Raw genomic sequence first — 57,671 nt, forward strand, 5'->3', positions numbered from 1 at the left:
TCAGATGCCATGACGTCGGACGTCACGCCACCGATTCGTTCTGCTTCCAGGCGTTCTTGAAGCTGACCCGACCGTTGGTCTGCAGGATCGAGCGTCGATAGATCCTCTCGCCGGCCAATACCGCAAACACGGTGAAACCGAGGGTCACGAAGATCGACACGATTGGTTCCCACCACTCCGCGCGATGACCAAGCATGCGCAGCGGCATGAAGACCACCGACGCGATCGGGACGTAGCTGCCGATCTTGGCGCTCATGCCATCAGGGTTCGATATCGAGAACACCACCCAGAAGTAGATGATCATGATGAGATACATCAGCGGAGAGGTGGTGTTCTGAACGTCCTCACTGCGCGAGGCCATTGACCCCGCAGCCGCGTACAAGCTTGCCAGCGCCACGAACCCGACGAGGAAGAACAGCAGGAACCACATCACCGACCACGACATCGCGAACGTGATGATGTTCGATCATTGCGAGAAGGACACGGCGAGCATGCTCAACCCGCAAATGATGATGAGCTGTCCGACCGCCAATACCGTGTTGCCTACGATCTTGCCGATGAGCAACTGACGGGCACGCACCCCCGTCAACAGGATCTCCACGATCCTGGACTGCTTTTCCTCGACTACTGAGTTGGCGATCATCACGCCGTAATAGATCGCCGACATCATGAACAGGACACTGAAGACGATGGCCAGTATGTATCCGACGGCCTCCGATGTGCCGTCTGAGGGCCTCACCTGTCCTGTCTGAAGAGACATCCCCTTGGTCATAGTCGACGCATCGACCCCAGCAACCTTGGCATTGTCAGCCACCGCTGCAACAGCCACGGCTCTCTCCATGGCCCCGGTGGACGACCCGTCAGCCGAGGGCGTCTTGTCGTACCCGTCGAGATGCCATTGGCCATCCTTCTGGTGAAGATAAACCATGTTGTCGTCATTCTGGAGCTCGCGATGGGCCTCGGCCTCATCAGCAGCCCGGACCACCTCGGTCTTGTCCGTCGATCCCCTGGCAGCCAAGTCCTGCTGAGCGACCTTGACGATAGCAGCGGCCTTATCGTCGGTCACGACCACGCTGTCATGGTCGTGCTTGGAGGAGATGATGGACAACACCACGGAGATAGCCACGATGAGAAGCACCGTGATGATCATCGAGATAATGAATCCTTTGTCGCGCAGCTTGACGTCGACCTCGCGGGAAGCGACGAGACGCCAGGCCGATGATGTGTTCGTCATGACTGGGCCGCCTCTCGGTAGATCTCGCCCAGGCTCGGGCGAATGTGGGTCAACTCGACCAGTCCGCCACGGTTCATCAACTCGGTGACGATGACGTCGAGGAGACGGTCAACCTGGTTGAGATCGGGGAATTCGATGACGGCAGTGGTGCCGTCGACGTCGACAACCGTCAGACCGGGCAGCGAGCGCAACCAGCCAAGATCGCCACGGGCCTCCACCCGGTAACGCCGGGGGCCGACTTCGCGCAATTCCTCTGTCGTGCCATTGGCAACCATGCGGCCCTTGTGCAGGATGACCATGCGGTCACACAGCCGGTCGATGAGATCGAGCTGATGGGAGCTGAAGAGGACCGGGACTCCTTGGGCGGTCTTCTCTCGCAATACATCGGCCATCGCGTCCACGGCCACCGGATCGAGTCCAGAGAAGGGCTCATCGAGGATGAGGACTGCCGGATCAGCAAGCAGCGATGCCGTTACCTGGATCCACTGCTGGTTGCCCAAGGACAACTTCTGCACCTGCTCGCGGGCATGATCAGCAAGCCCGAACCTGTCTAGGTATTCCATGGCCTCGGTGCGAGCCGTCTGTGTGGATGCCCCCTTGATTCGGGCGAGGTAGACGAGCTGATCGATGACCGGCTGCTTGGGATAGAGACCTCTTTCCTCAGGCATGTAACCGATGGTGCGACGGTCCTCAGCCGTGATCGGCCTTCCCGACCACAGCACCTGGCCGGAGGTGGGCTTAAGCACTCCGACGATCATCCGCATCGTCGTCGTCTTGCCAGCGCCATCGGCTCCGACAAAGCCCGTCATCCGACCCGCCGGGATGTCGAAGTTCAGATGGTCGTCCTCGAAGGCCCGGATGAGTTCCTCGACCCGTACCGACACCGGTTCTCGGTGGCACATGTCCGTGTCGATCATGGCTACCTCCTGCGTCCTCGATTTGCGATCACATGACCATCACACCCAATTTCTGGTCATTGCGCATCGGCGGCAAGACGGATTTCAGTCTCGGGAAGGCTCCCCCACACGGATGAGTCCCGACTCGTAAGCCAGGGCGACGAGTTGAACCCGATCACGCAGGTCACACTTCATGAGGCAGTTGGAAACATGGGTCTTGACGGTGGCTGCGGAGACGACAAGTTCCTCGGCGATCTCAGCATTGGACAGGCCCCGAGCCACCAATTTGGCCACCTCGATCTCGCGGGCGGTGAGCTGCTCGGCCTTGCTGCCGGTCACCGTGCTCCCCTGATGCACCGACCGGGCGATAACTCGCCGGGTCACCTCGGGAGCCAGCAGGGCATGCCCGTCAGCGACCTGACGCAGACCGGCGACGAGCGACTCTGCCTCAGCATTCTTGAGCATGAATCCGCTGGCCCCGGCGTCGAGAGCATCGAAGAGGTAGTCGTCCCGGTCGAAGGTGGTGAGGATGACGACCTTGACGTCGCTGAACTCGCGGATCTTCGCGGTGGCCGCGACACCATCCATGACGGGCATCTGGACGTCCATGAGGACGACGTCGGGAGCGGTTTCCTTCACTACGTCCACGCCCTCAGCCCCGTTGGTGGCCTCCCCAACAACCGTGATGTCGGGCTCCACCGCGAGGATGAGGCGAAACCCTTGACGAACTAGTTTCTGGTCGTCGACCAGCACGACGCGCATCAGTCCTCCCCCTCCTTCATGTCCTCGTCCCTCACATCCTGGCTCTGACGCATCGGCATGACGGCACGAACTCGCCATCCACCGACCTTGCGTGGACCCACCTCAATGGTGCCGCCTAGGGCCTCGACCCGCTCTGACATCCCGACGATTCCCACCCCGGTCGAGGGTGCCGATCGAATCGGGCGGCCGTTGTCGGTGACCTCCACCTCGACCTCGTCATCGCTGCAGCGTACCGACACCGTCACCTCGGTGGCGCTGGAGTGGGCCTCCACATTGTTGAGGGATTCCTGGACGATTCGGTAACAGGTGTGACCCAGCTGTGGACCAACCAGGGAATCATCTCCCACTCGCAGCAACCGCACCGACGCGCGCCGAGGTTCATCGCACAGTCGGTCAAGGTCAGCCAGGCCGAGGCGGGCACGTGGCTCGTCACCGGCCCGCAAGGATCCCAGCAGGGATCGCATCTCGGTGACAGCTTCCCGGGACTCCGATTCCACGGTTGCCAAGGCCTCCCGAGCCAGATCAGGATCGACGTCAAGGGCTCGACGAGCACCTGCGGCATGGATCCCCACGACCGACACGTGATGGGCCATCGAATCGTGCATCTCCCGGGCGATCCGCAACCTCTCGTCGAGAACTGCTTGCTCAGCGAGCTGGGTACGCTGTCGTTCGATTGTAGCGGCCTGACGGCGAACCTCGGCTAGGTCTCGTGCCCACAGCCAGGACACCTGCCCCACCAATGCGGCTCCGACGACGAAGGTGACATTGACGATCACATAGGTGAGGACGAGGTAGATGACCCCCTCCCCATTGCTGTCGGGATTGATGATCTCGAACTGCTCGGTGAGCGACCTCCCGAAGGCCATCATCATGACGACCCAGCCCATGATGACGACGAAGACCGCCAACATCGATCCCCACGCGATTCGACGTGTCCGTACCCACACCATGAGGGAGTAGTAGGAGAAGAAAAAGGCCAAGGTCGACACCCAGTTCGTCGCCATGTACGGCGTCGCATAGGTTCCGTTAATCCAGACGAGAGTCATGACGGCAGCCGAGGTGATTGGCATCACCCGTCGAAAGGAAAGAGCCACGGCAAGGACGATGACAACGATGACATCACCTGGTCCGAGGGTATCAAGGTGGTCCTGAAGAGCCGCCAGCAACAGCCCGCCGGCACCCACGGCCAGGGCCACGAGCGCTCCGACGAGCACGTCAACAGCGGGCAGGAACCACACGACCGAGATCTGCCAGCCCTTATGCTCCGGCACTCGGCGACGCCATAGGTCGTCCATCGCCATGAAGGACACGATCGATTCTCGCACGCCCCCGAGCGTAACGAGTGGCACTGTCAGTCTCCTCCGTCGTAAGGATGAGTTTCCGGAGAACAGCCCTGTCAGTTAACCTTGGCCAGCCTCCCGCCGTTGGCATTCCACCGCCCCATGAACTCGGTCTCGAAAGCATCGAGGTCCCCGCTACACATGGCGCCCCGAATCTGGTCGACCAGTCTTACCGTCCAACGCTCGTTGTGGATCGTCGCCAAAGTGTTCGCGAGAAGCTCCTTAGCCTTGAACAGGTGGTGGATATAGGCGCGGGAATAGTGGGTGCATGTGTAGCAGTCGCAGTCGTCCTCCAACGGGCCGAAGTCTCGCCGGAACCGCGCGGTATCAACGTTGTAACGCCCGTCGACGGTGTAGATGGCAGCGTTACGGGCCACCCGGGAGGGGCTAACACAATCGAAGGTATCGGCCCCCGCCCGACAGGCCGCGAAGAGGTCGTCGGGCTCGGAGATGCCCAACAAGTGACGGGGACGGTCCTCGGGAAGCTCCTCAGCACACCACGTCACGATTCGTCCCAGATTGGCTTTCTCGATGGCGCCGCCAATGCCGAACCCGTCGAAGCAGTGACCGTCGATCTCCATGCCTGCCAAATCCCGGCAAGCCCTACGACGCAAATCTTCGTACTGGGCTCCCTGGATGACACCAAAAAGGGCTTGGTACGGCTTGCCGCTGCGCACCTCGGTGAGACGACGATGTTCGGCCAGGCAGCGCTCAGCCCACCGCCGGGTGCGCTCCAAGGCTTCTTCCTGATAAGCGCGGGTGTTCATAAGGGTGGTCAGCTCGTCGAAGGAGAACATGATGTCGGCGCCGAGGTGGTGCTGGATGCCCATCGACACCTCGGGAGTGAAACGATGTAGATCTCCATTGAGGGGACTGCGAAAAGTCACACCGTCGTCGTCGACCATCGCCTTACGATCGGCATCAGCGGCAATGACGTCGGCCTCGGTGAGCTGGGAAACGTCCATGGCTAGGGTCTTCTTGAAACCCGCACCAAGGCTGAGCACCTGGAAGCCACCGGAATCAGTGAAGGTGGGACCCGTCCAGTTCATGAATCGGCCCAGGCCGCCCGCCTCGTCGATCAACTCCGGACCGGGCTGCAGGAAAAGGTGGTAGGCGTTGGCGAGCACCGCCTGAGCTCCCAGTTGAACCACTGACTCGGGCAACAGGGCCTTGACCGTCGCCTTGGTGCCGACGACGACGAAGGCCGGCGTCTGGATGACACCGTGCGGGGTGTGTATGAGGCCGGTACGTCCACAAGTATTGTCCAGACGAGAGGTGACCTCGAAGCCAAATGTCATGGAGTTATTCTTGCAGGACGTCCGGAACCCACCGACCACGCAGGTTCGCAGGCCTGCCCGGGTGAGGGCTTAGCAACCACGGCGTTATGGTGGCGTTCATGCGCGGAGCGATCTTGGTGTTCATGGCCATCCTCTCAGTGCAGTTCGGAGGTGCCTTCGCCGCAACCCTCATCCCCCATGTCGGAGCCTTAGGCACCGTGGCGCTGCGGATGTCTTTGGCGGCCCTCGTCCTGGCGCCTATCGTTCGGCCCCATGTGAAAGGCCATAGCCGCGCTGACTGGATGAGGGTGCTGGCGCTGACCATCGCCTTAGCTGGCATGAATACCGTGTTCTACTTCTCGTTGGAACGCCTGCCCCTCGGTGTCGCGGTCACCGCCGAATTTCTGGGGCCATTGGGCATGGCAGCCCTCGGAAGCCGATCCCTACGTGACTGGCTCGCCATCTTGCTAGCTCTGTGCGGAGTGGTGGCAGTCTCAGGTGCGCTTACCGCCGACTGGGCCCACCTCGATCTCCTCGGTCTGGTACTCGCCCTTGTCGCAGGTGTTTTCTGGGCCCTCTATGCCAAGTCGGCACAGTTAGTTGGGATGAGTTGGTCGAAACTGGAGGGACTGTGGTGGGCCATCCTGCTCAGTTCGGTCGTGCTGGTACCGTCTGGCTTCGCCACTGCGGGGACGCGCCTCGTCGAGCCATACCATCTCCTCACCGGAGCGGTTGTAGCCGTGACGTCATCGGCCCTTCCCTACAGCCTGGAAATGTACGCGCTACGCCATATCGACACCACGGTCTACGGCATCTTGACTGGTGTCGAGCCGGCCGTCGCGGCAGCCGCAGGATTCTTCATCCTCGGCCAGAATCTCACTGGGTCGCAAATGCTCGGGATGGCATTCGTCGTCACTGCGGCCTGGCTCGTCATGGCCGGCGGCCGACAACGGGAGTGACTAGGCTGGCAGCAACGGACCACGACCTCGAAAGGACCATCGATGGACGTCAACTCCCGTGTGCTTGAACCGCGCGGCCTGGAGAAGGTGGCCAAGCTCATCGAAAGAGGGGTGCGCATCCCGAATCCGTTGACCATCGACATTGATGAGGCAGTCGACATCGACAACATCAGTAGTGATGGAGTGGTCATCGGGCCTGGATGCCGAATCCGTGGCCGTCGGACTGTCATCTCAGCCGGGTGCATACTCGGGGATGAGGCCCCCATGACGATCCAGGACTGCCAACTTGGCACCGAGGTCAAGCTTAAGGGCGGGTTCGCCCAGGATGCTGTTTTCCTTGACGGGGCAAGCATGGGCTCAGGTGCCCACGTCCGCGGGGGCACTATCCTCGAGGAGGAGGCCAATGGGGCCCATACCGTCGGCCTCAAGCAAACCATCCTCATGCCCTTTGTCACCTTGGGGAGCCTCATCAACTTCTGTGATGTCCTCTTGGCCGGCGGCACCTCGAGGACAAACCATTCTGAGGTCGGTTCTTCCTACATTCATTTCAACTTCACTCCCGACGGAGATAAGACGACAGCCTCCCTTTTCGGCGATGTGCCGCGCGGGGTGCTGCTCGACCGTCATCCGATCTTCCTTGGTGGTCAGGGCGGTGCTGTCGGGCCAGTAACCACCGGATTCGGCACCGTGGTCGGGGCAGGCTCAATCCTGCGTGACGACGTTCCCGAGGATGATCAGCTCGTGCTGCCCGCTCCCCCTGCGACACGTCAGCGTCCTGTCACCCCAAACAGCTACTCCAAGCTCAACCGCATCATCGCCCATAACGTCTCGTATCTGGGCAATTTGTCTGCTCTTGAGGCCTGGTACCGACAGATTCGTCGTCTCTTCATGTCCCGTGATCGCCTCTCCGGATTAGTCTGGCAAGGTGCTCTCGACAACCTCGTCTCAGCGCGGAAAGAGCGAGTCAAGAGGCTTGAATCTCTCATCGGCAAAGTCCAGCCGACCGACGCCGGGCGCGCTCAATTGATCGACGACCGTGACGCCTTCCTCTCCTCCCTCGAGACGGCTGATTCCCCCGCACCTGCCGAGATAGTGCGTCTATGCGGTGCGGCCGCCAATTCTGGGGCCAACTACCTCGACGTTATCCAGTCCTTCGACGAAGCAGCCCGGAATCAGGTCGTCGAATGGCTGGGGAAAATCGTCACTGCCCAGCAGGACCGGGCGCAAGAGGTCGTTGACCAGTTGCCATTGCCGTTCTGACTACGGTGTTCTTCCTCCGTGCCGGAATCTCGCCACGAAACCGTCACTAGCTCCGGAAAAAATGACGGCACAAGGAGGAGCCATGACGACAACTACCGACGCAATACCGAAAGTAGATGACCTACGCACCCAAGGGGTGGCAATCCTTCGTCGTCTCGTCGGTCGCAACAATGCCGATTTCCACCCTGGACAGTGGGAGGCCATAGAGGCTCTGGTTGCCCACCACCGTCGAGCGCTCGTAGTCCAGCGCACCGGTTGGGGAAAGTCAGCGGTTTACTTTGTCGCTACCTTGTTACAGCGTGCCATCGGCTCAGGCCCGACCCTCATCGTCTCGCCACTTATCGCCCTCATGCGCGACCAGGTCGCTGCCGCAAAGCGAGCTGGCGTGCGCGCAGCGGCCATCTCATCGGCCAATGCCACCGAGTGGTCCGAAATCGCCCAACGCCTCGACGCCGACGAACTCGACGTTCTATTAGTCTCCCCCGAGCGCCTGGTCAATCCCACATTCGCCAGTAAGCAGCTGCCCGAGCTCATAAAGCGAATGGGCATGTTGGTCATCGACGAAGCCCACTGCATCTCTGACTGGGGGCACGACTTTCGCCCCGATTACCGACGCATCCGTAACCTCGTCTCCGCTCTACCGGTTACGATCCCAGTACTTGCGACAACGGCGACCGCAAACTCACGTGTGGTCCAAGATGTGGCCGAGCAGATTGCCCCCAGCGCCGATGATGTGTTCATCCTTCGTGGGCCGTTAGCCCGGAAGTCACTGCGACTCGGCGTACTCAATCTGCCCAACCCTTCCGAACGGCTCGGTTGGCTCGTCCAGCACCTCAGCGAACTTCCCCAGTCGGGAATTATCTACTGCCTGACTGTTTCGACGGCCGAGGACACCGCGCGTGCTCTAACCACGGCCGGTCACAATGTGCGGGCTTACACCGGACGCACCGATGCCGAAGCAAGGACCGAACTCGAGGAAGCCTTGCGCAATAACCAGGTCAAGGCCTTAGTGGCGACCAGTGCCCTGGGCATGGGTTTCGACAAACCGGACCTCGGTTTCGTCGTGCACTTGGGTGCGCCGAGCTCTCCAATCGCGTACTACCAGCAGGTAGGCCGTGCCGGTCGCGCCACCGACCATGCCGATATCCTGTTGCTTCCGGGCCCGGAGGATCCTGACATTTGGACTTACTTCGCTACCTCCTCTATGCCCACCCAAGAACGAGCCAATGCCGTGCTCAGAGCACTCGCAGGTGGCCAGGCGCTCTCTATCTCAGCTCTGGAGACGCGGGTCGACATCAGGCGTAGCCAGTTAGGGCTATTGCTTAAAGTGATGGCCGTTGATGGCTCGGTCGTGAAGGTCCGAGATGGGTGGCAAGCCACCGGCAAGCCGTGGGTGCACGACACCGAACGGTACGAACGTATCTCCCAGGCACGTCGCGAGGAACAGCAGGCCATGCTCGGCTACGAGCGCTCAAGAACCTGTCGCATGACCTTGCTCACCGGGCAGCTGGACGACCCCTCCACGACTCCTTGCGGACGCTGCGACGTCTGTGCTGGCCCGTGGTACTCAGTCGAGGTCGATCAGTCAGCCGCTGTGAGAGCCGTCCAATCCCTCAACCGGGTGGGAGTTCCGGTGGAACCACGCGCCGCCTGGCCCGCAGGGATGGACGCCCTCCAGGTTGCGCTCAAGGGTCGCATCAGTGCCGAGGAGATCGCTGCAGAGGGCCGCGTCATCGCCAGACTCTCCGATCTGGGTTGGGGAGGGGCGCTGCGCGACCTACTTCGCTCCGACGCCAATGGTGTCCCTATCGACGCTGAGATCACCCCGGCGTTGGCCAAGGCGTGCTTGCGGGTGTTGGCCGAGTGGGACTGGGAGCAGCGTCCAGCCGCGATAGTGCGGATCCCGTCGATCACTCGCCCACACCTCATTGATTCCCTGGCCTCGGGAATTGCACGGGTTGGCCACCTGCAAGACCTTGGGTGGTTGGACCTGGCGGATGGGTCCGCACGACTACAGTCATCCACGAACTCGGCTTACCGGCTCCGTGATGTCCATGATCGGTTCAGCGTCGGACCGGGGCTGAAGTCTCGGTTATCCCATCTTGGCGGGGCATCGGTGCTGCTTATCGATGACGTCATCTCTAGCCGCTGGACGATGACGGTCGCTGCACGGTCGTTGAGACGAGCCGGATCCGGGCCCGTTCTTCCACTAGCCCTCGCCGTCACAGCCTGACCCACGCCGGGTCGAGGCCGCAGGTAGGCGCCAGGCTCGATAAACAGACGTAGATTCATCGCCTAAACGCGAACGTTGCCACGTCGACGAGCCAATGACGGAGCAGGACGAGCCATCATGAGGCACGATAGAAGTAGCATCAAACCAGCCAGGAGGATTTTATGTCCCTTGCCAAGTTCACCGCACGTTCCCTGCTGTCGGCCATCTTCATCACCGGAGGTCTGGCCGAGATTAAGAAAGCCGATCAGCTTTCCGAAGCTGTCGACGGGCTCCTCTCGAAACTTCCGAAATCGTCCTGTTCCCAGATCCCCGATGTCGATTCAACCTTGCTGGTCAAGGTCAACGGAGCCACCATGCTGGCCGCCGGCTCCCTGCTGGCCCTTGGCATCAAGCCGCGCCTGGCCGCCACCGTCTTGGCCGCCCAGCTCGTGCCAGTAACCGCTGCTGGACATGCCTTCTGGGAGAAGGAAGGCGCAGAGAAGCAGGACGACCAGATCCAGTTCTGCAAAAACCTCGGCCTGATCGGCAGCCTGCTCACCGTAGCCCTCGATGGCGCCAAGTAACGTCTCGCCCTCAGCGGCGACGCATAACAACAGGGTCGGACGGATGCCATCTGTCCGACCCCGTTGTTTATGTCAGCTATAAAACCAACACAACACAACTCCTTGACAACATAAACAGACAGATCCAGACTTGTTCACAGATCGATGGGGATCCTGCCAATGATCGGCAGCTGAACACACTGGAGTTCCGATGTCACTACCTGACACGACGATCCACAAGAACCTGCAGGGACACGGCGCACGTGCCTCCGTCCAACGGCTCGGAAGATTCCTGGCCGGCATGATCATGCCGAATATCGGAGCCTTCACCGCTTGGGGCCTGTTAACGGCTCTTTTCATCGAAACGGGATGGGCACCCAATGCAACCCTCGCCAAGCTCGTTAACCCGATCCTGACCTATCTGCTTCCCGTCCTCATCGGCTACACCGGTGGAAAGATCGTCAACGGGACACGTGGTGGCGTCATCGGCGCGATCGCCACGATGGGCGTCATCGTCGGTGCCGACATCACAATGTTCCTTGGCGCGATGGTAATAGGCCCCTTCGCAGCGTGGCTCCTCAAACAGGTCGACAAGCTCCTCGACGGCCAGATCCATTCCGGGTTCGAGATGCTCGTAGACAATTTCGAGATCGGCATTCTCGGCATGGCCCTGGCCATCATCGGGCACCTGGGCGTCGAACCAATCGTCTCGACTCTCATGGGCTGGCTGGCGGCCGGGGTGGGATTTCTCATGCATCACGGTCTGCTGCCACTCGCGTCTCTCCTCGTCGAACCGGCGAAGGTCTTATTCCTTAACAACGCCGTTAACCATGGCATCTTCACTACGCTGGGCATCCAAGAGGCCCATATCACCGGACGATCAATTCTCTTCATGGTTGAGTCGAATCCCGGCCCCGGCCTTGGCCTACTACTTGCCTACCAGTTCTTCGGTTCCCGTCAGATACGTCAGTCGACTCCGGGCGCCATCATCATCCACCTCTTTGGCGGCATCCACGAAATCTTCTTCCCATACGTACTTATGAAGCCCAAGGCCATTCTCGCCACCATTGCCGGGGGCATGAGCGGTCTGGCGATCGGGGTCGCATTTCATGCCGGCCTCGTTGCCCCTGCCTCCCCAGGCTCGATCATCGCATGGTTCCTCATGTGCCAGCCCGAGCACTACCTGGCCATGATTGCCGACTTCCTCGTCGCAACTGCCGTTTCCTTTGTGGTGGCAATGCTGCTCATCCGCAAGGATAGTACCCAGGATGACATAGCGGGTGAGGGCCAGAACCCCACTGTCCCCACCACAATCGGGGCTCAAGCCCCACTTACCAACATCTCCAAAGTCGTCATCGCTTGCGACGCAGGTATGGGTTCCTCAGTGATGGTCGCCTCCACCATGAAGAACAGACTGTCCCGGTATGGGGTCGAGGTTGCCCACACGGCCGTCGACCAGATTCCCTCGGATACGTCCCTCATCCTCATTCAAGAAGGCCTCGTCGACCGTGTCCGCAAGCGTGCCCCGAGCGTCCGTATCGTTCCCTTTACGAATTATATGAACGATCCTGCTTTCGACCGCGTCGAGACCGAGGTTCGCGCAGCACGTGGTGACGCCGCCACCGCGCCTACTGATAACGGAGGACTCTCCCGGGCGTCCGATGCGAACAGCCATACCCACGTCGCCACCAGCGTGCTGCCCCACGACGCCATTCGTCTGGGACAGCGCGCCACGAGCAAGGAGGAGGCCATCACCATGGCTGGCCAGGTGCTCATTGATGAGGGCGCCGCAGACGATGTCTACGTCAAAGGCATGCTCGCCCGGGAAAAGCAGATCTCAACCTATATGGGCGAGGGGGTCGCGATCCCCCACGGTGTCGATGAGGTCCGCGACCACATCGACAAGGTTACCCTAGGCTTCCTCCAGTTCCCCGAGGGCGTTGAATGGGACGGGAACATCTGCACTGTCGTCATTCCTATCGCGTCGTCCAGCGACGAGCACCTCGAGATTATGGCAGCCCTCGCAAGAATCTTGTCTAATCCCGAAACCGCCCGGCAACTTCGTGAGGCGACATGCACCGACGAGGTCCTCAACCTCCTCGGTTCCCAGCAGGCATAATCAGCGGATCTATAGAAAGGCACACATCATGAAGGCATTGAGGTTCCACGCACCCGAGGACGTTCGTCTCGAAGACGTCCCCGAACCGGAATGCAAGTCCGACGAGATCAAGATCAAGGTTCGCAACTGCTCCACCTGTGGTACCGACGTCAAAATCCTTCACAACGGCCACCAGAACATCACCGGAGTCACGACAATGGGCCACGAAGTTGCTGGCGAGATCGTCGAAATCGGCTCCGAGGTGGCTGGCGACTGGAAGATCGGCGATCGGGTCCAGTCGATCGCCGCTGTCCCGTGCGGGCAGTGCCACGAATGCCGCAAAGGGTGGATGCAGGTCTGCCAAAACCAGACCAGCGTCGGTTATCAGTACGACGGTGGTTTTGCGGAATATATGATCGTCCCGCCGCAAGTACTCAAGGTAGACGGCCTCAATCGCATCCCCGACGACGTCGATTTCGACGAGGCCAGCGCCGCCGAACCTTTCGCCTGCGCCATCAACGCCCAGGAACAACTCGGCATCGAAAAAGGTGACTTCCTCGCCATCTTTGGCGCCGGCCCGATCGGGTGCATGCACACCCGTATCGCGCGTGGCGTGCACAAGGTCGGCACTATCGTCATGATTGACATCAACGCCGAACGCCTCGCATTGTCAGCCGCTGCCGTCAAGCCCGACATCACCATCGACGGTTCACAGGAGGATGTCGTCGCCAAAGTCATGGAACTTACCAACGGTCGCGGTGCTGACGTCATCATCACCGCGACCCCGGCCAACATCACCCAGGAACAGGCCTTGTCCATGGCTGCCCGCAATGGCCGTATTTCTTTCTTCGGCGGCCTGCCCAAGACGAACCCAACGATCACCTGCGACTCGAACCTGATCCATTACCGTCAACTCCACATCCACGGCGCCAATGGCTCGGCCCCCGAGCACAACAAACGTGCCTTGCAGTACATCGCCTCGGGACAGGTTCCGGTTAAGGATCTCATCACCCGTCACGTCAAACTCGACGACGTCATGACGGTCTTCGATATCGTCGCCAAGGGCGAAGCCATCAAAGTGACCGTCGAGCCCTGAACCCAACGAACCAAGTTCTCAATCGCAAGCGGTGAGGTTAGCCATAGCCCGCAACTGGGCTAAGCCGACCACACCGGCGGTCGAGGTTCTCAATACCCCGTCCGACACCGTCACAGGGCGTGCACCGGCCGCGACGAAGGCCTCCACTTCCTGGCTGGTGATGCCACCCTCTGGCCCGACGATGAAGATAACCTCACCGGATGCCGGCAGCTCCTGATGCACCAGCGGTTCACTGGCCGACTCGTGCAAAACGTAGGCGGCCTGGGCATTGCAAATCCGCTTAACAACTTCACGGGTTTGCGCTAGTTCTACCTGTGGCACAAGAAAACGTCGAGACTGTTTGGTGGCCTCACGGGCAGCCGCTTGCCACCTCGCGACGCCCTTGGCTTGCTTGTCGCCCTTCCATCGCACGATGCTCCGATCAGCCTGCCAGGCGAGGATTTCGTGAACTCCCATCTCGGTGAGGGTCGCCACCGCCAGCTCAGCTCTATCGGACTTCGGCAATGCCTGGACGGCGACCCATCGATGCGTGGTCGCGGGAGTATGGAGGATCTCAACGGTCTCGACGCTAACTGACCCTTTCGTCACCTCAATGGCAGGGCCACGAACGGCATGACCCTGCCCGTCGGTGACGAGAACAGACTCACCCACCCGAATGCGTCGAACCGAGCCAGCATGGTGGCCCTCTGCACCGGTGATTTCTACCACCGATCCGGGCACAGCTGCGACGACCTCGCCAAGAAAGCAGGGGTCACTCATCCGCCAAAAGCTTCCTTGATGCGGGAAAACATGCCGCGACCGCCTGATTTCTCTACCGACGCCGAAGCATTGGTTTCTTCCCGAGCCTCAGCTAGCTGACGCAGCAAATCCTTCTGGTGGGAGTCAAGTTTCGTCGGTGTCTGGACGATGAACGTGACACCAAGATCACCACGCCCGTTGCGACGAAGCCTCGGCACGCCTCGTTCGGAAACGACGATCCGGGTTCCGGACTGGGTTCCGGCCGGCACCTCGACAGTGACGGTCTTAGTATCCTCGGCGAAGTCCTCGCGATCGGCTTCCAACGTGTGCATGGGGACCTTCGTCCCCAGCGCTGCGGCCGTCATCGGGATGGTGACAACCATCTCGAGGTCGTCACCGTGACGGGTAAAGACATCATGGGGACTGACCGTCATCTCGATATACAGGTCACCGGCCGGACCACCTCCGGGACCGACTTCTCCCCGGGAATCAAGATGGATGCGGTTGCCGTCAGCCACTCCGGCGGGAATCTTGACGTTGATCGTGCGAGTGGTGCGTACCCTCCCCTCACCGGAACACTCCTGGCAGGGATCAGGAATGACCGTACCGTAACCATGGCAGGTCGGGCAGGGTTGGCTGGTGCGGATATCACCAAGGAAGGAGCGCTGCACGGTAATGACCTCACCGCGCCCCTGACAGGTATCGCAGGTCACAGGCTCGGAACCGGACTGTGCGCCCTTACCCTGGCATTTCGGGCACACCACTGCGGTGTCGACTTCTAACGACTTGGTAACGCCAAAAACTGCCTCGGCGAGGCTAAGACGCATTCGGACCAGAGCGTCCTGGCCACGGCGGGTACGCGAGCGCGGGCCGCGGCCACCACCAGAACCAAAGGGAGAGCTGCCACCAAACATCGCGTCAACAAGATTGGTGAAATCGAATCCAGCACTGCTAAATCCGCCTTCGCCGAACCCGCCCATCCGGGCGTTGGGATCACCGCCACGATCAAAAACGGCGCGCTTTTGCGGATCCTGGAGGATTTCATAAGCCTCTTGGACCTTTTTGAACTCCTCCTCTGATCCGGGCCCGGCAACATCGGGGTGGAGTTTCATAGCCTTACGGCGATACGCCTTCTTGATCTCGTCGGCACTCGCATCATGGGAAACGCCAAGAATCTCGTAGTAGTCGTTACTCAAGAATCATCCTTCTGCCAGGAACCGGCCCACATAACGGGCCACGGCTCGCACAGCTGCCATGGTTGAGGGGTAGTCCATTCGGATCGGCCCGACGACGCCAAGACTCGACAAGGCATCCTCGGGACCGTAGGTGCTCGCCACTAACGAGGTCGATTGGAAAGGTACATCGGTGTTCTCGGCGCCGATGCGGACCGTAACCTCGCCAGCCTCCCCCGCGGTTGCCTCGCCGAGCAGTCGCATAAGGACGACCTGCTCTTCAAGGGCCTCAAGGACGGGACGTACCGCTGTCTCCCACTGTGCACCGAATGCGGTGAGATTGGGAACCCCGGCGACCACAACCCGAGCAGATGGGTCGACGGCAAGGATCTCGAGAACGGTAGCAATCACCGACGCTGCCCGAGGCCCTTCGGCCGGTCCCAGGTCGTCAAGAAAGCGGTTGAGCGAGTCGGCCGCTTCAGCGACTGTCAATCCGACGAGAGTCTCATTTAGCCGGGTGCGAAGTGCAGCAAGACTCTGCTCGTCGTGGCCCGGAAGCTCAACGATCTGCTGCTCTACCGATCCCGACGACATGATGAGCACGATAAGGATACGGTCGGTCGACAAACTCACCAATTCGAGGTGACGAATCGTCCCCGTCGTCGCCACCGGGTACTGCATAATCGCTACCTGGTGGGTGATTTGAGCAAGCAGGCGCACAGTACGGCGCACGATGTCGTCAAGGTCCACCGCCCCAGTCATGAATGCCTGAATGGCTCGTCGCTCAGGCGCCGAGAGCGGCTTGAGAGTAGCGATGCGGTCGACGAAGAGGCGGTACCCCTTGTCCGTAGGGATGCGCCCGGCGCTGGTGTGGGGGTGGGTAATGTACCCCTCCTCCTCTAGTACGGCCATGTCGTTACGGACAGTGGCCGGGGAAACGCGCAACCCGTGGCGTTCCACCAGCGCCTTTGAACCTACCGGCTCCTTGCTGGAGACGTAATCGGTGACGATGGCTTTGAGCACGTCGAGCTTGCGGTCGTCGAGCACAACCCCTCCTCACGCGATCCGGCCAAATGCACATCCCACTTTGGCACTCTCGGGTGCCGAGTGCCACCTTATCGCGTTCACACTCGGTCCTCCTGCCTCTCTCGCTGACAGCACATTCCCCCAAACGTGCCAGACTGGTGGCCATGTCGACGAATCCCGAGATTCCCCAGTGGTTCGCCCTCACACCTCGGGTGTGGACAACCTCTGTTGAACCAGAGAGTGTCACTTGCGGACTAGTAGCTGGCGAGGACCACGTCCTCCTCATCGATACCGGATCGACTCCCGAGCAGGGGCATACCTTGGCGATGTCAGCAGCCCGTATGCTGGGCCGCCCCGTCGATCGAATCGTCGTCACCCATCACCACTACGACCACAGCGGTGGCCTACCTGGCATCACCGATGCTGAAGTGTGGATGCACGAGGCTGCGCTAGCTCACTGTCCCGACCTCCATGTCGACCACCCCGTATCTCTTATGGCGTATGTGAACTTGGGAGGATTGGGTGCCGAGGTTATCCATCCCGGCCCGGCTCACACCGACGGCGACCTCATTGTCATTGTGCGCGACGAAAAGATCACCTTCGTCGGAGACCTCGTGGAGACCGCAGGAGAACCACAATCTGACGGGACGACTGACGTCCGTGGTTGGCCACGGGCGATCGATTCGGTCATCACGGGCACCGACGGAGCCGGCCTCTATGTTCCTGGACACGGCCAGCCCATAGATGCCACCGACGTTATGAATCAGCGTGCCCAGCTCGCCGAGCGAATTCCCACGAATATCCCGCTCACCGACCGCCATATCCCTCTACCGTGAGGGCCACAGCGAAGAGATTCAGCGCAGCAGTCTGGCAACTGTCTCATAAGCCTCTTCGTCGGCAGCAACAATGAGCTTTCCGGAGGTTTCTCGAGGGCCATATTCCGCGCCCTCGACAGTACGCACTACTCCGCCGACCTCTCGTACCATGAGCGCGCCAGGAAGGTGATCCCACGGGTAAGAGTGTTGATAGACGGTGACATCGTTCTCGTCCTGGCACACCAACGGATAATCCACCGCACAGCACCATTTCGCCATTCGCCATTCCACCACAGGCGAGGGAATCTTGTAGACCTCATGGGTGGTGGCAGCACGAACCGGAGAGTGGGAATCCCCCCGCGTCACCTCATCACCATCGCACGTCACTCCGGCGCCATGCTCAGCGAACCACATGTGCCCGTGCTGCGGCTGCCATATCCATCCTCTGACTGTTTCACCGCGGTTGAGCTGAGCAAGCATGACGCCGTGATCAACAGACCCGTGCACGAAGTTCTTGGTGCCATCAATGGGGTCGATGACCCAGGCCAGGTCAGCATCGGAAACGGCATCAAGGATGGTTGGGTCGGCGAAGGCTGATTCCTCCCCCACGACAATACCGCCGGCATACTTGGTCACAGCGGCACCCAGCTCGCGCTCGGCCTGACGATCGGCATCAGTAACGAAGTCCCCAGGCTTTTTCTGGTGGATTTGATGATCGTCGAGGGTCCGGAACCGGGGATCGATAACCCTGGCACTCACATCCCGGATGAGGTCAGACACCGCGTCGACGTCAATACTCATGCCATCTCCTCATTGTCCAGCTCGTCAACATGGTCACACGTGACGAAATCGATAAGTTTCTCCATCTCCGTGTTAAAGCGGGGGTCTAAATCGTGCCAGTCGCGCACTCGTGCCAGCATGGCCTGCCAGGCCTTACCGACGTCAGCTTGAGTCGAGTGAGGCAGGCCCAGACGCTTCAGGGTGCCGAGTTTGAAGTCTTCGTCCATCGGGACCTCAGGCCATTCTTGACGGCCAATTCGTTGAGGTTTGATGGCCTGCCAGATGTCAATAAAGCGATGACCGGTAATCATGACATACTCGCTATACCCACCACGACGTACTTCGTCCGCTACCCGTGACTCCTTGGTGCCGGCAATGAGGTGGTCAACCAACACGCCAAGGCGATGCCCCGGACCAGGCTTAAACTCGGCGACGATCCCGACGAGGTCGTCCATGCCACCCATGTGTTCCACAACGACCCCGACGTGGCGCAGGTCGTCGCCCCATATCTTTTCGACGAGTTCAGCGTCATGACGTCCCTCGACGTATATCCGGCTAGGAAGGGCAACTCGGGCCGGTTCAGCACCACCGGCGATGGACCCAGACGCCGTGTGTTTGATACTCGCGCTTCCTTGACGAGGGGGAATACACAGGTTGACGGGTTGCCCGTCCACCCAGAACCCCGGTCCAACGGGGAAGGATTTGCGTTTACCCTTGCGGTCCTCAAGCACAACCAGGCCGTTTTGCCACCCGACGACAGCCCCCACGAATCCGCTGGAAGGATCCTCAACGACCATGCCAAGTTCCAGTGGCATGTCAGCGCTCTTCTTCATGTGAGAGGTGCGCCAGCCGCTTGCAAGGACGTCGTGAGAGTACCGATCGATCACGATAGCCACTGTATTGCCACGTGTGACCATGACGACAAGCCGCGCTAGCGGCCGACCTGACGACCTGGTGGATGAAGACGGCTAGACCAGGAGATCGGTAATGATTCGGTCAGCCACCATTCGACCTGACAAGTTGAGTACCAGCCGCCCCTCCTCCATTGTCCCGAGCCCCTGCTCGACAACCTCGGTAGCCCGCATACATTCAACCTCGGACAGATCCGCCATCGGCAACCCATCAGCCAAACGCAACCGAAGAAGCACCGTCTCCTCATGACGCTGCACATCGCCAAGAACCTCATAGTCGTCAACGGGCAGCACCCTGTCATCCAGCACGTTCCGGTAGGTGGCAGGGTGTTTGACATTCCACCACCGCGTGCCAGCAACGTGAGAATGAGCCCCCGGGCCAATTCCCCACCAGTCGTACCCCAACCAGTACGCCATGTTGTGCCGACATCGGTGATCCCGGCCGCTGCGAGGACGAGCCCAGTTCGAGACCTCGTAGTTGACGTACCCAGCCTCGGTGAGAATCTTTTCGGTAAGCAGGTATTTGTCAGCGAGATCGTCCTCGTCAGTCATAGGTAGTTCTCCCCGACGGATTCTGCCCGCCAGCCGAGTTCCCTCTTCAACGATGAGGGAGTATGCGGAAATGTGGTCTGGCTCAGCCGTCAACGTGGCGTCGAGACTGTATCGCCACGAGTCACGGTTCTCCCCGGGAGCGCCGAAGATGAGATCCAAGCTGACGTCATCGAATCCGACCTGGCGCGCCAGCTGTGCCATCTCGACGGCGCGTCCTGGCCGATGGCGACGATCTAAGACCGTCAAGACATTCTCGTCGGCGGACTGCATTCCCATCGATAACCGGTTAATCCCGGCTTTCAGCAGGCCGGCTAAGACTTCTACGCTGAGGGTTTCGGGATTGGCCTCAGTGGTGACCTCGGCGTCAGGGTCAATCCCCCATAGGGTACGAATGTGATCGATGAGCTCCCCCAGCTGCACTGGGGAGAGCATTGTCGGAGTGCCGCCCCCAAAGAAGATCGTCGAAACCGGAGGCTGTGCATCCCCCAGCGCGTCGGCAGCCAGCTCGAGTTCCCGGTGGGCGGCGTCGAGATACCCCGCGACCGCGTCATCTCCCATCGCTGACAGCACGTAGGTGTTGAAGTCGCAGTACCCGCACCGCGACGCACAGAAGGGAACGTGGAGATAGATGCTCCACGGCCCGTCAGCTGGATGAAGTTCTGGCAGGCTATTGTCGGCGTGCGTCATGGCCCTCCTCATTATGCGGGGGTACGGGGTACACTTTTGCATGATGCCACCTGACGCCTTCCGCAGCAGTTGTCAAAGATATCTGCCATGCAGCATAGCTCGTCAATTCATCCCGCACATCATCACGGCACGATAGCGTGACGACGATTCATGCAGCTTTATAAACACCTCATAGGTATCCACATAGCGAATGCCTGTTTCAATGTAATGAATACTCAACAGCTTGAGGATTTAACTGTCATGAAAAATCTCTCGCCGGCACTTCCTTCACGCATCCGCAGGTCTTGCCGCTGCCGCCCTGACCGGATGCGGATCAAACACCCATAGTTTCTCACCCGGTTCAAATTCTAGCGCCATGCCTGGTGACTCTGGAAAGATCGTTCAGTGGTACCACGAATATGGCGGGAAGGGCGTCCAACAGGCCGCCAATCACTACGCAAACGAATCTAGCAACGAAGTTGAGGCTGCAAAGAATTTTGCCCAATAGCTGTAGATCACACCAAACAGATAAACAGGTCAATTTTGCCAACTCCTACGGCACACATATTCTGTCGCAGCCTGATCTCGCCGACACGCGCTCACTTGGGGACGAGGAAGCCCTCTTTGCCCGCAGGGACCTCATTGCCCTCCTCGTCGACAACAGCAACCGGACGCCCAGCGGCACCTGGTTTGAGCGGCATCGACGGCACAGTGGTGATCTGGAACATGCCAGTTTCGGTCTGCCACCAGGTATCGGTGATCGGACACGTGCCGTCACCGACCACATCGTGGAAGCAGCGCCAAGCCTCCGGATTGATGGGCTAGCCAACCGAACCGAGTATGCGCAAACTGGACAGATCGTGTTTGCGCACCCAGGCGTCGCCAAAGCGCATGAGAGTGCGAATAGCGGTTGGAGCGGTGTAGAAGCTAGTGATGCCGTAGTGCTCAATGAGCTGCCACCAGCCGTCGGGGTATGGGTACGTCGGACCGCCCTCATGCATGAAGACGGTGGCACCGTTGAGCAGCGGGCCGTAGACGAGGTAGGAGTGTCCGTTAATCCAGCCCGGATCAGCAGTACACCACCAGCGGTCCTCTTCCTTAATGTCGAAGTACTGCTTGAGGGTGATGTAGGTGCCAACCTGGTAGCCACCATGGGTATGAACGATGGCCTTCGGCTTGCCGGTGAATCCAGAGGTGTACAGAATGAATAGTGGGTCTTCTGTGTCCACCTGGACGGTCTCGCACTTGCCTTTAGCGATCGGCAGCTTGCACAACTCGTCGTACCAGTGGTCACGAGTCGAGTCCATCGAAACCTCGGTCTTCGTATTGCGCACCACAATGACGTTCTCGACGGTCGGGGAGAACACCGAATGCACCGCACCAATCTTGGCGCAGGCCAACATCGCGAAAAAGATCTCCGGGATGCGGGGCAGATAAATGGTGACGACATCGCCCTTGCGCACGCCCATGACCTTAAGAACATTGGCCATCTGCTCGACTTCTCGATTGAAGGCGAAGTAGGAAAGGTACGCACCTCATCAGAGTTCTCACCGACCCAGATAAGGGCTAGCTTATTGCGGCGGACGGTACTGAGATGCCGATCCACCGCGTTGGTGACAATATTGGTCTTAGCGCCGGTGAACCATTGAAAGAAGGGCTTGTTCGAGTCGTCAAGGACCTTATCCCATAGCTTTGACCATTCCAGCTCTTGGGCCTGCTCGCCCCAGTACGCGATTGGTCGGCCCTTACCTTGCCCTCAAGCGTCTTCCAGTCTGAGACCCAGGCGTTGTCGACGATGTTCTGATCAGGTTCGAAGAGGTCCTGCTGGTTTGTCATACGGTCCTCCTCGACCTTCCGACGCTGTTGCGACATCCGACATGTTGGGAACAGTGGAACCACGCCAATGCGCCTTATGTGAAGAAAATCACATAAGTTCTTTGATTCTTCTTTGCCACACTGGGTACATGACTTCCTATCTGCCCCCGTCGTCCGCTCCTGTCCGCCGGCGTCAGGCCTCACCGCCGATCCGCACCAATTCCATCGCGAGCAGCGCAGGTGTGATGGCCGTCGTCGTCGCGATCATGTGGATCCTCGAGGTCATCGACACCATGCTTGGCAACACTCTTGACCACTTCGGCATCCATTCCTGGACCGGGCAGGGGCTGTGGGAAATCTTCACTGCCCCATGGCTGCACTACGGTTGGGCACATCTGGCCGGCAATTCCGTGCCGCTGTTTGTCCTAGGAATGCTCGTGTACCTGGAGTCGACACGAACCTGGATCGTCTCAGGGCTGACGATCATGGTGTGCTCGGGACTTTTCGCGTGGTGTTTCAGCGCTCCCGGAACGATCACCCTGGGGGCGTCCGGGATCGTTTTCGGTTGGTTGGCCTATCTGCTGGTCCGCGGCCTGTTCACCAAGAGACTGCACGACATCCTGATAGCGATCATCGTATTCCTCATCTACGGATCAGTGCTGTGGGGAGTGCTGCCGGGCGCGGCAGGTGTCTCCTGGCAGGCTCACCTCGGCGGGGCGGTCGGTGGCGTCATCTCGGCGTCGCGGCTAGCTCGTCATTCCAGGTAGGCAGGCAGTGGTAACTTCCACCGGGTGAGCACCCTTCCTTTCGTTTCTGACACTTTTGATGCAGCCCGCTGGCGCGATGTTGACCTTCCCGGGGCTCCGCTGACCGACATGACCTTCCATCGCCTCGTGTCTCGGGGCAAGTCTGACCACGCCCCGGCTGGGGAGGATCTGCCGGTGGTACGCATTGCCTTCGACCGCCCGGCCATCCGCAACGCCTTCCGCCCCCACACGGTTGACGAGTTGTACCGCTGTATCGACGCCGCCCGTTGCACCCCAGATGTTGCGGCACTCATCCTCACTGGCAATGGCCCTTCCCCGCGCGACGGTGGGTACGCCTTCTGCTCAGGCGGCGACCAGCGGATCCGCGGAGCCGCCGGATACCAGTACGAGTCGCAGGAAACCTCCGGCGACGAGGACCTGGCCACCGACGCCCGACGCGAACACATCGAGAAGGGACGGCTGGGACGTCTTCACATCCTTGAGGTGCAACGCCTCATGCGTGCCACCCCCAAACCGATCATCGCCGCCATCCCTGGATGGACAACCGGCGGCGGCCACTCCCTCATGGTGGTAGCCGATATGGCCGTGGCCAGCCGCGAGTACGCCAGGTTTAAGCAGGTTGATGCCAACGTCGGTTCATTTGATGCCGGGTACGGTTCGGCCCTACTGGCACGCCAGATCGGTGACAAGCGAGCCCGCGAGATCTTCTTCCTCGCCGAAACATATGACGCCGAGCAGGCCGAAAAGTGGGGCGTCATCAACCAGGCCGTTGACCACGCTGAATTGGAGAACACCGCCATTGAGTGGGGACTGACGATCGCTGGCAAATCCCCGCAGGCGATCCGGATGCTCAAGTATGCCTTTAATATGGTTGACGACGGCATCGCTGGTCAGCAGGCATTCGCTGGTGAGGCGACCCGGATGGCATATATGACCGAGGAGGCCCAGGAGGGGCGTGACGCCTTCCTCGAGCACCGCTCCCCGGACTGGTCCGACTACCCCTATTACTTCTGAGGCCGTCGTGGGATCCGAGCTGACATCGCGGGTGCGGGTGGTACGCGTCGAGCGCACGCGCGAAGACGTCGACTGGCTGGCTGGGCGTCTGACCGAAGTGTTCGACGGGGCCCGGTCGGTGCTCGTGCCGGCCGGTGGCAACGAGTTGCCTCCGGCGGTGTTCCAAGATGTCGAGGACCGCACGGTGTGGCTGCCAGACGAGGTCGCCCTCGTCGTACGCACCTCGGGGTCAACCTCCGGGACCGGGCGTCTCGTCGGACTGTCGGCGACGCAGTTGCGAGCCTCGGGTGCGGCCACCCGGGAGCGCTTGGGAGGGCCATGCACGTGGGTGCTGGCCCTGCCTCCCCATCACATCGCTGGGCTGCAGGTCGTCGCCCGAGCCGTCGGCGACGGTCGCGAGGTCGTGGTGGTCGAGGGGCGCCTCGATGCTCCGGCTGTGGCGGCAGCCGTCGACGAGGCGGCAAACCGTCATGACGATGGCCGGGTGGCGATATCGGTGGTGCCTACCCAGTTGTCGCGGCTCCTCGACGACCCGGTTGGGACGGAGGCCCTGACCCGGTGTGCCGCGGTGCTCGTCGGCGGGGCCGCCGCGTCGGCGTCGTTGCTGTCGCGGGCCCAGAAGGCTGGCGTCCCGGTACGGGTGACCTACGGCATGAGCGAGACCTGCGGCGGGTGCGTCTATGACGGGGTGCCACTCGAAGGGGTACGGGTCGACCTGGCCGACGACAGCCGGGTGCGCATCGCCGGGCCGATGATCATGAGCGGCTACCTCGACGAAGGTCCGGTCGGGCCGTGGCTGGCCACCCAGGATCTCGGGCATTGGCAGAGTGGGCGCCTGGTCATCGACGGGCGCATCGACGACGTCATCAACTCGGGCGGGCTCAAGATCGCCGCCGGTCAGGTACTCGACCAGATCCGGGCCACCGGCATGGTCCGCGACGGCCTCGTCCTTGGCTTGGCGGACGCCACCTGGGGCCAGGTTGTCACCGCCGTCGTCGTCCCGGGGCGGGGGTGGCGAGGTCCCGAGGCGCTGCGCGACCTCGTCGGACGACGTCTGGGACGCGCCCATGCTCCGCGGGTCATCGTTGAGGTCGACGAGCTGCCGATGCTGTCGTCGGGCAAGATCGACCGAGTAGAGGTACGCCGAATAGCGACGGCGACGCTAGAGTCCGGAGCAGCCTGGCGGGTGTGACCGCTGGTTTTCGGGGACATCCCGCACAAGACGTCACCTGCGAAATCCTTGGTCCGCGCCGCGCCGATCATGCTGCGCTTGAGAGCCTCCTGTCTGATTCACACATGACAGGAAGCTCTGTGATGACACAATGTGTCCACTCGTCGTCTGAACACATCTGTGAACAGCCATGACAATCAGAGAATGTAGAGTCCTCACGGCGCACTGAGATCGAGCGCATAGTGGACCACCGGGGTTTCCCACACGTCGAATCGCTCGGCCAGTTCGTTGACCTCACCCAAGCCCATGGCATTCCATTCTTCCTCAACTCCGAACGTTTTCTAACCTTCGGAGCTGGGGTGCGGATATATCGACGCAGTGAAGTGGATCGTGGTCAGTCGAATCTGACGTATCACCTCTCATCGAAGCTTGCCATGAGCGCGTCACGGCGCTAGATAAAACACTGATATCGGGTTGGGCGTTGGGTGCGACCACATTGTTTGCGTACAACGTCGTGATGGCACCCGTAGTCTAGGTCTCCCGCAAAGCATTGTGTGGGCTTCAGCAAGTAAGGTCGAGCCCGTGCTAAACCTGCTGCCCTGCTCTGACACCGTCTCGACCCTGCCGGGAACGGCCTGGCTCGATGAAGTGCTCCACTGGGTGCCCGAGGGCGTCGACCCGTGGATCTGGTTGGCCCCCGACTCCGACGACGCCCCCGCCATGGTCGGCTGGGGCGTCACTCGACGCATCACCGCTTCCGGTCACGGAGCGGTGGAGTCCGCCTGGCGCCGGATGGCCTCCGAAGGGCAGGACCTCGTCGCCTTCGGCTCGTTTCCCTTCTCGCGCACCCAGGACGGGTTCCTCGTGGTCCCGCAGGTGCTCATCCGACGTCGTCACCTCGGGGGGCCAACCGAAGTGACGAATCACCAGCGGCTCACCCGACGAACGTGGGGGCCCGAGCCGAGGAAACACCTGACCCGTAGACCGGCCATCGACGAAGCCACATGGACAGCGTCGGTTACCGCGGCAACCCAGCAGCTGGACCACGACGGGCAGCTCGAGAAGGTGGTATTGGCCGGGGCGGTCGACATCACCTCTAAGGTGCCCATCGACCGCAGTCAGGTCGCCTCACGACTGGCCGCACGGTTCCCCGGCTGCTGGACGTACAGCCACGACGGGCTGGTGGGGGCGACCCCCGAGCTGCTCGTCGACTGCCGCGACGGGCTCTTCCGCTGTCGGGTGCTGGCCGGCACCCGCAAACCGGCCTGGGCCCACGAGCTGCTCGACAACCCCAAGGAACGCCACGAACACGAGCTGGCGGTGGCCTCGGTCACCGGGCGACTGGCCCAGGCCGGGCTGACTGATCCTGTCATCCGCGGTCCTTTCCGTTTGGAGCTCCCCAATGTCGTCCACTTGGCGACCGATGTCACCGCTAGGGTGAACGGCTCCAACGCAGCGCGCATCGTCGATGCAATGCACCCGACCGCCGCCGTGTGCGGCACCCCCCGCGAGGCCTCTTACGAGCTCATCGCGCAGATAGAGCACTTGGACCGGGGACGGTTCGCCGGGCCGGTGGGCTGGATGAGCTCGGACGGGTCGGGACAGTGGGCCCTAGCGCTGCGCTGTGGACAGTTCAGTGAGGACTCGCGCCAGGTGAGAATGTTCGCTGGAGCCGGAATCTTGCCAACCTCTGACCCTGCTAAGGAGTGGATCGAGGTTGGCGCCAAGATGGAAGCCTTCGGCGACGCCCTGCCCAACGGTCAGGTGAGTGGCACCAAAACGACCTGACGACCCACAACCGGTTCGTCGAGGAACTGGAGGTCGTCTGGAGCGACTCTCCGGTGACTCGCTCCGAGGGCGTGCGCGAGGGCGGCGGAATCGAGACGCTGAGGGGTCAAAAACATCCGTCGCAGCACAGGCGCGGGGGCAGTGGCGTGCTCAAGGCCGCTAAAGATCGCCCCACCACGGTCGTCCAGGACGACGACCTGCACGTCAGGTTCAGGTTCGGCCTCTCCCAACAGCAGGGACATGGCGTCGTGGGCGAAGGTGAGATCGCCGACGACAACACGCACCGGCCGGCCGGTGCCCAACCCCACACCGATCGCCGTAGCGATGGTGCCGTCGATGCCTGCCAGCCCCCGGTTGGCCAGCGCCGTTGGGGCGATGTCGCCGGGCACAGCAAATCGATCGAAACAGCGGATGACTTCGGAGGCGCCAATGACAAGCACGGGGGCGTTCGGGGTCGTACAGGCCCACCAGATGTCGCGGCACAGGCGCTGCTTGGCGGTCGGTACGACGGGCCGGTCTGCGTCCTTCCAGCGGCCGAGCCATGCCGGGTCGGTATCGATCTCGGCCAGTTCCACCGGTCCGGTGACGACCCGGGCTACCCCGGCGACGTCAGTCCACCGACTGCGATCAGTTACGACGGTGACGTCGGGACGCGCTAACAGCCGCGACACCGGGCGCGACAAAGTGGGGTGGCCCAGGACGAGGACAGCCTCGACATCGTCGACCAGCTCGCTACCCAGGACCGTCTGGTAGTCGGTGAGAGCGTTGCCCCCGACCCGGGAGCCCGAGGTGGGTTCGGCCAGCAGAGGCCATCCGCCCTGCTGTGCCAACTCGCGGGCGAGCGATCCGGCGCCGTCCCCGGCCACGACGACCGTCCGCGCAGGCATCACCAGCGGCGTCGGTGCAGTCGGGAAAGGACTCACCCGACGGGGCACCAATGCCTGCGGCCGCCACGGCCCGTCAGGCACGAGCGAGTCACGAAAGCTCACGTTGAGGTGCACCGGGCCCGGGGCGGCGCTCAGCGCCCCGGTCGCGGCTGTCACAGCCCGTAGAACAAGAGCGTCGAGGCGTTCGTCGGCGGGGAATCCGGCCGGCACATCAGTGCTGAGACGTGGCGCGGACCCGAAGATCCCGGTTTGGACAGTCGTCTGGTTAGCCCCCGTGTGCCACATCTCGGCGGGACGGTCGGCCGAGAGGACGATAAGCGGCACCCCGGCAGCGTCGGCCTCGAGAACGGCCGGGTGAATGTTGGCCACCGCGGTGCCCGAGGTCGTGACTACCGCAGCCGGGCAGCCAGCCCGGCCCAGCCCTAGGGCGACGAAACCAGCTGACCTCTCGTCCAGACGCACGTAAACCCGCAGCCACCCAGCAGCTTCAGCATCAGCCAACGCATACCCGATAGGAGCATCCCGGGATCCGGGGCAATACACGACGTGTTCGACCCCGGCCCCAACGAGAGCACTCACCAAACGTCGGGCGACTGCTGTAGAGGGGTTCACCTCAACTCCGTTCTCGCTCAACAAGGGCGGCCACGGTGAGAGCCAAACGCTGTGACCACCTCGGACACAGATCCGTATCCGACTCCTCAACCTCGACGTCAACCTCCCCGCGCCGCGGTCTCAGGTAACCGTCAACCGGAAGGAGTGGCGAGGCGCTGACATCACCCTGAAAAAGACGAATTGTCCCCAGCCCGCAAGCGTGGTCAAGGCTGGGCAAGGCTGCCGCTAGATAAGTAGCCAACCCGATCCCGATACTGGTGTCCAGAGCCGAGGATACGACGGCCGGTAACCCGGCAGCATCGATGACCTCAAGGGCTCGGGCGACTCCACCCAACGGTTGTGCCTTAACGATGAGGAGATCGGCAGCACCGGCACGTGCCACCGCGAGTGGATCCTCAGCTCTACGTACTGACTCGTCAGCTGCCACCGGCACGTTGACCTTGCGTCTGACCTGGGCCAGCTCCGCCACGCTTGCGCAGGGCTGCTCGACATATTCCAGCCCCTCGGCTGCGGCGTCAAGCTCGGTAATCGCACGGACCGCTGTATCAACATCCCAGGCAGTGTTGGCGTCCACCCGAATGTGTCCGTCTGGCATGGCTTCGCGCACTGCGGCGACCCGTCGGCAATCCTCGCGCAGATCGCTACGAGGGTCAGCAACCTTGACCTTGGCCGTCAGACAGGCCGATTCGGCAGCCATCTTCCGGGCACGATCCTCGTCGACGATGGGAATCGTGACATTGATCGGCACCCGATCTCGTCGCGCCACGGGTAGGCGCCGGGTGGCACCCTCGATTCCCGCGCGCAACCACGACGCCGACTCAACCGGGTCGTAGTCCCAAAACGGCGACCACTCTCCCCAACCTTCTGGACCGTGGAGCAGAGTTCCCTCCCGCACTTCAATGCCACGGAACCTCACTGTCAGAGGCACGGCGAATGCGAGCATCCGATCAATACCACGATCGGCCAGCATGGGCGGAACGTCTAATCGGTACGCCTTCAGACCCTTCACTTTTTCTCCGTGGACTCTCCGGTACGCAAGGCAGCTACAAAGGCCTCCTGAGGCACCTCCACCGAGCCGACGACCTTCATGCGCTTCTTACCAGCCTTTTGCTTCTCAAGCAGCTTGCGCTTACGGGAAATGTCACCGCCATAGCATTTGGCCAGCACGTCCTTACGAACGGCGCGAATGGTCTCACGAGCGATAACCCGCGCGCCAATGGCGGCCTGGACCGGCACCTCGAACTGCTGGCGCGGGATAAGTTCCTTAAGCTTGGCGGCCATCGCGACACCGTAGGAATAAGACTTGTCGCGGTGGACGATCGAGCTTAAAGCGTCCACCGGATCTCCGTTAAGCAAAATGTCGACTTTAACGAGGTCGGCAGCCTGCTCCCCGGCTTCGTGGTAGTCCAGCGAGGCATACCCCTTGGTTCGCGACTTGAGCTGGTCAAAGAAGTCGAAAACGATCTCCGAAAGCGGCAGACGGTACCGGATTTCCACTCGATCAGACGACAAATAATCCAAGCCCTGCTGAACACCACGACGCTGCTGACACAACTCAAGGATGGTGCCGATGTACTCGGCAGGACTGAGAATGGTGGCGTCAACGATGGGTTCACGCACCTCAGCGATCCGCCCACTAGTCGGGTACTCCGACGGGTTTGTCACGGTGACAGTCGATCCATCTTCCATGAGGACGTGGTGAACCACGGAGGGAGCTGTGGAGATGAGGTCAAGGTCGAACTCGCGCTCTAGACGCTCGCGCACGATCTCCATGTGCAGCAGCCCGAGGAACCCGACCCGAAAGCCAAAGCCCAGGGCCGTCGAGGTTTCAGGCTCGTAGACCAGGGCAGCGTCGTTGAGCTGCAACTTGTCAAGAGCATCACGCAAGTCAGGGAAATCCTTGGCATCAATCGGGAAGAGTCCCGAATACACCATTGGTTTGGGGTGCTGATAGCCGCCAAGATCTTTCTCAGAGGGCTTGGAGGCATTGGTGACAGTGTCGCCGACTCGGGATTGACGGACATCCTTGACGCCGGTGATGAGGTACCCGACCTCCCCCACCGACAGCCCCTGAGCCGGCACCATTTCTGGGGATATGACGCCAATCTCAAGCACCTCGTGTGCTGCGCCGGTACTCATCATAAGGATTTTCTCACGGTGGCGCAGAGCACCGTCAACGACGCGGACATACGTGACGACACCGCGATACGTGTCATAGACCGAGTCAAAAATGAGGGCCCGAGCAGGCGCGTCGGACACTCCCTCGGGAGCTGGCACCTTAGCGACGATGGTATCGAGCAGATCGCTGACGCCCTCACCAGTCTTTGCCGAAACTCGCAGCACCTCAAACTCGTCGCAACCAATGATTCCGGCGATCTCGGCAGCATGACGATCCGGCTCAGCACCAGGCAAGTCGATCTTGTTGAGCACTGGAATGATCTCCAGATCAGCTTCCAAAGCCAGATACAGGTTGGCTAACGTCTGGGCTTCGATGCCCTGGGCCGCGTCGACGAGCAAAATCGCTCCTTCACAGGCCTGCAGAGATCTGGATACCTCGTAGGAGAAGTCGACGTGCCCAGGAGTGTCGATCATGTTGAGAAGGTGAGTGACGCCGTCAACCTCCCACGGCATCCGCACTGCCTGGGACTTGATGGTGATTCCGCGTTCCCGCTCAATATCCATGCGGTCTAAGTACTGGGCGCGAGCACTGCGCTCGTCAAGGACCCCAGTGATTTGCAACATCCGATCGGCTAGGGTCGACTTGCCGTGGTCAATGTGTGCAATGATACAGAAGTTCCGGATGGCGGCCGGATCTGTACTGCCAGGCTGAGGCGCGGACATCTGCTCCCTCATATATCGATGATGGTGCCGGGGATGCCCGGCTCAACATGTAGTCTCTCACGCGCCAGTGACACTGTGCTTTCAGTTACGATCACACCGTCGCACGCAACCCGGCTAGGCTCGAACTATGGTCGCCGACGACAGTCTCGGACATGTGAGCCTAGATTCTTCCACCCAGCAATCTTTCGACCTCCGCTGGGAGCACTACCTACCTGATCTATGGATCGGGCTGAGCAGGGTTTACGGTGACCGCGCCGATGAAACCCTGCAGAGAATCCGCGCCATCCTGCTACAACGGTGTGCCGAACGTCCTGATGATCTCAAGCGCCTCGACGAAGCCCGCCTCTTGGAGCCCGACTGGCTTCAACAACCGACGATGATCGGTTATGCAACCTATACCGACCATTTCTCCGGCACCCTCAAAGGTATAAGCGACCACCTCGATCACCTCTGCGACATGGGTGTGCGCTATCTGCATCTCATGCCCCTGCTGCAACCTCGCCAAGGTACTGACGATGGTGGCTATGCCGTTGCAGACCATCGCACTATCCGCACGGATCTGGGCACCATGGATGACCTAGCTGACCTCACGGCTACCCTGCGTGCCCACGGCATATCCCTCGTCATGGACCTCATCGTTAACCACGTAGCGGCCGAGCATGAATGGGCTCGACGAGCTCGGGCTGGTCAGCAGAAGTACCGCGACTATTTCCATATTCTGTCGACTCAAGACGAGGTTGACGCCTGGGAGAAGAACCTTCCGGACGTTTTTCCGGACTTCGCGCATGGCAATTTCAGCTGGGACGACGACTGCCAGGGGTGGGTATGGGCGACCTTCAACGAATTCCAGTGGGATCTCAACTGGGCTAACGCTGACGTTTTCTGCGAATTCCTCGACCTGATGTGTGTGCTGGCTAATCGCGGAGTCAGAGGTGTTCCGCCTCGACGCCATCTCCTTCATCTGGAAGAAACTCGGCACCAACTGTCAGAACCTTCCGGAAGTTCACGACATCACTCAGTCATTGCGTCAGGCGATACGGATCGTCGCGCCCGCCGTCGCTTTCATGGCCGATGCCATCGTCGGCCCCGACGATCTCACGGGATATTTCGGACGCGGGCGCCACTGGGGAAAAGTCTGCGACATGATCTATCACAACAGCCTCATGGTGCAGCTGTGGAGCGCCCTGGCTACCCGCAACGTCAGCCTCATGGAAACAGCGTTGAGTCGGACGCCCGACAAACCCTCGACGACAACCTGGGCCACCTACGCTCGATGCCACGACGACATTGGGTGGACCGTCGATGATGCCGACGCCCGTGAAACTGGCCTTGACCCCGTCGCCCACCGGCGGTTCCTCTCCGACTTCTATTCCGGGAAATTCCCTGGATCCTTCGCCCGTGGTCTGGTCTTCCAAGACAACCCGGTTACCGGCGACCGTCGAATTAGTGGCTCCTTAGCAAGCCTGGCGGGGCTGGAATCTGCCCTGGAGTCCGACGACCCAGCTGGTGTTGACGCTGCCATCGCCCGGATCGTCATGCTGCACACCGCGATCCTCGGGTACGGTGGAGTACCACTAATCTGGATGGGAGACGAGGTCGGGATGCTCAACGACGACTGGCAACGTGATCCCGGTCATGCCGACGACAACCGCTGGGTCCATCGACCTATGATGAACTGGTCGATGGTCGAGCAAGCCCACGACGAGCCGCACAGCGTTCCTGGTCGAATATGGAACGGGGTGCTCCGGGCCATCAATGCGCGACGCCGCAGCCCCGAGTTCCATGCCTCCGTCGACACGGTAGTCCTGCCTTCGCCTCACCGTAAGGTCATTATGTGGGGACGTCCACATCCGGAAGGCCGCATGATTGAGCTATACAACGTCAGTGAGCACGAAGTGTGGTTCCCCATGGAAACCCTGCGCTCTGAGCTCGACGACGTCGTCACCGAGGTGCTAAGCGGGTTCGATTACGACTTGACTCCCATGAACCTGCGCCTCGCCCCCTATGAGTGCCTTTGGCTAAGCGACCGCTCTCAGGCCTGACCATGCATAACTCACAGAGGTCGACTGATTTGGGTCCAGCCGCATTGATTTGGTAGCGTGTCCTGTCGTGCCTTTCTGGCGCACTCCACGTACATCGACCAAGGAATCAGAGGCTGCCCAGTGCCGAACATTAAGTCGCAGATCAAGCGCGTGAAGACCAATGAGAAGTCGCGCCAGCGCAACAAGGCTGTCAAGTCCGCCCTGCGCACCTACGTGCGCAACTTCCGTCGCGCGGCTGAGGCCGGCGACGTCGAGGCCGCTACTAAGGCCGCCAGGGTCGCTAACCGTCAGCTCGATAAGGCCGCATCGAAGGGCGTTATTCACAAGAACCAGGCCGCCAACCGCAAGTCGGCCATTTCCAAAAAGCTCAACTTGCTGGCCGCCTGAATCTTCCTCTCCTGGTGAGTTCCAGGAGAATACACACAGCGCCTCGACCCACTGGGTGGTTGGGGCGCTTGATGTGTGTCCCCGATGGGAGAAGCACTAAGCCCGCCCAACCGATGGGCGGCCCCGATCAGGCTTGGCGAGCCTCCTCGATAGCGATCAGCATCGATTCCAGGGCATAATCGGGGTCAACAGCAGCCCCTTTGACGGCAGCATCGCACGTGTTGACGAGCCGGATAGCTCTTGCGACGCCAGCTTTGCTCCACGACCGAGCCTGCTTGTTGAGGGACTTGAGTTTCCATGGCGATACGCCAATAGTTTGGGCGAGTTGCTTATCCCCCATCCGCTGGCTTCGCAGATCCAGGTAGAGACCCACCGACCGCAGTCCGCGTGCCATCGCAGCCGTCACCGCAGCCGGTTGCACCCCGATCGACAAGGCCCAGCGTAAGGCCTCCAACGCATCAGGGAGCCGTCCTTCTAAGCTGGCGTCGGAAACATTAAAAGCCGAGATCTCCGCCCTTCCACCGAAATAGGTCGTGACCGCCTCAGCTCCAACTCGCCCATTCGGGGAATCGCTCGCGAGCTGACCGACAGCTGCTGCCAGAGTGCGCAAATCGTTTCCGAGAGCCTGGTGCAGAGCATTGACGGCGTCGCGGTCCATGTCGAGGTGGCCCCGACGTGCCTCATTTACGATGAAGTCCGGGATCGCCCATGGCTTAGGGACATCGACTTTGGCGGTCTCCACCTTGGCTTTCGTGAGTTTGGTCAGCAACCCTTTACCTTTGACCCCGCCTGGATGGACCAAGATGAGACACAGGGTGTCAGGAGGATTTGCTGCAGTGGTGGCAACAAGGTCAAACAGATCCTTGTCGAGATCAGACACAGCATTGACGACGACGATCGTCGCTTGACTAAACAGTGACCCTCCGGTGGCCTCAACGAATCGCCCAGCGTCGACTTCCCGACCTTCCAACTCGACGAGTTCGGCATCTGGAAACTCCCGACGGGCGGCCTTGATCCGGGCATCAACGGCCCTGTCCGACAATAGGGCCTCCGCACCCTGGACCAACAAAGCCGTGCCATAGACCGAGTTCACCTGTCCAAGGATGCCGCAGGATCGGTAGCCGCGCCAGTGAGCGAGTGAAGCCTGCATGGGCCATACTCCCTTTTCACCGTAGGTCTACCCAAATATCTCTGGTCTCACCCCGGAGGGATCGACGGTAAATCCCTGAATCCGCTAGGGCCAGATTTCCACTATCGCCACATCGCACTGTTGAAAAATTCACCATAGATCCCAAGGCTTCAAAACGAGCTTCACGCAACACCTCGTCCTAATAAAAGCCACGCTGCCGCGAAAAGGGCAGAGATCAAAGGTTTTTCTGATACCTGAAAGGCATCACTGAAATCGCACCATGAGTAACCGATACATGATCCATCTCTCAAACATCAGCAGTCAAGGAGAACGTAGGCAACATGGCACATACCAAGGCTAGAATGCGCTGAATTAAAATATCGCATGTTCCCAGAGTCGGTCTGATTGGTTCAGTGAGAATGCAGCCACTCCAACCGAGTACGCAGCAAGTCCATCGAGGCCGATTCATTTTTCGGCCCAGGAACTTCTCGGTATAACTGGCCCCAACCGGCCTGCGGAGTTAGGTCATGGTGGCGGGAATAATCGAGTAAGGCGCGATGTATTTCGCGTCGCATCTCACGCGGGTCGCTGATGGTGTCAATAGTGGATCCGCCGCGGCGCTGTAAAGCAACCGCCTCCTCTCGGCGTGCCTGCCTCTCCTCGGCCTCCCTCGAGGCTTTTGACGCGCGGCGGGCCGAGGCGATGCGACGGGCCTGTTCGGCGCGAATCTTCTCGTCGCGGGCTAGCAAAGCCCGCTCCTGCTCAGGGCTGAGCAGACCGTCAAGGGCGAAGAGACCACCGTCCGAGGGAGCATAAGTGTCGATGACCTCGCCGAGGATAGCGTCGGAAGCGACGGCCTGCCAGGTACCGGCGTTAGGGTCCGGCTCAGAGCGCTCACGAGTGTCGAACTCCTCAATGAGGTCGGGCTCGGCGGGCGGACCGATCACGTGGTCGCGCACCTCCTCCATCTGGGACGCGAGATCGAGGAGCCGTCCCACCGCGGGCAGAAAGACCGTGGCCCGTTCGCAACGGTTCCGGGCTCGAACCACACGTCCCACCATCTGGGCGAAGAATAGCGGGGTGGACGCCGTCGTCGAGTAGATGAGAACGGCTGCGTCCGGGACGTCAACACCCTCAGTGATAAGACGCACGCACACCGCGCAAATCTTGTCTGGATCATCGCGGTAGGCGGCGAGTTTCTTAGCCGAGGCCGCGTCCTCCGAGAGGATCACGGACGGTTCATTGCCGGTAACGTCTCGCCAGACTTCGGCATATTCCTTAGCAACCTTCTGATTAGAGGCTGGGATAAGCACCTTGGCATGCGGGATCGTGCCCGATTCGCGTAGCTGGCTCACTCGTGCCCACGCTGCCGCCATGACATGGGCAATCCACTCGCCGTCAGAGTCCAAGGCGGTGCGCCAGGCCATCTCCTCATGCGCCTTGGTGAGTTCGGAATCACCAAGGATGGCCGTGTGGGTCTCACCCACAGCGTCAGTCCAGGTGGAGCGCCCGGTGTACGTAGCGAAGGTAACGGGACGCACCACGCCGTCACGCAGGGCATCGCCGTATCCATAGGTGTAGTCGGCTACCGACTCGAAGGCTCCGTCACTGACTTCCTCATATCGAACGTGGGCGATCCTGGCCTCGTCAGACCGGAAGGGAGTTCCTGTCACGCCAAGTCGCCGCACGGCCCCTGAGAAGGCCTCAATGACGCCGGATCCCCAGCTCATGACATCGCCGGCGTGGTGTATCTCGTCGAAGATGACCAGGGTGCGCATATTGGTGGCGCGGGCTGCGTGTAGGGCCGGCTTCTGGGCGACTTGGGCATAGGTGACAACGCATCCGTGGCAATCGGGTGGGAGCGCCTCAGCATTGGTTGTGTCGCGCAAGTGCAGCCCAAGTCCACGGGCCGCAGCAATCCACTGAGAGCGCAGGTGATCGGTCGGGCACACCACGATGACGCGGTTGATAACGTGGTCCTGCCACAGATGTGCAGCAACGGCCAAAGTGAACGTCGTCTTACCGGCTCCCGGGGTAGCACAAACCAGCCAGTCACGAGGGCTAGTAGCCAGGTATGAATCCAGCGCTTCTCGCTGCCAGGTGCGCAAACGCATCGGCATACGAGGCCCTTGAGCCGTGAACCGTGACGCCACCTGTTCTCCTTCCCGCAACAGCTCACTGTGAACCGACCGATCAGGTTAGCGCGGCCGGCCGACAGCTATCGACGACGTTCCCGACGACACGGAACGTCACGACCGTGTTTGGACCAATACGGACCCACCATTGCGAGCCAATAGCACCGTCCCCTCAAGATCAGTGCGATGCAGCTGCATCCCCATCCGTTTAGCCAAAGATAATGCCTTGTATGAGGGATGTCCGAAGGGATTTCCCTGGCCAGCAGATGCCACCGCCACACTTGCCCCGGTCGCCGCCCAGAAGCCCTCATCTTGACGGGCCGATCCGTGATGAGGCAGCACAAGGACATCACTCGACAGGTCCGTGCCTCCGGTCAGAATATGGTGCTGTTCTTCAGGTTCGGCGTCTCCGGGAAGCACAACTCTCAACTCGTCAACCGTCGCTTTGATCACAACCGACGAGTTGTTCTCGACAGCATGCTCCTCTCCTGATTCATCTTTACCGGTATCGGAAAGCTGGGTTCCTCCCCACAGTTCAAGTTTTGCCGTTCCAGCCGTCATCACACGGCCCGGGTTAGCCTCGACAACCCTGGCGCCCAGCTGCGCAGCCGTTTGCGCCACCCGCTTCGCTGACCAAGGAGGAGAGGACAGTTGGGACACGACGATGGCCCTCGTCAGGCCATGGTCATGAACGGCGTTGAGGCCGTCGACATGATCGGCGTGGAAGTGGCTGAGGATGACCATCGGCACTTGGGCAACATCGAGGTCATCCAGACAACGACTCAGTCTGTGCGGATCTGGCCCAGTATCGACGACGACAGCCTCATGTGGGCCAGCACGCACCAGAGCCGCGCTGCCCTGACCGACGTCACAGATCGCCACCTGCCACTGTCCCGGCCAGCCTGGGAGGGGAGGACGCACGACCATCGCTGCTATGACTGCTAGTCCTGCAAGCGCAGTCAACCAAGGCCTCGCCAAGACCGTTGGAGTGATCAAGGCCAATCCCACACATAGCCCGGCCAGCACCCCAAGAGCCCATCCGCCTGCTGGCCACCTGATCAGACCAGATGGCGCCTTGGCACCAAAGTGAGCTATCCAGATAATCGGTTGGACGCACCACCCGGCAAGCCGCCCGAACGGCGTCCCCAGAGGCGGCCAGATGAAGGCGAGAAGCCCGGTCACCATCCCTAGTGCCGAGGCTGGTGGTACAAAGGGGGCGGCCGCGAGGTTAGCGACGAGGCCGGTAGTCGATACGGTGCCAGCCATCCAGGTGATGACGGGCTGAGTCGTCACCTGGGCTGCCCATGGCACTGTGACGCCTACCGCTAGCCAGGCTGGTGCCCATTCCATCGCGACCGACCACGGTTGAGCCCACCACAAGATGCCAGCCGTGGCGCAGGCTGACAGCCAGAAACCCACCGATCTCACTAACCATGGATCGATAAGCATCAGCCCAGTCACCGCGACAGCTAAGGTTCGGATTCCACCGCGTCGGTCGAATGCGACCCCCGTCGCAGCCATGGCGACCACTCCCATCGCGGCCGCCCTCACCACCGAGGCTTCGGCCCGACACACCACCACAAACACGACGACGCCAGCTATCGACGTCGCCCTTAACCCTCGCCGCTTCAGGCCGCACCACGCACCTATCCACCACAACAGGGCCGTCGTGGAGGCAAGGTTGGCTCCAGACACGGCCATGAGATGAGTTAACGCCGTCACTCGGAAATCCTCGGACATCTCTTCCGAGACCGCAGCGGTGTCCCCCACAACAAGCGATGGAACGATAGCCCGTTGACCTTCTGGACATCCGGCGACAGCACTGACCAGACCGGCGCGAAAACGATTGACCCCACGGTCAAGAGGCCCGGGAGGTGCGACGACCCTCGGCGGGGCCCGTAGCTTCAGTACCGCTGCTTCAGCCCGGCCTTCCCGTGGCGGAGTCAGCAGTCCCCGCACCTGAACCTGTTGCCCGACGACCACCGTCGTCGCTGGGCCCGATGTGGATCCCGACGCCATGGCGACTACCCTTACCGATTGATCAATAGCCTGGGCTTCTGCGACGATGCGATGGGCTACCAGAGTGATCATGACGGTGCTCCCACCCGAACCACTTACCTCGAAGATCCGTGGGTCGGCGGCGACGCGACCTGTCACCGTCACTGCGGCTCCTTCCTGGGCAAGCTCAGCAACACCGGTGTGGTGGACAACGAGGTCGCGCATTCCGGCGCTCATGAGGACGGTCAACCCCACCGCGGCGGATACCACAACCAACCACGCCTTACGCTTTACCGCGATCATGCCTGCGGCAAGGCATCCAATTCCGGCACTAAGAATCATCCAGCGATGACCGCCGGTACCGACAGCAGCCATCCCACATGCCGTGATGGCCACCGGAACCATGCGCACATCGGGGGTCGAAACAACCTGGCGTTGATAGTCATCACGGTGAGATTTAGACGGTGACATACGGCTTGATCTTCTCGAACGTCTTTGCCCCGATCCCAGAAATCTCCCGTAATTGGTCAACCGAGGCGAACTGTCCGTGTTCCTGGCGCCAAGCCATGATCTTGCCCGCCATTACTGGACCGACCCCGTCAATCGTCTCAAGTTCGCTTTGATTTGCAGTGTTGAGATCAACTGGAGCTTTACCGCTACCCGAAGCCGCTGCTACTCCAGAACTACGTCCCGACCCTTCAACAGCCCCCGACGAACCGCCAGCGCTTTGGTTGGGTGGTGTCACTGCTCCGTCTCCACCTACGGGGATCCATACCTGGCACCCATCACAGACCGGGGCAGCAAGATTGAGACGACCGGGGTGGGCGCCCGCCGTCATCCCGCCCGCGACTTCAATGGCATCAGCGACACGGGCGTTGGGATTAACCGTGTACACACCGGGATGCTTCACTCGTCCGGCCACGTGAACCTGGATGGGTGCACCCACTGCGGGCGTCGTCGTTGCGACCGGGAGCGCGGCGGGCGTGGTGCTTTCAGACGACGCTTCTGACTCGGTTGTCTCCCTGCCGGGCATAGTCGTGCCCTCGGGCACCGTTGACACCATGACAGCACCCGCTGGCACTTCGGTAGGTTTCGAGCGCATCAGCCAGACAGCGATGACGGACAACGCCACAACGAGCAATACCCCCACTGCTGAGGCATGGACTCGGCTCACTGTTCGTCGAGGAGGTGGAGTCTCCTCCTGGGCCGGTTCCTCCTCCGCTGGGGTCGCCGAGCGTCGGGGCCCCAGGTTTCGGGCAGGCAGCCGCGCGATGAGGTCTTCAAGACGGTCTCGGTAGTCGTCATTCATACCTTCAGTTGTCGTCGGGACAACCGAATTTCGCCAGGCAATTTCAAACCTGTGGATAACACGACGCGACGGCCAGCCTGCTATCCACAGGCCCGCCGCCTCGTGCCGGAACGGGTTAAGTCGTTATTTCGCGACGATCGATATCATCTTCGGCAGCTTGGCAATGATCTTGACGATCTCCTTACCTTCAGTAAACCGCTGCACATTAACGTCGGCTAAAGCCACCTCGCGGGCCTCGGCCTCGGTGATATCGGGGCTCACTGTGAGCTTAGCGCGTACCTTGCCCGTCACCTGGACGACCATGGTCACCTTGTCGGCTACCAGCAGTTTCTCGTCAGCAGTGGGCCAATGAGAGTTGGCAACCGAGGGCTCCAAGCCGAGCATCTCCCACATCTCCTCAGCCAAGTACGGGGCCACTAAAGATAGCGCCTGGGCAGTAAAGGTGACGGCCTCGCGCACTGCAGGATCAGCTGGGCCGCACCCCGAATCAATGGCCTTACGGGTGGCATTGACCAGTTCCATGATCCGCGCCACAACGACGTTGTAACGCCCGCCCTCCAGCAACTCGGTGATGTCGGCGATGCTGCGATGGGTAACCCGACGCAGGGTGGAGTCGCCTTGTGTCAGGTCAGCGTCAGGATCGCTCGTGACCTCAGCAGCCACGCGCCAGGCACGCTGCAAAAACTTTAGAGTCGAGGCCGGTGAGACGTCGGCCCAATCAATGTCTTCATCTGGTGGACCGGCGAAGATAACGGTGGTACGTACTGCGTCGACACCGAACTCGTCGATCTGCTTGCCGAGGTCCACGCCATTGCCCAGCGACTTCGACATTGCCCGGCCTTCATTGATGACCTGACCCTGGTTCATGAGCCGCTGGAACGGTTCGGTGAAGTCGACCATGCCGAGGTCATACAGCACTTTGGTGAAGAACCGGGAGTACAGCAAGTGCATAGTGGCATGCTCGACGCCACCGATGTACTGGGCTACCGGCATCCAACGACGAACTGCCTCCACATCAAACGGGCCCTTGTCATAGTGCGGACAGCAATAGCGCATGAAATACCACGACGAGTCCACGAAGGTGTCCATGGTGTCGGTGTCACGCTGGGCAGCTCCCCCACACGACGGGCAGGCCACCGAACGCCATTCGCTGGCCTCTTCGCCAGCCAGCGGTGACGTTCCCTTAGGGGCAAGCTCGGCGCCGCGGAGATCAGGCAGCTTGACTGGCAGCTGTTCATCAGGGACCGGGACGTCGCCGCAGGACTCACAATGGATGATCGGGATGGGGCATCCCCAGAAACGCTGACGGCTTAGCAGCCAGTCGCGCAGCCGATAGGTGATTGTCGGCTCACCGATCCCCTTTTCATCAAGGAATTCGCACATTTTCGCGATGGCCTCAGCCTTAGTGGCAATGCCATTGAGGAATCCGGAGTTTTGGTAAACGCCATCACCCGTCGTAGCGACCCCAGACTCGCGAGGATCAGCCTCGCCAGTGTCGATGACCGGGATGACGTCAATGCCATATGTGCGAGCGAAGTCGAGGTCGCGCTGGTCATGGGCGGGCACAGCCATGACGGCACCCGTCCCGTAGTCCGCCAGCACATAGTCACCAGCCCACACCGGAACCTTGGCACCATTGACAGGGTTAGTCGCCTCGACCCCGAGGGGCACTCCAGTCTTCTCGTGATCGGTGGCTTGCCGCTCAATTTCGGACTTCTTCTTGACCTCATCGAGGTAGGTTTCAAAGGCTGGCCGGGCCTCATCGGAGACGATCTCCTGGGCCAGGGCCGAGTCAGGAGCCACCACCATGAAGGTAGCTCCGTACAGGGTGTCCGGACGGGTGGTGAAAACCCTCACTGGCTCCTTGTGACCATCAATCGTGAAATCAACGTAGGCACCTTCGGAACGACCGATCCAGTTGCGCTGCATCGACAGCACACGCTCAGGCCATTTCCCCTCGATCTGGTCCATGTCGTCGAGCAGGCGCTGAGCGTAGTCAGTGATGCGGAAATACCACTGGTTGAGCTGACGCTTGGTGACGACAGCACCACAACGCTCGCAACACCCATCCTTGACCTGCTCATTGGCGAGCACCGTCTGGTCGATGGGGCACCAGTTAGCCCAGGAGTCCTTACGGTAGGCCAGTCCCTTTTCGAAGAAACGGTTAAACAGCCACTGGGTCCAGCGGTAGTACTCCTCGTCTGAGGTATGCAGCCTCATCGACCAGTCGAAGGAAACCGCGTACCGCTTAAAAGAGGCCGCCTGAGTGTCGATATTGCGGTAGGTCCATTCCGCGGGATGGGTCCCGTGCTTGATCGCGGCGTTCTCAGCCGGCAGACCGAAGGAGTCCCAGCCCACCGGGTGCAACACGTCGAATCCACGCAGACGCCAGTAACGGGCCAGCACATCGCCAATGGCGAACGCCTCAGCATGCCCCATGTGAAGGTCGCCGGAGGGGTAGGCGAACATGTCAAGCACGTAGCGACGCTCCCTGGAGCCGTCATCAAGGGAGGCGAAGGTGCGGTGCTCCTCCCAATACTTGGACCACTTCTCCTGGGCTGCGACTGCGTCGTAGCCCGTTGTCTCGCGCACCTGGTCGCTCACGTCACACCTCTCGGATCCACTACGGGTCTAACCAGACCCGCGACACATATGGGCTTGAGTCTAGCGAAACCTCCCCACACCAGGCGTCAGGGTTCCCTGTCCTTCCTTGTAGGCAGCCTCGGACAAGGGCACAGTAACGGAGTGAGCATCACGGCGCACGGCGTGAACACGCCTAAGGAGGAGACGGAGATGTCCTCTATCCCGAACACGTCCGCCTTGGCCCTCGCCCACGACGCTTCTTCGACCGAATCAACTCGCTTTTCGACGTCCAGCCGTCAGCCTCACGAACCTGACAAGGGCACGGGTAGCCTCAATTCGAAACTCAATTGGCTGCGTGCCGCAGTGCTGGGCGCCAACGACGGCATCATTTCGACGGCCGGCATCGTGATGGGCGTCGCTGGCGCCACCGTCGACCGTTCCTCCCTCCTCATTGCTGGTCTGGCTGGTCTGGCCGCCGGCGCTTTGTCGATGGCTGGCGGCGAGTACGTTTCCGTGAGCTCCCAGCGCGACATTGAAAAGACCGTCATGGCTAAGGAAGCCGCTGAGCTACGCGACTTCCCCGACGAGGAGCTTGAGGAGCTCACGGAGATCTACACGGAAAAGGGGCTGTCCCGTGGCACTGCTCGTCAGGTGGCTCTGGAGCTCACCGCCCACGACCCGCTGCGCGCCCACGCCGAAGCCGAGCTAGGCCTTGACCCCGACGAATACACCAACCCGTGGTATGCTGCCTTCGCCTCGATGGCGGCGTTCACCGTCGGCGCCCTAGTACCACTGCTGGTCATGGTGTGTTCCCCGACCGCGACCCGGGTCTACATCACCATCGCCGCAACGATCGTCGGCCTGTTCCTCACCGGTTTGGGCTCGGCTCTTGCCAGTGGCAGCGGAAAGACCCGTCCAGTCGCCCGCAATATCATCGTCGGTATTTGTTCCATGGCGATCACCTATCTCATCGGTCACCTCGTCGGTACGCGGGTGTAACTTCCGTCGCTACGCCGATAAGTTGATCTCCTCGTCTACCTGCTCTTCTACAAATGGGTGGGCAATCACTGTCGGGTCATGGTCCATCACGTCCCACAACTTGGGCGGTACAAAAGCGTCAACGATGACTGCCAGCGCAGCTGGCAGGTCGGCTGTTCCCACCATAAATTCGCATCGCCGAGCGCACACCGCCGCCACTACTCCTTCACCACTCAACCATCCTGCCAGTCCGCACAGAGACAGCGGTGCTGGCGCCATCCGATCAGGAATGATCTCGACTGCTCGACTCCATATTCTGAGCCACCGTGACGCCTCGGTCCGTTCCATTGACATCCACAGTCTGCGCGCTATGTCGGAACGCTGGACGGCAACCGCTAGCTCCGTTACAACCGCATCGTTGATCTCATCGCCAGACCCAAAGAGGGCTTGACACCTGACCTCCACGGTGTTGTCATCTTTACGGGAAAGCCGCCGCCGGGAATTGGCCAGAAGTCTGCGAGTATCTGGATCACAGGTGCGCCCAGGGCCCGAGAGTTTATCGACGAGGCTGGTGCGACTGGGCAGGACGGTTAGCCCGCGATAGACCGCCTCGGCTGCAATGGTCGGATCCGGAACAAAGCGGTGGTTTTCGCCACAACCCTGTTCATCACAGAAGATACTGCGCCAATACTCACCGTCAGTCCACGCGGCGTCACCAATATTCATGCCCTTCATCGCCTCGACGGCCGATGCCAGAGTCGCCATACCGCGATCTTGATCTTTGCTGAACGCTAAGACGACCGTTCGACCCTGCCCTGCCAAGGGACCGACCCGCGCAGCGAAGGCATTCATAGCCGGTGCGGATTCGAGGCCATCAAGATCAACTCGGGCAACGAAACCCTGACACGCGGCACCGTCGTCGGCGACAATCATGAGCAGGCTCTCAGTAGGCTGAAATCCCAAGAGGTACGGCGCCAAGGTCACCGCTTCTTCGACGGTTCTGACGGTCAGCGGATCACGGTTATCAGTGGCGGAGGAATGTAGTGCTGTCATACCTCCAGTTGTCGTCTCGACCCCACCACATTCGCCAAGCAATTTCGAATCTGTGGACAACTCCCATCTGCGCCACCTTGTCTTGACGCCACGCTGTGGACAACATCAGCCGTGCGCAACAACGTACAGTAGAGCCACCATGAACCAACCGCCTGACATCAGCCAGTACCGGCCGCCGAAACGCCACGGCGGCTGGATCGCCGTCATCATCGTGACAGCGCTCGTCGTCGCGCTGGTCATCGTTGCACGCCGGGTCACCACCGAGCCGGCGAACCCCGTCACGCCGACGCCGTCCCCCATTGCGACGTCCGCGTCCTCTACTCCGACGCCCATTCCGGCATCGGCTACCGCGGTCACCTCCTCATTACCCTTCTCCTCGAAGGATGATGACACCGAGGGGAGGTGGTCAATCGACCACGTGGAATGGGGGCCTAACACCGTCACCCTCACGATGACCATTGCGGTCACCAAAGGTTCTTTGACCGACTACACCTTCTTCATCATGGAGAACCAGTCAACCGATATCCATCAGGCGAGCCAGCCCCCTACAGGCTCACTCGGCACTGGTGTATCCCAAGGCCACAAGGTCCACGGCACGATCACTATCGATTGCCCACGAACCGATGCCACCGTCATGCTTACCCACGGGTCAGGGATGTCCTCCCCCATTTCGGCATTAATGATCAGGGCGTAGCTCGCGCCTCATACAAAGCATGCGCATGAAGCGCGAGCCTGGCATCAGCCGACCTCTCACGTCAGCGCATCAGACAACCGCGATGCGCGGGTAACGCGGCTGCCACATCGCCGAGAACACCTTCTCAACTGGATTGTCTGTGACCTCGGTTGCCACGCCCTCCTCCATCGCCTGCTGGGCGACAGCAATGGCCACAGATGCCGACAGTGGCCTTAGGCTCTTGATTGACGGCAACAGCGAAGCTCCCACAACGCGGTTATCGATATGCATCGCCACCGCCTCGGCAGCGGCCGCGATCATGCCGCTAGTGACCCGGGACGCCCGAACAGCGATAGTTCCCAAACCAATTCCTGGGAACACTAGAGCGTTATTTGCCTGCGCGATCTGATAGGTCACGCCATTGATCATGACTGGCTTGAACGGCGAACCGGTAGCGACCAAAGCACGCCCGTCAGTCCACGTGAGTACGTCGGACGGCAGGGCTTCAGCCTTACGGGTCGGGTTCGACAGTGGCATGATGACCGGACGCTCACACTGGGCAGCCATCGTCTTGACGATGTCCTCGGTGAAGGCACCGGGCTGGGCGGAGCAGCCGATAAGGATCGTCGGGTGGACGTTTCGTACCACGTCACCGAGCGTGTACTGGTCTGGGCTATCGAGGGTCCAGCCTTCCAACTCCTCTTTATTGCGCGCGAAGGGTTGCTGAAAGTCGCGCAGACGTAAACCTTCGCGCAACAAGCCATGGGATCCAAGCCCCCAGAAATGAGAGCGAGCCGTCTTTTCGTCAGCGCCCTGGCTCACCATAAGCTGCACCAGCAGGTTGGCAATCCCGGTACCAGCCGAGCCCGCCCCATGGATGACAATGCGATGATCATTCAGCGGGATCCCCGACGACTTAACGGCACTCAGCACTGCCGCGACGACGACAGCCGCGGTGCCCTGGATGTCGTCATTAAACGTGCAGTAGTCGTCGCGGTATTTGTTGAGAATCCGGGTGGCGTTGCCGGCCGCAAAATCCTCCCAGTGCAGTAGGGCGTGGGGGAACATCCGATGAGCGGTCTCGACATATTGCTGGACGAATTCATCGTAACGCTCGCCGCGCACGCGGGGGTGACGCACCCCAAGGTAGCCATCGTCGTTAAGACGTTCCATATTGTCGGTACCGACGTCGAGAATGACCGGGAGCACGCGGTGAGGGTGAATCCCTGCAGCTGCGGTGTATACGGCTAGCTTTCCTACCGTGATCGCGACGCCACCGACACCTTGGTCGCCGATGCCCAGGATGCCCTCCGCATCGGTGGCCACGATGAGGTCGACGTCGTCAGGGCCATGACCCAACTGTGCGAGAGCCTGCTCCATGTCTTCCGGATCATCGATGGACAGGTAAATGCCGCGCGGACGGTCGTACCAGTGGCTGTACTCCTCAATCGCTTTGCCGATGGTCGGCGTGTAAACGATTGGAAGCATCTCCTCAATATGCTCGGCAAGGAGGCGGAAATACAGCACCTCATTGCGGTCATGCATGTGGTTGAGGTACAGGTACTTGGCCAGGTCATCAGGCTGCGCCGAATACTGTGCGTAGACCCGCTTGAGCTGATCAGTGATCGTCATGACACCCGACGGCAGCAGGCCGGTGAGACCAAGCGCCTTTCGCTGCTCGATAGTGAAGGCAGTGCCCCGATTGGCCAGAGAGTTCGTCAACACCTCCTGGCCACGGGCCGCAATCCTTAGAAGGCCTCCGTCGTCATCATGCGCATACTGAAAGGGAACTGACATATCCCTTAGCTTATGCGGTCAGCAGCACAGATGTTCATCGGGTCAAGCGATCGATGACAAAGTGTCATGCAGCCGTTCCGCTGAAGCCTTGAGAGAAGCGATTTCTTCGGTATCCATAGCAACAGGGACGACCCCCTCAATGCCGTCGCGGGAGACAATGCAGGGCATCGATAGGGCCACCCCCGATATTCCGTGCATGTCCGTCATGACGCTCGACAATGGCAGAACGGAGCGGCCTGGACGGAGCAAAGCCTCGGCTAGACGAGCACCCGTCAAACCAATGGCGTAGTTCGTAGCACCCTTGCCCTCAATAATCTTGTAAGCCGCGTAAGCCGCCTCGTGGGCTAGGTCAGCCAGTACATCCTCGGTGAACACCCGGTTACCGTCAACTGCCCAGTCGCGGATCGGTACGCCGGAGATATTGGCTGTCGACCACAGCGGAAACTCCGAGTCGCCGTGCTCGCCCACAATGGTGGCATGGACATGACGCTGCTCGACGTTGGCCCACTGACGGATGAGCCAACGCAGCCGCGAGGTGTCGAGCATCGTACCGGTGGAAAAAACACGGTTGGCGGGCAGTCCGGTGGCCTCCTGGGCAACGACGGTGAGGACGTCACACGGGTTGGTCACTAGCACGAACAGGGCGTTCGGGGATTGCTCAACGAGCTGTGGCATGAGGGAGCGCAAAATATTGGCGTTGACGCCGGCGAGGTCTAGGCGAGTCTGGCCCGGCTTTTGTCTGGCTCCAGCAGTAATGAAGACGACGTCAGAGTCAGCAGTGTCGTGGACGTCAGCACCGCCCATGACCGAAGCAGGGGTGAACTGAGTGCCGTGGGCGAGATCCGCCACCTCGGCCTCGACCTTGTCCTTGGCGATGTCGTAGAGGGATACCAGGCCGGCCGATCCACGGATGAGGCAGGCGTAGGCCAGTGAAGAACCGACTGAACCAGCACCGACAACGGAAATTTTGGAGGCGCGACGAGTGGCGTCAAAAGTGCTCATGACGGTCATCTTAAGGTGCCTTCGCGCCTGATTCAGAACGCTGCGCACCAGGTCCGCTCATCTGAACAAGATGCCAGCATCTATGGCCATTTGTGCACGTCTCCACGCCAGGTCATGGCCATCATTCCTTCGCCGTACGCCACGCCTCCGCAAGTTCCCGTGCACTGGACTTGGGGTCGGTACTCCGGCAAATCGCCGAGACGACGCTCAGGCCGTCACATCCCACTCGGGCTACGTCTTGAGCATCGGATGCGCTCACCCCACCGATGACGCACACCGGCCATGGGCTGGCGTTGACGACATCGCGCATCCCAGCCAGGCCGAGCTCCCCAGCCTCAGGTTTGGTTCCAGTGCCGTGTAGGGCGCCAACTCCCAAATAGTCGACGATGTCACGCCCCTGGGACAGGGCGGCCTCCACATGGGCGGGAGTCTGAGCGGACAAGCCGATGAGTAGATCGTCGCCCAGAATCGCACGGGCCTGGTCGACCGGCATGTCAGACTGCCCAACATGGACACCATCGGCCCCAATTTCGGCAACGAGATGTACGCGGTCATCAATGATGAGGGGCACCCCTCCCGACACACAGATCTCTCTGACGCGTCGCCCCAAAGCGACGAACTCGTCATCGGACAAGTCGTGGTCGCGGAATTGGACCAGAGTCACCCCGCCGGCGATAGCGTGGCGCACGGTCTCAACAACCTCGTCAGGTCCGCCGCACTGGGCGGTGTCGGTGACGAGATAAACCGACAGATCAAATTCAGGCCGTGACATCGCGGAGCCCTCCCCGCTCACCAACCTCGTCGGGTGACACCAGGAATAATTCGTCAACGAGAGCTTGCGCGAAAGCCCCCGGACCAGCACTGCGCTCAGCTGCCCGTTCGGCGACGACACACAACATGGCGGTCGCGGACACGGCCGCGATGAGATGGTCATTCTGGATTCCCGCAAAGGCTGCCGTGAGAGCTCCCAGTGAGCATCCAACTCCAGTAACCCGCGTCATCCACTCATGCCCCGATGACACGGTCACATGCCGATCCGCATCGAGGATGTGATCGACGGGGCCGCTAATGGCCACTACGCAGCCGTAATGGCGGACGAGCTGAGTCGCGGATGCCAAGGCATCTTCAACAGCATCTCCCGCCTCCGGGCCTCGAGAGGAGGCACCAGTACCGGCCAATGCCAACACCTCAGAGGCGTTCGCCCGGATGACGGCTGGAGCGGCGACGTCCAAGGTATCCAGGACCACCCGAGTGCGCCATGACATGCCCACCCCCACCGGGTCAAGTACCCATGGCGTGTTGCTGCTTGCGGCACCGCGCGCAGCAGCAATCATGGCCTCGGTGGTCTCCCGGTAGGGAGTTCCGGTGTTGACGAGTACACCGTCGGCAATGGAGGCGAATCCCTCGGATTCCTCGGGATTGTCAACCATGGCAGGAACCGCCCCTGCAGACAGCAACACGTTAGCGGTGAAATTGGCCACGACGATGTTCGTCAGGCACTGCACCAGCGGCTTGTCTCGGCGTAGTCGCTCTACAGATTCCGCCACCAAATTCGACAATTCAGTCATGTCAACCACTCCCTTCGCCGGCATGACCCGGACAGGTTCCGGCGGTCGGCACCTTCGTGGCGCCCTCTCAGCCCCCAGCGACCAGTGGGCTCCCGCGTCGTTGTCTTCTAACCTACCGCCGTGCCGTGCGCTCACGACGGTCCTCTCCCTACTAATCGGGAAATGCCGGCCCAAACCAGCTCCAACCAGGCAAAGATCCGGGTGACACCATGCCGGCATAGCCCCGCCTTGACCCTGTCGTTGACGTTCTCGACGCTGCTACGTCAGAGGTTGCCGAGACCGAAACCTCGTTGTCATGGAGAGCTGTCGGGGACAAAGAGATGCTGTTCAACAGCCTATGACGACGCCTTGACACGTTGAATTCCGCAACCGCAGCAGCCACCAGTGACGAGCGCAACATCTATCACTGTGAAGGACAGCAAGGCCTGTGATGCCGTCTATCCATCGTGGACGCCGTTAAGGTCACCAAAGAACCTCCAGATGTCACTGTCAACGTGGTAAATCACTCCGTACCGCTCGATCTGGCGTGTCGAGGACCCCTAAACCACCCCGTCAAGTCACGGTCTCGGTCAACCCTTTGAAGCAGGTACAGGCCCTCGACATCAGGACCATCTAATTGGTCAAATCTTGTCGAGCGAGGTGCCACGAGTTTCGCGGGCAAACATGTATGTCATACCGCCAATGATTAGCAGCACAGCGAACAGGACGAATGCCGGGAATACCGCGTCCAGGGTGACATTCTGCTTGACGGCAGATCCGCCCACCATGAGTCCCATAAGCGCCGGACCGATGATCTTGGCGGTGGCACCGATGCCGTAGCCCAGTCCCAGACCAGTCGAGCGAGCTTCGTTGGGGAATTGCTCGGCGCCGAAGGCATTGAGGATGCCGAAGGCGCCGTCGGCGAAGGCCATCGCAATGAGGACACCGACGAAGAAGATCTGCCAGCCCCAACCCAGGCGGGCCGAAAGGGCGATGATGAGAGTCCCGCCAGCACCGATGAGGCCAAACGACAACATGGTGGCCCTCCGACCAATGCGGTCTGCCAGCCATGCTGATAGGAAGCGTCCGATGAGATCGGCCAGGGAGACGAACATGAACAGGGTCCCGACTTGCTCGGGAGACTTGCCAAAGCCGGTCTTGAGCAGGGTCTGGCCCCACGACTGAATCGTGAAAGAGCCCAGAATGAAGCAGAATGATCCCAGACTGACGATGAGAAGACTCTTGCGATATTTACCAAAGACAAGTGAGTAGGAAGCGTCTTGGACGTGTTCAACGGCAGGCAACTCTCCAATGTCGTCAGCGGGCATATCGAGTGCCCAGGCTAGGGCCTCGCGTGCTTCCTTATCACGCCCATGACTCTGTAGGAACCGTGGTGATTCGGGCACGAAACGGATCCACACCAGCAGAAAAACAGGAATGGCGCCCAAAGCGATAAGGGCACGCCAATTATCGCCCAGTGCATTTTGTGCTAACGACCCCAAGAACAGACCGAGGGGGATGAATACCGACGCCAGGCCGGCGAGAAGACCGCGCTGCTTAGCAGGCACGAACTCCTGGACGTAGGGAATCGAGGTGATATTAAGTCCGCCGACTCCGATCCCTACGCCAATACGCAAAATGGCGAGCATAATCCAGCCACGATCTGGGGTGAACACAGATACTACAGTGAACACGACGAACAGGAGCACGCACCAGAAGAAAGAGGAGCGGCGTCCGATCTTGTCGGCAAGGCGTCCCCACATGATGGAACCGACGACCGTCCCCAGACCGGAACAGGCGAGAATGACGCCCGCCTCAGTGCCAGTCAGATTCCATGGCTTAGTCAGGACGGATACGACGAAACCAATGAGGAAGATGTCAAAGAACTCGGAGATATTTCCGACGACGGCTAGGGCAACAAGATTCTTCTGATTGCGTGTTAAGGGACGCGAATCGATGAGGTCTAGAGCTGATTGTTTGGGTGTTGTTGAGGTGGACATGTGAGTGTGTCTCCTGTCTGCGCTGTGATCAGGTTCAGCGCAGAATGTCGGTATTCGGGGGAATATTGAGTTCGCTAGGGCTCACACGAGTCAGATCACCGTAATGGGTTAGGGCGTAGGCGGAGGTCCGCTGTCCATAATGGATTCCCTGCACCACGTCACCTCCGAGGTACCCGTGAAGGGTCCCCGCGACAAAGGAGTCTCCCGCGCCCGGGCGGTCGATAACGGGCACCTGAACCACGGGGAACGTGCAGTCGCCGCGCTCGGCGTCCGAGAAGTACACACCATTGATTTGATCGGTAGACACGACCGTCGGGACCCCGAACAGTTCACGCAATTCGCGACATGCCTGCTCCCCATCAGATTCGATGCCGAAGACGGCCTTGCCATCACGCACCGAGCAGAAGACAATATTCGACATCCTTGCAATTGGTTCCAACACCTCACGAGCGTGCTCCGGACCCCACAGCAGAGACCGGTAGTTGACGTCGAGGGCGACGGCAATGCCACGGCGGTGAGCCTCGTCAACAAAGTGACGCACCACAGCCGCAGTATTCTCGGTTAAGGCAGCGGTGATGCCAGTGACAAAGACCAGACGGGTATCGAGCAAGGCCTCCCAGTCGAGGTCCTCGACGGTAACGTCGCGGAACGGGGTGTGCTCCCGGTCGTAGAGCACGCGGGCAGGCATCGGATACTCACCGGGCTCCATGAAATATAACGCGACGCGCCCTTCGGGCTTCATACAAATGTGGGAAACGTCGACCCCAACACTGCGGAACTCGTTGACGACCCGATCAGTAAGATCACCCTTCGGCATGACAGAGGCCCAACAGGTACTACGCCCAAGTTGGGACAACAAGCCGGACACATTGGCCTCGGAGCAGGCTGCGGTGGCACGCAACTGCTGGGCATTAATGAGACGCTCACCCTTGTAGCAGGTGAGCCGGATCTGCCCCTCGCCGATGGTCGAGATGTCGTAGGTCATGCCGTCACCCCCGTGGATGCTGCCGCAGTGCCGTAACGATTGGTGTATCGATCGTGGTTGGAGTCGATCTCCGACTGTGGAAGTGGGGAGATCTCGCCGATGAGTTGGGCGTAGGTGAGGGTCTTGGCGACGTCCTCAACCATGACAGCTGCTTTGATGGCCTTCTCGATCGAGGTGCCGACAGTGAAGACACCATGCTTTTTGAGTAGCACCGCTGGGGACTGGTCAATGAACCGCATGATCTGCTCACCAATCTGTTCAGTGCCAATCTGGGCGTAGTCGCCGCACCGCACTGGCCCCCCAAACTCATCAGCGATGGCCGTCACGGCACATGGGATGTCCTGGCCAGTGGCCGCCCACGCGGTAGCGAAGGTGGAATGGGTGTGGATAATGCTCCGAATGTCGTCGCGACGTCGGTAGACATACAAGTGTGAGGCGGTATCCGAGGACGGTCCTCGACGCCCCTCCACGACCTTGCCATCAAGGTCGACAACAACCATATCGTCCGGGGTCATAGCGTCATACAGCATCCCGGACGGCTTGATGACGACAAGGCCGGTCTCAGGGTCCCGAGCGGACAGGTTGCCCGAGGTCCACGTCACAAGTCCGTGACGGGGCAGTTCTAGGTTGCCTCGACAGACGTCTGTCTTGAGCTTTTCAAGCATGAAAGGTTCTCCTTTGAACAATAAAGAAAATTTGTAGAGGCGCAGAGCTGGGCGGCCCGGAATTCATGCCGGGCCCCCAGCCCAGGGTCAAGAGAGGGCGCGGCGAACCGGGATTCCAGCGGTCCTAAGATGCTCCTCTATGAACTGGCATGCTGACGCACTGCGCGCGTTGGAATCGGGAGCGTCGTCGTTCCACATCTCGATCATCATTCGGCCGCGCCAACCCTGCTCAGCAAGGACAGCGAAGGACTCGTCCCAGTCGACGGTTCCCTCCCCCATTGGTACCCGACGAGGCTCACCCGGCCGAACATCTTTGACGTGGATCGCGACCATGTGGCCCCGCCCGGCCTTGAGTTCGGTCACGGCGTCAAGCTGTTGCTCGGCAATGTTGCCAAGGTCTGGGTACACCTGCAGGTAGGGCGAGTCGGCAAGCTTGACGAACTCCATCGCCTTACGGATAGAAGTGACGTCGGTGCCGTCAACATTCTCGATGCCCATGACAACCCCCAGCCGTGCAGCCATCGGGACGGCGTCGAGCAGGAGGTCGGTATACCACTGCTCGGCATGGTCATTCATCTGCTCGTAGTAGCAGTAGTACCCCGCGACCTGAAGCACGGGAGCGCCAAGGTCGTGGCACAGCTGCAATCCTTCGGCCATCACCTCCCGAGCTCGCTGGCGCACGGCTGGGTCGGCACTACCAGGGCCAATACGCCGATGTACCGATAAGCAGACACCACCGATAGCGGTTTCTGCGGCCTCAGCGCAATGGCGCACCATGCGACGCCGGCGCTGGTCCCATTGGAGCCGTGCTGTCCTCTCTTCGGACTCATCGACGGACAGGTCGACAAAACTGAATCCTGCCTCGGGTACCTGGATTAGGAAGCGTCGCCAGTCGTCGTCGGTAGCCAAGGGGTTGCCGACGAGGGCTTTCTCATAGATGCCGAGGGTCACCCCGTCGGTCAGCGATTCGGTCATTGCGGCCACACCTCGTCCAAGGTGGAGCGCAGTCGTTTCGCGGCAGCTTTGGGATCATCAGCAGCGACAATTGAGCGACCGGTAATTACGATGCCGACCGGGTGCCCGGCGAAAACCGGGAGGTCTTCGGGGGTGATTCCTCCTGTGACGGTGACGGTGAATCCCATCCCTGCCAGCTCGTCGATCCGCCCGAGGTCTTCTGGTTTCCAGGACAGGTCTCCGGCGGCCTCGCGGTCGCGGGAACGCTTGACGATGACGTGTTGGACGCCGAGTGTGCGCCATGTGCGGGCACGGTCGGCGTCGTACCACTCGTCGGCGAGCTCGACTTGCACTTCACCGCCGAACTCCCCAGCCACTTTGCATACTTGGTCGATGGTTGTCAGGGATGCCCCGGCGACACAAGAGACGAGGTCGGCGCCTGCTTCGAAGCACATTCGGGCGATCTTGGCCCCGGCCTCGGCAATACGAACGTCGGCAAGAATTGTCTTGTCAGGGTAGGCAGCCCGGATAGCCCGCACCGCATCCATTCCCTCGGCAAGCACGAGGATGGTACCGCACTCGATGATGTCGATCTGGTCGACGGCGGTAGCCAACGGAGCGAGGGCCGATGGCAGATCATAGGTGTCAAGAGCGATCTGAAGTCGTGGCATCGTCGTCACCCGGCCAGCGGCTCGAAGCCGAAGAAGGTGGCCGCGTTGTTGATGAGGAGGTCGTTGACGTAGTCGCGGTCGACGCCTTCGTCTTCGACGAGACGCGGACAGAAGACGGCCGGATCGTAATCGATACCTGAGACCGAACCGTAAACCTTCTGGTAAGAGGCCTTACCGGAATCGGTGCCCAACAGGATCTGCTTGCCGTAGCCCTTCTCACCGAGGGTCTTCACCAGGTTGACGCGGGTGTTATCCGGGACGTACTTGATACGGTTAGTGCCGTCCAGCTCGACGTAGCAGCCGAGCTTGCAGATCTGCTCGTGAACCCAGGGATCCCAGTTGCGCTGCATATGGCCGATAGCGATTTTGGCCGGATCAACACCCTGGTCAACAAGGAATCGTGCCTGCTCAGGGCCACAAGTTCCGGCCGTCACGTGGGTGTTAATGGGACAGCCGGTCTCTTTAGACACGATGGCGACAGCTTGGCCAGACTTCTTTTCCCACTCGGTGATCTTGCCGTAGGCAGTGGCCCACTTGATGACGCCCGCCTTGACATTGGTGCGCTCGACGATGGGGCCCATGTAATCGAAACGGTCGATGCCCTCAACGATGTCGGCGATGAGTAGATCGGCGATCTGGGTGACGGTGTACTGGTTGACCCAGCTCTGGCGCCACTCGAGGTAGACCTTCTGCTGGTGGAATCCAGTGGCTTGGACGACCTGCAGTCCCGGAACCTTCTCGACGACCTGGAGGGTTTTGAGCACGCCGCGGCCTGAGGAGGCCGGGCACATGTCGATGATGGTTCCCCCAGCGGCCCAGTTCTTAGAGGCCTCGACGAAATATGTAGCCTCCTGGGCTGCCTTGTCGACGTCGTCAAGCAAGTGGTCGGAGTCGATGTAGACCTCCCCGGCTCCGACGCGGATGAGGTGATCGTGGGCATTAACGACGCCGAGGGTGTCGGGCGAAACGTCGCCATTGATGGTACGAACGACGGCCATTGGAGTGATTCCTCTCTCACGACTGTGTGACGGGAACCATTGAGCCGCCATCACAGCAACCCCGCAAGACCATGAGTTCACACATGTGAATTCATCCTAAGCAAAAAGGCTAGTATGGTGGCTTCACTTCCCGTTTCAACGGTGGACCTACCCCAAAGATTCACATCTGTGAGACACTCATGACTGATCGCGAACACATCCAGACCTTGCTCACGGTCGCGAGGCGGTACTGGTTAGAGCAGGCCACTCAAGCCGAGATCGCCGCCGAGATCGGCTACTCCCGCTCGATGGTGTCCAGGCTTCTTGACGAGGCGAGGCGTCGCGGGATCATCACGTTCACAGTGCAGCATCCTTTGGAGCGAGCCATCGAGTTAGAGGACGCTCTGACACGCACCTTCGGGCTGACCTGCGCCCGAGTCGCGATGTCCAACGACAATGCCACAGCCGACGAGGTGGCGCGGATGGCTGCCGACCTGGTGACGACGTACATGCATCCCGATTCGGTAATCGCGTTGTCGAACGGACGCGGGGTGGCATCGGTGGTGCATGCGATGACGCCGATACGCCGTCCGGGGGCCACGGTGGTGCAGGCGATCGGTGGAACAGCCAAGGGAAATTTGTTGTTGGACTCTCCTGAGTTGTGCCGTCAGCTGGCAGAACGAATCGGATGTGCATACCGGGTGATGCCGGCTCCTGTGCTGGTGTCGAATCCTCAGGCGGCGGCCGCGTTGAAGGCTGAGGAGTCAGTGGGTATGACGATCGCGATGGCCTCTCACGCAGACATCTTGGTGACCGGCGTAGGAGCAGTCGGAATGCATTCGGTGGCGCCGATCTTCGACCACGTGATGTCGGAGCGCGCACACGCAGAGTTGTTGTCACGCGGGGCCGTAGGACACATTTGCGGGCATCACGTCGATTCCCGGGGTCGTCACATTGACGCAGATTTTTGTCAAGGGTTGATGGCAGTTCCGCTGGACCGGATTCCGTCAATCACTCACGTCATCGTCAGCGCTTTTGGATCCGAAAAGGTGCCGGCCCTAACGGCAATTCTGCGAGGTAAGTGGGTGACAGATCTGGTAACCGATATAGCGACAGCGAGGGCGGTACTAGGCCATCTTGACTGAGATTCCAATGGCTCGCCGGCCGTTAGGAACAGCATCCCGCCGGGGACGATTCCCGTGAACGCAGACGCCACACGGACGAGTTCGTAGGTCATTGAACCTCAAGGACACCGCACAGTCCCGGGCCCCGTACTCAAGCTGGCTCAGTGGTTCGGGTAACACACGAGGCCCTCGTATCGGGGATATGATCAGGTCAGATACCGCAGTCCTGATGAACGTGGAGCGCTACCATCGGGCGTTCACTAAAGTCTGGTTAGCTCGAACTAAGGCAACACGCTCTGCCAGTTCCGCTTCCCCGGATGCTGCGTCTGCGAAGAAATCATCGAGGACATCAGGGATCTCGCCTGGGATACGAATTCGATCTAGCGCATCAATGGTCCGATTCATTTGGT

General features: G+C 60.6%; 49 protein-coding genes, 5 pseudogenes and 1 riboswitch (1 of these 55 only partly in view). Of the genes and pseudogenes, 19 read left to right on the forward strand and 35 right to left on the reverse strand.

Translation table 11 applies throughout. From position 1 onward, the window contains the following. Nucleotides 1–22: 22 nt before the first annotated feature. The 5 genes and pseudogenes from LRP59_RS06895 to tgt form a co-directional block, all read right to left on the reverse strand. A pseudogene (locus LRP59_RS06895) lies at nucleotides 23–1,234 on the reverse strand (ABC transporter permease). Then, a complete protein-coding gene (locus LRP59_RS06900; protein ID WP_002513796.1) occupies nucleotides 1,231–2,151 on the reverse strand; it encodes an ABC transporter ATP-binding protein in 921 nt (306 codons plus the stop codon). Before LRP59_RS06900 ends, LRP59_RS06895 begins: the two are co-directional and overlap by 4 nt. Nucleotides 2,152–2,235: 84 nt before the next feature. Then, entirely contained in the window at nucleotides 2,236–2,892 is a 657-nt protein-coding gene (locus tag LRP59_RS06905) for a response regulator transcription factor (RefSeq protein WP_002513797.1), read from the reverse strand. After that, a complete protein-coding gene (locus LRP59_RS06910) occupies nucleotides 2,892–4,241 on the reverse strand; it encodes a sensor histidine kinase (protein ID WP_002513798.1) in 1,350 nt (449 codons plus the stop codon). Before LRP59_RS06910 ends, LRP59_RS06905 begins: the two co-directional genes overlap by 1 nt. A 47-nt stretch (nucleotides 4,242–4,288) precedes the next feature. Beyond that, nucleotides 4,289–5,530 (reverse strand): tRNA guanosine(34) transglycosylase Tgt, encoded by a 1,242-nt coding sequence (gene tgt, locus LRP59_RS06915; RefSeq protein ID WP_002513799.1) that lies wholly within the window; start codon nucleotides 5,528–5,530, stop codon nucleotides 4,289–4,291. Nucleotides 5,531–5,616: 86 nt separating this feature from the next. Here tgt and LRP59_RS06920 point away from each other — a divergent pair, with 86 nt between their 5' ends. The 6 genes from LRP59_RS06920 to LRP59_RS06945 all read left to right on the forward strand — a co-directional run bounded on the left by LRP59_RS06920 (nucleotide 5,617) and on the right by LRP59_RS06945 (nucleotide 13,697). After that, nucleotides 5,617–6,468 carry a DMT family transporter gene (locus LRP59_RS06920; RefSeq protein WP_002521765.1) on the forward strand — a complete coding sequence of 284 codons (852 nt, stop codon included), beginning with the start codon at nucleotides 5,617–5,619 and terminating at the stop codon, nucleotides 6,466–6,468. 42 nt (nucleotides 6,469–6,510) lie between these two features. Beyond that, nucleotides 6,511–7,728 carry a UDP-N-acetylglucosamine pyrophosphorylase gene (locus LRP59_RS06925; protein WP_002513801.1) on the forward strand — a complete coding sequence of 406 codons (1,218 nt, stop codon included), beginning with the start codon at nucleotides 6,511–6,513 and terminating at the stop codon, nucleotides 7,726–7,728. A gap of 61 nt (nucleotides 7,729–7,789) precedes the next feature. Then, nucleotides 7,790–9,961 carry a RecQ family ATP-dependent DNA helicase gene (locus LRP59_RS06930; protein ID WP_032499628.1) on the forward strand — a complete coding sequence of 724 codons (2,172 nt, stop codon included), beginning with the start codon at nucleotides 7,790–7,792 and terminating at the stop codon, nucleotides 9,959–9,961. A gap of 161 nt (nucleotides 9,962–10,122) precedes the next feature. Then, on the forward strand, nucleotides 10,123–10,524 hold the full coding sequence (locus tag LRP59_RS06935; protein ID WP_002513803.1) for a DoxX family protein: 402 nt from the start codon (nucleotides 10,123–10,125) through the stop codon (nucleotides 10,522–10,524). A gap of 190 nt (nucleotides 10,525–10,714) precedes the next feature. Continuing rightward, entirely contained in the window at nucleotides 10,715–12,622 is a 1,908-nt protein-coding gene (locus tag LRP59_RS06940; RefSeq protein ID WP_002533101.1) for a PTS mannitol transporter subunit IICBA, read from the forward strand. A gap of 28 nt (nucleotides 12,623–12,650) precedes the next feature. After that, nucleotides 12,651–13,697, forward strand: a complete 1,047-nt coding sequence (locus tag LRP59_RS06945) for a zinc-dependent dehydrogenase (RefSeq protein ID WP_002521768.1) — start codon at nucleotides 12,651–12,653, stop codon at nucleotides 13,695–13,697. Between the two features lie 18 nt (nucleotides 13,698–13,715). Here the strand turns inward: LRP59_RS06945 and LRP59_RS06950 are convergent, their stop codons facing one another. The 3 genes from LRP59_RS06950 to hrcA are packed head-to-tail and all read right to left on the reverse strand — an operon-like array spanning nucleotide 13,716 to nucleotide 16,654. Next, nucleotides 13,716–14,456, reverse strand: coding sequence for a 16S rRNA (uracil(1498)-N(3))-methyltransferase (locus LRP59_RS06950; RefSeq protein ID WP_002513805.1), 741 nt, complete (start codon nucleotides 14,454–14,456; stop codon nucleotides 13,716–13,718). Continuing rightward, nucleotides 14,453–15,631 carry a molecular chaperone DnaJ gene (gene dnaJ, locus LRP59_RS06955; protein ID WP_002513806.1) on the reverse strand — a complete coding sequence of 393 codons (1,179 nt, stop codon included), beginning with the start codon at nucleotides 15,629–15,631 and terminating at the stop codon, nucleotides 14,453–14,455. Before dnaJ ends, LRP59_RS06950 begins: the two co-directional genes overlap by 4 nt. Nucleotides 15,632–15,634: 3 nt before the next feature. Beyond that, nucleotides 15,635–16,654, reverse strand: a complete 1,020-nt coding sequence (hrcA, locus tag LRP59_RS06960) for a heat-inducible transcriptional repressor HrcA (protein ID WP_002513807.1) — start codon at nucleotides 16,652–16,654, stop codon at nucleotides 15,635–15,637. 143 nt (nucleotides 16,655–16,797) lie between these two features. On the opposite strand from hrcA, the gene LRP59_RS06965 reads away from it, so the two are divergent. Continuing rightward, nucleotides 16,798–17,469 (forward strand): MBL fold metallo-hydrolase, encoded by a 672-nt coding sequence (locus LRP59_RS06965; protein WP_002521769.1) that lies wholly within the window; start codon nucleotides 16,798–16,800, stop codon nucleotides 17,467–17,469. 18 nt (nucleotides 17,470–17,487) lie between these two features. Here LRP59_RS06965 and LRP59_RS06970 read toward each other — a convergent pair whose 3' ends face one another. The 3 genes from LRP59_RS06970 to hemW all read right to left on the reverse strand — a co-directional run bounded on the left by LRP59_RS06970 (nucleotide 17,488) and on the right by hemW (nucleotide 20,390). After that, nucleotides 17,488–18,249: an inositol monophosphatase family protein gene (locus LRP59_RS06970; protein ID WP_002513809.1), complete on the reverse strand. Its 762-nt coding sequence runs from the start codon at nucleotides 18,247–18,249 to the stop codon at nucleotides 17,488–17,490. After that, nucleotides 18,246–19,124 (reverse strand): DUF3097 domain-containing protein, encoded by an 879-nt coding sequence (locus LRP59_RS06975; RefSeq protein ID WP_002513810.1) that lies wholly within the window; start codon nucleotides 19,122–19,124, stop codon nucleotides 18,246–18,248. The genes LRP59_RS06970 and LRP59_RS06975 overlap by 4 nt, the downstream gene beginning before the upstream one ends. 72 nt (nucleotides 19,125–19,196) lie before the next feature. After that, nucleotides 19,197–20,390, reverse strand: a complete 1,194-nt coding sequence (gene hemW / locus LRP59_RS06980) for a radical SAM family heme chaperone HemW (protein WP_002521771.1) — start codon at nucleotides 20,388–20,390, stop codon at nucleotides 19,197–19,199. Between hemW and LRP59_RS06985 the strand changes: the two genes are divergently transcribed. Then, nucleotides 20,377–20,514 (forward strand): hypothetical protein, encoded by a 138-nt coding sequence (locus LRP59_RS06985; RefSeq protein ID WP_002521772.1) that lies wholly within the window; start codon nucleotides 20,377–20,379, stop codon nucleotides 20,512–20,514. The genes hemW and LRP59_RS06985 overlap by 14 nt on opposite strands. Nucleotides 20,515–20,625: 111 nt before the next feature. Further along, nucleotides 20,626–20,865, forward strand: a complete 240-nt coding sequence (locus LRP59_RS06990) for a twin-arginine translocation signal domain-containing protein (RefSeq protein ID WP_073885308.1) — start codon at nucleotides 20,626–20,628, stop codon at nucleotides 20,863–20,865. A 91-nt stretch (nucleotides 20,866–20,956) separates the two neighbouring features. Here LRP59_RS06990 and LRP59_RS06995 read toward each other — a convergent pair. Beyond that, nucleotides 20,957–21,847: pseudogene (locus LRP59_RS06995) on the reverse strand (AMP-binding protein). Between the two features lie 176 nt (nucleotides 21,848–22,023). Continuing rightward, a pseudogene (locus tag LRP59_RS12125) lies at nucleotides 22,024–22,092 on the reverse strand (acetyl-coenzyme A synthetase N-terminal domain-containing protein); the annotation flags it as partial. Nucleotides 22,093–22,417: 325 nt separating this feature from the next. On the opposite strand from LRP59_RS12125, the gene LRP59_RS07000 reads away from it, so the two are divergent. From LRP59_RS07000 to LRP59_RS07015, 5 genes are all read left to right on the forward strand, one after another. Next, nucleotides 22,418–22,939, forward strand: a complete 522-nt coding sequence (locus LRP59_RS07000; protein WP_002515517.1) for a rhomboid family intramembrane serine protease — start codon at nucleotides 22,418–22,420, stop codon at nucleotides 22,937–22,939. 24 nt (nucleotides 22,940–22,963) lie between these two features. Beyond that, nucleotides 22,964–23,953 carry a 1,4-dihydroxy-2-naphthoyl-CoA synthase gene (locus LRP59_RS07005; RefSeq protein ID WP_002513816.1) on the forward strand — a complete coding sequence of 330 codons (990 nt, stop codon included), beginning with the start codon at nucleotides 22,964–22,966 and terminating at the stop codon, nucleotides 23,951–23,953. A 7-nt stretch (nucleotides 23,954–23,960) separates the two neighbouring features. Further along, nucleotides 23,961–25,145 carry an AMP-binding protein gene (locus LRP59_RS07010; RefSeq protein ID WP_002513817.1) on the forward strand — a complete coding sequence of 395 codons (1,185 nt, stop codon included), beginning with the start codon at nucleotides 23,961–23,963 and terminating at the stop codon, nucleotides 25,143–25,145. A 221-nt stretch (nucleotides 25,146–25,366) separates the two neighbouring features. Further along, entirely contained in the window at nucleotides 25,367–25,579 is a 213-nt protein-coding gene (locus LRP59_RS12235; RefSeq protein WP_002513818.1) for a hypothetical protein, read from the forward strand. A gap of 127 nt (nucleotides 25,580–25,706) precedes the next feature. After that, nucleotides 25,707–26,912, forward strand: a complete 1,206-nt coding sequence (locus tag LRP59_RS07015) for an isochorismate synthase MenF (protein WP_252236832.1) — start codon at nucleotides 25,707–25,709, stop codon at nucleotides 26,910–26,912. Here the strand turns inward: LRP59_RS07015 and menD are convergent. The 4 genes from menD to LRP59_RS12130 form a co-directional block, all read right to left on the reverse strand. Beyond that, entirely contained in the window at nucleotides 26,885–28,411 is a 1,527-nt protein-coding gene (menD, locus tag LRP59_RS07020) for a 2-succinyl-5-enolpyruvyl-6-hydroxy-3-cyclohexene-1-carboxylic-acid synthase (RefSeq protein ID WP_002513820.1), read from the reverse strand. The two genes, LRP59_RS07015 and menD, sit on opposite strands and share 28 nt — an antisense overlap. Nucleotide 28,412: 1 nt before the next feature. Further along, entirely contained in the window at nucleotides 28,413–29,420 is a 1,008-nt protein-coding gene (locus LRP59_RS07025; RefSeq protein WP_002521779.1) for an o-succinylbenzoate synthase, read from the reverse strand. Then, nucleotides 29,417–31,264, reverse strand: coding sequence for a translation elongation factor 4 (gene lepA, locus LRP59_RS07030; RefSeq protein WP_002521780.1), 1,848 nt, complete (start codon nucleotides 31,262–31,264; stop codon nucleotides 29,417–29,419). Before lepA ends, LRP59_RS07025 begins: the two co-directional genes overlap by 4 nt. Before the next feature lie 277 nt (nucleotides 31,265–31,541). Further along, entirely contained in the window at nucleotides 31,542–31,793 is a 252-nt protein-coding gene (locus tag LRP59_RS12130) for a hypothetical protein (protein ID WP_002532160.1), read from the reverse strand. On the opposite strand from LRP59_RS12130, the pseudogene LRP59_RS07040 reads away from it, so the two are divergent. Both LRP59_RS07040 and rpsT read left to right on the forward strand, forming a co-directional pair. Then, nucleotides 31,680–33,294: pseudogene (locus LRP59_RS07040) on the forward strand (alpha-amylase family protein). The gene LRP59_RS12130 and the pseudogene LRP59_RS07040 sit on opposite strands and share 114 nt — an antisense overlap. 120 nt (nucleotides 33,295–33,414) lie before the next feature. Beyond that, nucleotides 33,415–33,681: a 30S ribosomal protein S20 gene (gene rpsT, locus LRP59_RS07045; RefSeq protein WP_002513824.1), complete on the forward strand. Its 267-nt coding sequence runs from the start codon at nucleotides 33,415–33,417 to the stop codon at nucleotides 33,679–33,681. A 127-nt stretch (nucleotides 33,682–33,808) separates the two neighbouring features. Here the strand turns inward: rpsT and holA are convergent, their stop codons facing one another. The 5 genes from holA to leuS form a co-directional block, all read right to left on the reverse strand. Further along, entirely contained in the window at nucleotides 33,809–34,831 is a 1,023-nt protein-coding gene (gene holA, locus LRP59_RS07050) for a DNA polymerase III subunit delta (protein ID WP_002513825.1), read from the reverse strand. A gap of 389 nt (nucleotides 34,832–35,220) precedes the next feature. Beyond that, a complete protein-coding gene (locus LRP59_RS07055; protein WP_002533105.1) occupies nucleotides 35,221–36,930 on the reverse strand; it encodes a DEAD/DEAH box helicase in 1,710 nt (569 codons plus the stop codon). 129 nt (nucleotides 36,931–37,059) lie between these two features. Next, the gene (locus tag LRP59_RS07060; protein WP_002521783.1) at nucleotides 37,060–39,348 is read right to left on the reverse strand and encodes a ComEC/Rec2 family competence protein; all 2,289 of its coding nucleotides are present in this window, start codon (nucleotides 39,346–39,348) and stop codon (nucleotides 37,060–37,062) included. A 52-nt stretch (nucleotides 39,349–39,400) separates the two neighbouring features. Beyond that, nucleotides 39,401–40,252: a helix-hairpin-helix domain-containing protein gene (locus LRP59_RS07065; RefSeq protein WP_002513828.1), complete on the reverse strand. Its 852-nt coding sequence runs from the start codon at nucleotides 40,250–40,252 to the stop codon at nucleotides 39,401–39,403. 123 nt (nucleotides 40,253–40,375) lie between these two features. Next, nucleotides 40,376–42,856 (reverse strand): leucine--tRNA ligase, encoded by a 2,481-nt coding sequence (leuS, locus tag LRP59_RS07070; protein ID WP_002513829.1) that lies wholly within the window; start codon nucleotides 42,854–42,856, stop codon nucleotides 40,376–40,378. A gap of 48 nt (nucleotides 42,857–42,904) precedes the next feature. On the opposite strand from leuS, the gene LRP59_RS07075 reads away from it, so the two are divergent. After that, the gene (locus LRP59_RS07075) at nucleotides 42,905–43,834 is read left to right on the forward strand and encodes a VIT family protein (protein WP_002521785.1); all 930 of its coding nucleotides are present in this window, start codon (nucleotides 42,905–42,907) and stop codon (nucleotides 43,832–43,834) included. A gap of 9 nt (nucleotides 43,835–43,843) precedes the next feature. On the opposite strand, the gene LRP59_RS07080 is transcribed toward LRP59_RS07075, so the two are convergent. Together LRP59_RS07080 and LRP59_RS07085 are read right to left on the reverse strand one after the other, a co-directional pair. Continuing rightward, nucleotides 43,844–44,866: a DUF4192 domain-containing protein gene (locus tag LRP59_RS07080; RefSeq protein WP_002521786.1), complete on the reverse strand. Its 1,023-nt coding sequence runs from the start codon at nucleotides 44,864–44,866 to the stop codon at nucleotides 43,844–43,846. A 105-nt stretch (nucleotides 44,867–44,971) separates the two neighbouring features. Continuing rightward, nucleotides 44,972–45,325 carry a hypothetical protein gene (locus LRP59_RS07085; RefSeq protein WP_002513832.1) on the reverse strand — a complete coding sequence of 118 codons (354 nt, stop codon included), beginning with the start codon at nucleotides 45,323–45,325 and terminating at the stop codon, nucleotides 44,972–44,974. Here LRP59_RS07085 and LRP59_RS07090 point away from each other — a divergent pair. Then, complete coding sequence (locus LRP59_RS07090; protein WP_002519066.1) at nucleotides 45,318–45,560, forward strand: hypothetical protein; 243 nt, start codon at nucleotides 45,318–45,320, stop codon at nucleotides 45,558–45,560. The genes LRP59_RS07085 and LRP59_RS07090 overlap by 8 nt on opposite strands. Before the next feature lie 69 nt (nucleotides 45,561–45,629). On the opposite strand, the gene LRP59_RS07095 is transcribed toward LRP59_RS07090, so the two are convergent. The 10 genes from LRP59_RS07095 to LRP59_RS07140 form a co-directional block, all read right to left on the reverse strand. Continuing rightward, nucleotides 45,630–47,336: an NAD-dependent malic enzyme gene (locus tag LRP59_RS07095; RefSeq protein WP_002513834.1), complete on the reverse strand. Its 1,707-nt coding sequence runs from the start codon at nucleotides 47,334–47,336 to the stop codon at nucleotides 45,630–45,632. A gap of 42 nt (nucleotides 47,337–47,378) precedes the next feature. Then, on the reverse strand, nucleotides 47,379–48,347 hold the full coding sequence (locus LRP59_RS07100; protein ID WP_002513835.1) for an L-lactate dehydrogenase: 969 nt from the start codon (nucleotides 48,345–48,347) through the stop codon (nucleotides 47,379–47,381). 112 nt (nucleotides 48,348–48,459) lie between these two features. Then, nucleotides 48,460–49,110, reverse strand: coding sequence for a thiamine phosphate synthase (gene thiE / locus LRP59_RS07105; RefSeq protein WP_002513836.1), 651 nt, complete (start codon nucleotides 49,108–49,110; stop codon nucleotides 48,460–48,462). Then, nucleotides 49,097–49,930, reverse strand: coding sequence for a hydroxyethylthiazole kinase (gene thiM, locus LRP59_RS07110; protein ID WP_002513837.1), 834 nt, complete (start codon nucleotides 49,928–49,930; stop codon nucleotides 49,097–49,099). Before thiM ends, thiE begins: the two co-directional genes overlap by 14 nt. Then, nucleotides 49,899–50,012, reverse strand: a riboswitch (TPP riboswitch). (Overlaps the previous gene by 32 nt.) A gap of 514 nt (nucleotides 50,013–50,526) precedes the next feature. Further along, nucleotides 50,527–51,885, reverse strand: a complete 1,359-nt coding sequence (locus LRP59_RS07115; protein ID WP_002513839.1) for an MFS transporter — start codon at nucleotides 51,883–51,885, stop codon at nucleotides 50,527–50,529. A gap of 34 nt (nucleotides 51,886–51,919) precedes the next feature. Then, nucleotides 51,920–52,870: a sugar kinase gene (locus LRP59_RS07120; protein ID WP_002513840.1), complete on the reverse strand. Its 951-nt coding sequence runs from the start codon at nucleotides 52,868–52,870 to the stop codon at nucleotides 51,920–51,922. After that, nucleotides 52,867–53,535 (reverse strand): L-ribulose-5-phosphate 4-epimerase, encoded by a 669-nt coding sequence (locus LRP59_RS07125; protein WP_002513841.1) that lies wholly within the window; start codon nucleotides 53,533–53,535, stop codon nucleotides 52,867–52,869. The genes LRP59_RS07120 and LRP59_RS07125 overlap by 4 nt, the downstream gene beginning before the upstream one ends. A gap of 87 nt (nucleotides 53,536–53,622) precedes the next feature. Further along, nucleotides 53,623–54,510, reverse strand: coding sequence for an L-ribulose-5-phosphate 3-epimerase (locus tag LRP59_RS07130; RefSeq protein ID WP_002513842.1), 888 nt, complete (start codon nucleotides 54,508–54,510; stop codon nucleotides 53,623–53,625). Next, nucleotides 54,507–55,160 (reverse strand): 3-dehydro-L-gulonate-6-phosphate decarboxylase, encoded by a 654-nt coding sequence (locus tag LRP59_RS07135; RefSeq protein ID WP_002521791.1) that lies wholly within the window; start codon nucleotides 55,158–55,160, stop codon nucleotides 54,507–54,509. The genes LRP59_RS07130 and LRP59_RS07135 overlap by 4 nt, the downstream gene beginning before the upstream one ends. Nucleotides 55,161–55,165: 5 nt before the next feature. Further along, nucleotides 55,166–56,158: a phosphotriesterase gene (locus LRP59_RS07140; protein WP_252236833.1), complete on the reverse strand. Its 993-nt coding sequence runs from the start codon at nucleotides 56,156–56,158 to the stop codon at nucleotides 55,166–55,168. A gap of 179 nt (nucleotides 56,159–56,337) precedes the next feature. On the opposite strand from LRP59_RS07140, the gene LRP59_RS07145 reads away from it, so the two are divergent. Further along, complete coding sequence (locus tag LRP59_RS07145; protein ID WP_002521792.1) at nucleotides 56,338–57,282, forward strand: sugar-binding transcriptional regulator; 945 nt, start codon at nucleotides 56,338–56,340, stop codon at nucleotides 57,280–57,282. Between the two features lie 225 nt (nucleotides 57,283–57,507). Here the strand turns inward: LRP59_RS07145 and LRP59_RS07150 are convergent. Beyond that, nucleotides 57,508–57,671, reverse strand: a pseudogene (locus LRP59_RS07150) (TetR/AcrR family transcriptional regulator); its annotated part runs 130 nt beyond the window's last position; the annotation flags it as partial.

Origin of the sequence: Cutibacterium sp. 37298, assembly GCF_023838685.1 — a bacterium.
In the GTDB taxonomy this organism is placed as follows: domain Bacteria; phylum Actinomycetota; class Actinomycetes; order Propionibacteriales; family Propionibacteriaceae; genus Cutibacterium; species Cutibacterium acnes.

Excerpts from the sequence above, each read along its gene's own strand:
- LRP59_RS06900 (WP_002513796.1), bottom strand. The coding sequence starts at position 2,151 with ATGATCGACACGGACATGTGCCACCGAGAACCGGTGTCGGTACGGGTC.
- LRP59_RS06905 (WP_002513797.1), bottom strand. The coding sequence starts at position 2,892 with ATGCGCGTCGTGCTGGTCGACGACCAGAAACTAGTTCGTCAAGGGTTT.
- tgt (WP_002513799.1), bottom strand. The coding sequence starts at position 5,530 with ATGACATTTGGCTTCGAGGTCACCTCTCGTCTGGACAATACTTGTGGA.
- LRP59_RS06920 (WP_002521765.1), top strand. The coding sequence starts at position 5,617 with ATGGTGGCGTTCATGCGCGGAGCGATCTTGGTGTTCATGGCCATCCTC.
- LRP59_RS06925 (WP_002513801.1), top strand. The coding sequence starts at position 6,511 with ATGGACGTCAACTCCCGTGTGCTTGAACCGCGCGGCCTGGAGAAGGTG.
- LRP59_RS06930 (WP_032499628.1), top strand. The coding sequence starts at position 7,790 with ATGACGGCACAAGGAGGAGCCATGACGACAACTACCGACGCAATACCG.
- LRP59_RS06935 (WP_002513803.1), top strand. The coding sequence starts at position 10,123 with ATGTCCCTTGCCAAGTTCACCGCACGTTCCCTGCTGTCGGCCATCTTC.
- LRP59_RS06940 (WP_002533101.1), top strand. The coding sequence starts at position 10,715 with ATGTCACTACCTGACACGACGATCCACAAGAACCTGCAGGGACACGGC.
- LRP59_RS06945 (WP_002521768.1), top strand. The coding sequence starts at position 12,651 with ATGAAGGCATTGAGGTTCCACGCACCCGAGGACGTTCGTCTCGAAGAC.
- LRP59_RS06950 (WP_002513805.1), bottom strand. The coding sequence starts at position 14,456 with ATGAGTGACCCCTGCTTTCTTGGCGAGGTCGTCGCAGCTGTGCCCGGA.
- LRP59_RS06965 (WP_002521769.1), top strand. The coding sequence starts at position 16,798 with ATGTCGACGAATCCCGAGATTCCCCAGTGGTTCGCCCTCACACCTCGG.
- LRP59_RS06970 (WP_002513809.1), bottom strand. The coding sequence starts at position 18,249 with ATGAGTATTGACGTCGACGCGGTGTCTGACCTCATCCGGGATGTGAGT.
- LRP59_RS06985 (WP_002521772.1), top strand. The coding sequence starts at position 20,377 with ATGGCCCTCCTCATTATGCGGGGGTACGGGGTACACTTTTGCATGATG.
- hemW (WP_002521771.1), bottom strand. The coding sequence starts at position 20,390 with ATGAGGAGGGCCATGACGCACGCCGACAATAGCCTGCCAGAACTTCAT.
- LRP59_RS07000 (WP_002515517.1), top strand. The coding sequence starts at position 22,418 with ATGGCCGTCGTCGTCGCGATCATGTGGATCCTCGAGGTCATCGACACC.
- lepA (WP_002521780.1), bottom strand. The coding sequence starts at position 31,264 with ATGAGGGAGCAGATGTCCGCGCCTCAGCCTGGCAGTACAGATCCGGCC.
- LRP59_RS12130 (WP_002532160.1), bottom strand. The coding sequence starts at position 31,793 with ATGGTCTGCAACGGCATAGCCACCATCGTCAGTACCTTGGCGAGGTTG.
- holA (WP_002513825.1), bottom strand. The coding sequence starts at position 34,831 with ATGCAGGCTTCACTCGCTCACTGGCGCGGCTACCGATCCTGCGGCATC.
- LRP59_RS07055 (WP_002533105.1), bottom strand. The coding sequence starts at position 36,930 with ATGCCGATGCGTTTGCGCACCTGGCAGCGAGAAGCGCTGGATTCATAC.
- LRP59_RS07060 (WP_002521783.1), bottom strand. The coding sequence starts at position 39,348 with ATGGTTCCGGTGGCCATCACGGCATGTGGGATGGCTGCTGTCGGTACC.
- LRP59_RS07065 (WP_002513828.1), bottom strand. The coding sequence starts at position 40,252 with ATGAATGACGACTACCGAGACCGTCTTGAAGACCTCATCGCGCGGCTG.
- LRP59_RS07075 (WP_002521785.1), top strand. The coding sequence starts at position 42,905 with ATGGGCTTGAGTCTAGCGAAACCTCCCCACACCAGGCGTCAGGGTTCC.
- LRP59_RS07080 (WP_002521786.1), bottom strand. The coding sequence starts at position 44,866 with ATGACAGCACTACATTCCTCCGCCACTGATAACCGTGATCCGCTGACC.
- LRP59_RS07090 (WP_002519066.1), top strand. The coding sequence starts at position 45,318 with ATGACCATTGCGGTCACCAAAGGTTCTTTGACCGACTACACCTTCTTC.
- LRP59_RS07085 (WP_002513832.1), bottom strand. The coding sequence starts at position 45,325 with ATGGTCATCGTGAGGGTGACGGTGTTAGGCCCCCATTCCACGTGGTCG.
- LRP59_RS07095 (WP_002513834.1), bottom strand. The coding sequence starts at position 47,336 with ATGTCAGTTCCCTTTCAGTATGCGCATGATGACGACGGAGGCCTTCTA.
- LRP59_RS07100 (WP_002513835.1), bottom strand. The coding sequence starts at position 48,347 with ATGACCGTCATGAGCACTTTTGACGCCACTCGTCGCGCCTCCAAAATT.
- thiE (WP_002513836.1), bottom strand. The coding sequence starts at position 49,110 with ATGTCACGGCCTGAATTTGATCTGTCGGTTTATCTCGTCACCGACACC.
- thiM (WP_002513837.1), bottom strand. The coding sequence starts at position 49,930 with ATGCCGGCGAAGGGAGTGGTTGACATGACTGAATTGTCGAATTTGGTG.
- LRP59_RS07115 (WP_002513839.1), bottom strand. The coding sequence starts at position 51,885 with ATGTCCACCTCAACAACACCCAAACAATCAGCTCTAGACCTCATCGAT.
- LRP59_RS07120 (WP_002513840.1), bottom strand. The coding sequence starts at position 52,870 with ATGACCTACGACATCTCGACCATCGGCGAGGGGCAGATCCGGCTCACC.
- LRP59_RS07125 (WP_002513841.1), bottom strand. The coding sequence starts at position 53,535 with ATGCTTGAAAAGCTCAAGACAGACGTCTGTCGAGGCAACCTAGAACTG.
- LRP59_RS07130 (WP_002513842.1), bottom strand. The coding sequence starts at position 54,510 with ATGACCGAATCGCTGACCGACGGGGTGACCCTCGGCATCTATGAGAAA.
- LRP59_RS07135 (WP_002521791.1), bottom strand. The coding sequence starts at position 55,160 with ATGCCACGACTTCAGATCGCTCTTGACACCTATGATCTGCCATCGGCC.
- LRP59_RS07140 (WP_252236833.1), bottom strand. The coding sequence starts at position 56,158 with ATGGCCGTCGTTCGTACCATCAATGGCGACGTTTCGCCCGACACCCTC.
- LRP59_RS07145 (WP_002521792.1), top strand. The coding sequence starts at position 56,338 with ATGACTGATCGCGAACACATCCAGACCTTGCTCACGGTCGCGAGGCGG.